This window comes from Caulobacter sp. 602-2 (genome assembly GCF_011043625.1).
Lineage (GTDB): Bacteria > Pseudomonadota > Alphaproteobacteria > Caulobacterales > Caulobacteraceae > Caulobacter.
Genome location: NZ_JAAKGT010000012.1, coordinates 56,227 through 112,381 on the forward strand (window position 1 = coordinate 56,227; position 56,155 = coordinate 112,381).

A 56,155-nucleotide genomic window follows, 5' to 3' on the forward strand; every position below is an offset into this window, starting at 1 on the left:
ATGCGGCACTGCTTCCGGCCGTCCAGGCGTTGCCAGGAGAGCGGATGGCCGAACTTGGCTTCCACTTCGCCCTTCTGGGCCAGCATCTCGTCGAACCAGACCTTGCCCGGCGGCCCCCGGAAGGAGAACTCGACGGCGACGTACTGCTTGCCGCTGTTGATCGTCGCGGTGAGCCAAGTGTTCGCTCGGCCGAGACGATAGTCCGCCCAGTGCTGCGGGTGGGCCTTCTGGGGGCGGACCTTGCTATTCTTCTCCAGCAATCGCGAACGCACGCCCTGCCAGAAACGCTGCTGCTGTTGCTTCAGGTCCGAGACGGTGTTTTCGGCGGACTGCTTTACCTCGCGCGTCCACTCGTTCGGCTCAGCCAGAACGTTGAGCATCGGAGCAGGATCGGAATTGCCGATCTGCCACAGCTCGATCTGGAGGCCGAAGAACTGGTAGGCGTCGCTCGTGATGTCGTTCAGCCAATCGAGCGCTGCGCGGTGCTCCTCGGCGAAGTACTGGGCGACCCAGACGATCGTCGCGGCCTTGAGGCCCGCCGCGTAGGTGAGGAGCTGGCCCAGGTGGCGATGGTCGGTCTTCTCCAACTGGTTCTCTATCAGCACCCAGTGCTCATCGGGCGTATCGGTGCGTTTGGCGAGAATGTCCGCTCTGAAGGGGCCGATGAATTGCTCGGTGGCCTCTACTTCCAGGTCCATGCCGAGCGCGTCCTGGAGCAGCTCCAGGCCGTCCGGCGAGGCCAGCCAGGGGGTGAAATGCGCCGCTTCGTTCGGCCAGGCCCTGCGGACATCGACTTGGGTCACTTTGCCCAGCTTCACGGTCACGCGGCTAGCTCCAGTTCGCGCTCGGCGGCGTCGACCGAAAGCTGGCCGGAGATGAGCCGTGGGAGCAGTAGGTCGCGGGAGGCTGCGAGGCGCTCGTTCATGCTCCCCAGCTTGCCGACTAACTCCAGCATGGGCCATGCCGTGCTCTCGAACCGATCAAGGGGGTCATTCGAGGCCGGAATGGCCATCGTGTAAGTCTCGACGCTTTCCGTGCGCGCCCGTTGGCGCCCGCTGGCTCCTGACATGGACGACTGGGCATGATCGCGAAATCTGGGAAGGCGCGAGAGGCAATAAGCGAACGCAGGCCCCGAACGTTCACCACGCATCACGATGAACTCGGTGGAGCCGAAGCCGACGCCGCCGGGGAGGTTTCGAACAAGACCCGTCTTGCCGTTTTCCAGACAAGGCGTGATGCGGGCGAAGAGTGTGTCGTCATTGCGAAACTTGGCGCCCGAGTTGCCTGTACGGCTTTCAGGAGAGGCGATCAGTGATGTGACCGTGTCCAGATGTCCCATGGGGATGAATGGTTTGTAGCCGTCCTTTGGGACCTTGGTCTTGGGATCGAAGGCAACGAGTTCCTTGGCCGGCCCCCACGTCCACCCCTGTGGGAGCGGGCCGTCCGGGCTTTCGACGAGAGGCGCGTTCTCGTGGCCGGGGAAGCGGAAGTGGACGAACCACTCCTCGAACAGCCCCCGCGCGATTTCTTCTAGCGCCGCCACCCGGCGCCGGTTTACCTCGATCAAGTCGTCATAGCTTCCCAAGATCGACGCGATGCGGCGTTGGGTGTCGAGCTCAGGGCGAGCAGTCGGCAGCAAGTGGAGCTGGTTGCGATTGAGCGTCGGATTAGCTGCGCCGACGTCGTATTTGGCCAACTCCATGCTGCCGAGAAGGTAGAAGCAAAACTTCGGGTCGTTGCCTTTGAAGTCCTTCACCCACAGAGTCGTGTCATGGGGCCAATAAGGCTCGTCGAGGTAGAAGTAGGTGCCTAGTGTCCCCTTTCTACCGATGATCACCCCTGGTCCTTGGATTTTAGCTTCATCATGGTGGCTGTTGATGCCGGAGGAAGACACGACCGGAACGGAGCCGTCGCGCTGTGTCGCCTTGGTGATGTCGAACCCACGTTGAAGGGTCAGCACGTCTCCAAGTTGGCAAGCTGTCCACTCGTTCATGCCTGCAGCACCTCGGCCACGTTTTGCGCGATCACAGTCTGCAGTCTCGCAGCCTCAATATTCAGCCCCTCCAGCTCCTCCTGCAGGGCTTCAAGCCGCTCCTTGAAGTCGACGCCGTCTACTTGCTCGCCTGGGGGCACGCCCACATAGCGGCCAGGGTTTAGGCTCCAGTCTTGACCGGCAATCGCGGTCCGGGTGGCGACCTTGCACAGGCCGAGCACGTCCTTGTAGCCATCGTCACCGAAGATTTCGGTCATGCGCTCGCCGCTGCCGGCTTCCAGCTCCTTGTCCTGACCACGCCACAGGCGCACGATGTTGCCCAAGAACTCGATCTGGTCGGGCGTGTAGTCGCGGTGGGCGCGGCTGACCTGGCGGAACACGTGCTTGGCGTCGATGAACAGCACCTCGTCGGCTCGCTCCCCCTTCGCTTTGGCCTTGTCGAGGAACCAGAGGGTTACCGGCAGGGTGACTGTGAAGAACATTTTTGGCGAGGTGGAGACGATCACGTCCACGGCCCCGCTCTCGATCAGCTTGCGGCGCATCTCCCGCTCCGACCCGTCCGCGTCCGAGGCCGAGTTGGCCATGACGAAGCCTGCACGGCCCGTCTCGTTCAGGGCCGCGTTGAATAGGCCGATCCAGAGGTAGTTGGCGTTGTTGGTGGTCGGGATGCCGAGCGAAAACTTTGCGTCGACATGGCCAGTCTCGGTCACCAGGCGGCTGCGATCGACTTCCGACTGGTTGAAGGGCGGGTTCGCCATGACGAAGTCGAACTGGCCGACCATGCCATGCGGGTCCTCGTAGTAGCTGTTGGCGATCTTGATGTCGCCCGAGACCCCGTGGACCGCCAGATTGAGGCGGCACAGCTTCTGGGTGTCCGACATCTTCTCGGCCCCGTAGATGCCGATCTCACGCGTAGGGTTCTTGTGGTGGCGTTTCACGAACTCGGCGGAGTGGACGAACATGCCGCCTGAGCCGCAGGCGGGGTCGAAAATCTTGCCGTGGTAGGGTTCCAGGATCTCGACGATCAGCTTCACGATCGAGCCGGGGGTGAAGTACTCGCCGCCCTTCTGCATGTACGACGAGGCGAACTCGCCCATGAAGTACTCAAAGATAAGGCCGTAGGCGTCCCCGTCGATCCTCACCGGCTGGAGTAGGCGCAACAGCTCCCTCAGGACGCTGTTGGGCAGCGATCCATAGCCTTGAGGCATGACCCCCGCCAGGTCCGGGTTGTTCTCCGTGATGGCCTTCATAGCCTTGTTTAGAGCCTCGGCCAGATTTTCTGTCTCCGGCAGGGACAGCAGGTAGGAGAAGCGGGCATGCTCAGGCAGGAAGACGGCGCCGTGGCCGTGGTAATCCCCTGGTGTGGGCTTCAGGCGCCCTGTCATCGTCTTGGAAAGCCCGGAATGGACTAGGTCAAACTTGGCCTCCATCTGCCGCAGAGCGATCAGGGCAAGCACCGGTTGGGCGTACTGGTCCGGGCGCAAGTCGGTGTTGGTCCACAATTGGTTCGCCGTCTGGAAAAGGCGGCGGGTGAGGTCCTGCAGGTCTACTTGCACTTGGTGAGGAATTCCGATTGTCGAGCGTGTCGTGGACCATACCCAAGGAGGCTTTGAGGTCCACCTAATTCACCGGCATCCCTGCGGCGGTGGCATGGCGTGCAGGGGGGCCTCACTTTGCAACGGGTTGCACGGTCGTGGTGGCGCAAAGGCAGGTCCTCGATGGCCCCTTCGAGCGTGAGTTCCTCGATGAGGGGGAAGGGCGGCGCAGCATGTCTCATCGGGCTATACCCTGGCGAGACGTCTCGCCGACCCTTCAAAGCCGTCTCATTTGGGTTGATCCCAAATTTTTGGGACATTAGACTCTGAGGGTCTAAGATCCATACGAGACGGAGTGGTGGGTGGCGGTGGTTGGTTACGCTCGCGTATCGAGCGCGGGGCAATCCCTAGAGGTTCAGCAGGAGCAGCTTGCTGCGGCCGGCTGCATGAAGGTGTTCGCCGAGAAGCGCTCTGGCACGACCACCGAGGGGCGCGAGCAGCTTGATCTTGCATTGTCCTATGTGCGGGAGGGGGATGTCTTCGTTGTCACCCGTCTTGACCGCCTTGCGCGCTCTCTCGTCGACCTGCGTAGGACTGTCGATGCGCTCACGGCGAAGGGGGTCGGCTTTCGCTGCATCCAGCAGACGATCGACACTACCAGCTCGGAGGGGCGGCTGATGCTCAACATCCTTGCCTCATTCGCCGAGTTCGAGACCGACATACGGAAAGAGCGGCAGCGCGACGGGATCGAGAAGGCCAAAGAGGCAGGCAAGTACAGGGGACGCCCGGCGTCGATAGACGTGGCGCAGATCCGCGCGCTGGAGGAGAAGGGGGTCGGTCCGGCGGAAATCGCCAAGCGCCTGGGAATAGGCCGTGCCAGCGTCTATCGGCTCAAGGCCTCAGCTCCTGCGGCACCCGCGAGCTAGCTGCCAAAGAAGCAGCGCAGCCCACATCGCCATAACTTGCAGGCAGAAAATCGCCTGTGCGGAAGACAAGTGCATGAGTAACGTCAACACCCTCATTGATCCGCGTAAGGTGGCGGATCTTGAAGCCATCCTGGTGGGGCTGGACCCAAAGATCGCCGCCAGGTTTCGAACTCGCGAAATGCAGCGGTTGCAGGACGAGGCGAACTCGGCAGCCGTCAACCGGCGGCTTTACGCGAACGCATTTGAGCAGGCTCAGCTCAATGGGCATCCGGATCCGCAGGGTTTTGCTCTGGACCAGGTACAATTACAGGGCGTCATCAAGCTTCACGAGCGGCGGACGGCCGCGATCTTCAAACGCATCAACCATCAGAACAGGATGAGGGCGAATAAGCTTGCCGCCAAGGTGGAGGCGTCGTCCAAAACTGCGAAGAAGGGCGTTCGTCGCTTTCCTCAAGCGGACCGCCACTATGTTGATATTGTTGGCAAAGCCGAGCGGTTGGGCCATCTCGACAACGCACCTTTAGTCCTGTCGACTTTCCCCTCTTACCTGAGAACCTACAAGCTGCCTCACTGGGACAAGGCGACGATCAGCCTCAAGGTTATGGCCATGTCGCTAGAGGCCGCAAAAGAAGGGGCTCAAACGATCAATCTCCGTGTGAGCCCAAGCGTCAGGGCCAGCGCCCTGGCCTCACCTCGAGGCCCGGCCAGTTATATGCAGGACGCCATACGGCGAGCGTTTCGCTCCGTGTTTGGCTCCGATGGGTGCCCGGAGTTCTGGTTCGTCATAGAGCTGGATGGTTCCAGCGCGGATGCGTTCCACCTCCACGGAGCTGTTGCAACGCCATCAGTCGCTAACGGTCGCGAGCTGGTCGACGCCGCTCTCAGAAGCGCTGCCGGAGGATGGGGCGTTCCTGGCGGAGCCTATCACCAACAGGTGTCACGCGAACTGCTGGATCCGATCTACTGGGCGTCCTATGCCGTCAAGACCATGAACATTTCCGGCAGGGAGATAGAGCGTAAGCTTCTTGCGAGCACCAACGGGATCCGGGCGTGGGCTAGAGGATCCTGGGAAGATGTTCGAGCAAGCTTGCCTCAGCCGGGAATGTAAAGGCCGAATCTGGGAAATAGATAGTCATTAAATGCTATTTATTATCTTCATATATTCGCCTTTAATTTCGTGAAGACTCACTTCATCGTCTGCTCTTATTGGTGTGGGGGCTTGGCGGTGTTTCCATTTTTTGTGCGGAGCTATGAGGATAGGCGCAAAGCGATGCGTCTCATGCGAGATCGGTTCTCGTCTACGGATGGTGCCTATGTAGTGCTAGATGCCCAGTGCTTGGCTCTTGGCCCCTACGACCTATCAGCTATCGTGTCAGGGGCTATGCCACTCCTCTATGTCGGCTCATCGAGACATCAGAGTCGCAGGCTCGGTTACTTTGCTCGGACCGTTGTCGAGGGCTCCCACTTTAACGGCGCCCATGGGTTTGGTGAGTTCTACAGATCCATTGCCAACGAGGTGCCGCTCGAACGCCTAGCGGTCATCTCGTTCCACTGGCCTTTCGGATACGAGCTCGAGAAACGCATCTACGACGGGCACGTGCGCGCGTTTGGAGCGCCTCCATCAGGCAACCTTCGTCGTCCGGTCGCGAGTTCACGTCACGACCGCTTTCCTCATCGGATGCGCTGATGGTGCGCGATTGCGTTGGCGCATATGCAGATGCGGCCTCTCCGGTCGCTACGCTGGATCTCTCGACGCTCAACCTCACGCTTGCGGTGCTGATGATCGCTGCAGGCGTGCTCGTTGCAATCTTCCAATGGCGCCTTTGCAGGCTGCGGAAGCGACACCGAAGTCGAACAGCGAGCACTCCGCCGTCTTGTCCGCTTTCAGGCGACGATCGGCCCGCTCAGAGTGTGCCAGACCCCTCAGGTAAGGGTGGCGATGGGTCCTGATGCGCTCGCGTTCGCAATGCTGGTCACCCTAGGCATCACTGTAGGTGCGATCATCGTCGCAACTTGGCGTTTGCACGCCCTGGAACGTCAGCAGCGCAGCCTTAGGAGCGAGGCGCGCTCGGCGATCGAACGGGTGCAAGGGATCGACGGTGATGGAATATGAATGAGACTTTGGCACCTTCCGATTACTGGGCGAGCCTGCAGCGTTCTTGGGGCGCTCCGCGTCACGAAAAACCGAAGTCTTAGAGCAATGCGCCGCTTGCGGATCCGGGTCCCGTCAATCGCCGGGGGCGGGCAAGCTCAGCTCCCTTACACGTAAGGGAGCTCTCCCTCTTTGGCGGCCGAGACCTTCATTGGAGCGTTCTAGCGGAGGCCATGCTGCGCCTTGGCGACTACCACGCCGCCTTCGAACGTAACTACGATGCTGCTCCCGTCAGCGTTCTCCCAGGACTTTACAGTGGCGTTTGCCGGCGCGCCGTCAGGCATTGCCGTGCTTGCGCTTCCCAATAGGTGGCCAGGCCCGTTGAGGATTCGGTTGATGTCGCTCTCGAGATAGCCTTCTCGAACCATCGCATAGTCCGCGAGCGTAAACCGTGCGGCCTCGCTCTGACGCGAGAGCTGATCCTGCTCGACGAAGTGGCGAAGGCGCGCTCTCGCCTCCTCCAGCTTCCGCTCCTCGCCGGCCTCATGCTTCGCTCCGGCGACGACGCCAGCCGCTACGAGCGCAACAACCACGCCAGCCCCCCACAGATAGACCGAGGCACTTCCGCTCTTTGGTGCGGCTTCAGAAGCGCGAGTAGTGGTCATGAAGTCCCAGCTCAGTTTTGCTCCCAATCTGGTAGCAAAACGACGCCGTTGCACAAGCCGCTTTCCCTCCCAGGAAGGCGCGCATGGCACGAGCTTGGGTTTCCTCGCCCGCCTACGAGGTCGCAATCGGCCTTCTGATCGCCAAACGGCATGCCGCTGGCCTGACGCAGCGCGACCTAGCTGCCAAGCTGGAAAAGCCACCATCGTTTGTTGGAAAGCTCGAAAGTCGTGAGCGTAGGCTCGACTTGATTGAGTTTATCGCGATAGCGCGCGCTCTTGGCCTTTCTGCACCCGCCTTGATGCAGGAACTTGACGACAAGTTGCTCAACGTTGGGAAAATCTAACGCCGTCCGGAGAGAGGTATGAGCAGGATAGGGGGGCTATTCCTGAACCTCAGTGCGATTGCCGTGGCGATAAGAATGGCAAGCACAGCAGCGGCCGCTTGTGACAGCCTTCACCGCCAAGGGGTGTGACAAGGTCGAGCCAGGGGCGGATGGGCGCGCGTCGTAACCATTTGATATGGCAGGGTTAATTTTGGAGGTCGTCTAAAGGTGAAAAAGCGACGGCGGAGATAGAGAACCTGTTATAAATAGAGGAGTGTGACAAAGCCTTCCGCACAGCGTGTTGAAACACTTGCGGCACTCCTCAAACGGGTGGGTCCCTCGCTTAGCACCGAGCTGGTGGAACGTCTGGTGGCCGAAGGTGTCTCACCAGACGCCGCCCGCCAGCGTATCGCCCGAGGGGGGCGCGACTTCGATGTCAAAAAGCTGGCTGGCGTACGCTTCCAGCATAACGCTCGCTTCTACTATCTCGACCATCAGTTCGGCGATGCTACGTTCTGGGTCGCGGTGGAGCGCGCGTTCGAACGGGCCGGTGCCTCATACTGGGCCGCTGTCACCGGGGTCAGGGCGAGGGGCGGTCGCGTAAGGCTGGACCACTTCGCAGTTGCATGCGGTGCACCGGCTTCGCGCAAGGGCCAGTATTCGCCGGAACATCTTCTAGATCGCCTTAAGGCGATCCAGATGCTTGAGACTGAAGAGATCGGTGACGACACCTGGGTGAAATTCAGACCCTACGCCTATCATTGTGACCCGCCCGAAGTGGCACGCGCCAGGCTTCTGGCGGAATCCGTCGCCCTAGAAGGCGTGCGCGGCTGGATGCGTACGTTAGGGTTCACGAGCTACTCGCAAACCCGCATACGCGGAGAGGACCCAGCACCCCAAGTCTCGTCCATCGCCTGGGACCTGACGGGGCCCTCCTATATTCGCCCGATGGCGAAGGTCGTCGGTGGCCGCCTGCGGCAAGGGTTCGTCGTCGCTGATATCATTCTGGGCCCCTTGGTTGGAGCGCCTGCCGTGGCGACCGTCGTACGCAAGCACGACATGGCCTCGGCCCTGCCGACCATTCCTCCGATCATGCCGTTCCTGATCGCCGACGCCTTCACCCCGGAGGGTCATCGACTGGCCAAGCAAAAGGGTTTGCTTCCGACCACCACGGCGCAGTTGCTGGGCGACATCATTGCACGCTCCCTTCGGGAACTCGTCGACATGTTGACGAACCTGGGTGCGACCGTCGCTGTCAATCCAGAGCACCTGGAGAAGGTTCTGAAAGAGCTGACGCGGATCGAGGGCGCTGCCGATAACCTCCGAGGTGCGCTGTTCGAGCTGGCGGTCGCCTATCTGGTCAAGGAGGTCGAGGGTGGGTTCGTCAAGGCGGGGGTCCAGGTCACCGATCCCTGGACGAAGCGCTCCGCCGACATCGACGTGCTGCTTGATCGACCCGAAGGTCAGTCCATTCTCGTGATCGAGTGCAAGGCCAAAATACCTGGCAATACCGTCACGCTCGACCAGGTTCGCAAGTGGCGGGAAGATCGGGTGCCCTTGATCTGGTCAGCGCTGGACAACGGAGACCACTATAAAGGTCGCAAGTTCACCTTCGAGCTCTGGAGCAATGGCGCTTTTCGCCCTGAAGCCGAGGCTTGGCTCGCTGCTCAACACCACGACCCACGCTTCGAAGTCGCCTGGCGGAACGGCGCGGCTGTTCGGTCCTACACCGGAGAGGCTAAGTCAGCGACAATCTCCAAGATCATGAACGAGCACTATTTTCGTCATCCATTGGCGCAAGCACCTGGCGGCAAACCAAAGGATAGAGGGAGACGCTCCTAATAGCTGCCGATGATCGTGAGGACCTTGCGACAATGGGCCCGCAATTCTCCGGGCACGGGTGCATTGCCGCCTCCATGCATATTGGGCCGTGTATATTCGTTCAGCGCGTAAAGGTCCGCGACGTTACTGGCCATCGGGTCCGTCCCGCCAGCGTCGCGGATCGCGTTGGCCATGTCGTGGATATGGGACTGATCAGGGAACCGCCCAGGGAAACGTAGCCGCAAATAGTCTTCCATGAACGGCCGGATCGATTGATGGACGCTGTTGAGAGTCTGTCCCTTCAGCAGTTTCTGATGCGAAGCGTACTCTCGGATGATCTCAGACTGCTCGATATAGAGCGACTTCAATTCATCAGCGCTGGACCAACGCTCAAGCGCGCCTTCCCCGCTGTCGCTGCATTGAAGCTGAAAGGTCCGAACCAGGTTCTTATCGGCGTTCTTTTCGATCATCTGCAGGAAGCGGGGGTCGTGTGACAACACGATCGTCTGGCAGGCTTTGTCACAGATGGAGCGGATGTGGCTCGTGGTCTGGAACTGCCGCTCCATATCCTGACTGTTGAAAGGATCGTCGAAAACTACGACGGCGTCCTGCAAGTTGGGGTCACCGCCGATCTGGGCGATGAAGAAGGCCAGCGCCAGCGTCGTCTTGTCGCCGGCGCTGAGCACGGTCTTGAAGCTGGGCGCGGAGTCCGACTTGTCTCCGGCTTTGATCTTGTGGGTGCCGATCTCGATGGCGAACTCGGTGTTGGGCTCACGACCGATGAAATTGGTCTTGGCGTCCACAACCCGGAAGTTCGCGCCGAAATCGGCCAGGAGGTCATTCACGGTCGCCTGCCGCGCGGCCATAGTTGTGGAAGTGTAGTTGGTCAGGGCGGTCTGAGCCGAGACCTTTTCGATCTTGATCGCCTCGAAGCGCGCGTCGGCGACCAGATATCCTTCGACAGCGGCCTTGACCGGATCCCTGGCCTTTTCAGCCATCGCCAGCCATTTCTGATGATTGGACTCGGCCTGCTGCAGATTGAAGTCGTCGACTTCCGACCGCACCTTCTCGATCGCAGCCGAGGCCGCCGCAACGCTCTCATTATAAGCCGCTAGCCGACCGAGAGCCGCCTGGATGCTGGCGCCGCCATCGGCGGCCTCAACCGGCTCCAGCGGATTGCCAAGCTTGAGCCCAACCAATGCCTTGAGACTCTCCAGCGCCGCATTGACGGCAGCCTGCTCCTCGCCGGTTAGAACCGGAATAGAGGGCAAATCGCACAGCTTCGCCCAATACGCGAAGTCCGCATCGTTCCTCTTGATGAGCTCGGTGAGCCGCTCGGGGGACACCTCGGACAAGATGCGCTGGCATTCGTCGATCCGCGCCTTCAGCGCCTTGAACGCCTCGCTGAAATAGGCGCGATAGGCCGCCACCAGCAGAACGCCGGTCGTTTCCTGTGCGCAATAGGGACACTGTTCCTCCGGTGCATGACGCGTACCGTATTCCAGCCAAGCGTGGGCTCGCTCGCCCAGGCTCGTAACCTCAAGATGCTGGCTGACCAACTGGGCCGCATTCTCGCTGACCCCGTCGATCGTAGTGGCCAGGATATCCGGGATTTTCGCTAGGTCCCCTATCGGCGTTGGGGCCGGGCTGGGCTTCTGCTTGATGACCGTCGCCTGCTTAGCACGCTCCATGCGCTGAGCCGCATTGCGGATCTTCTCGTCGAGGTCCTCGGGAGCCACTGCCTTGCAGAACGCCGAGACTTCCTTGTCCTGGATGCTTTTGCACCTCAGCGAGATCGCCCGGCCGTGGTTCTTGCGCTGCTCATCGACTTCGCGTTGCTCCTTGTCGAGCGCGACGACTTTCTCGGCCAAGGCGACACCCTGGTCACCAAGCACTACGGGCAGAAGGCTGCGCTTGTTCTCACGGGTGACGCTGTCACCGACGTGGAGATTCTTGGCCACGTATTCGTTGTCGAAGATGTAGATCCGGCCAGGACATCCGTTCCATCCGCCGGCGCTATAGGCGAAGGTCGAGCCCGACGCCCAAAGCGACTCGACCCGGGAGTCGTTCACGGCGCCAAGGCGTCGGCGCGCAGTGATATGGGCGGCCTTGCCGTCGGCGGCGGATCGCAAGATCGAGCAGAGCGTGCTCTTGCCGTAGCCGTTCCTCCCAAACACTAGGGATAGCTTTGTCAGCGGCTCCGCCTTGTGCGTCAGTTTGGAGAACCGTCCAATTTCTTCGATGGCCTTGAACTTCTGGAGCATTGGCCTCTCTCAATAAGAAGAGAAACCTACGAGGATGATGGCTCGACCTCAAGTCGAAGGATGTGTTGCGTTCGCCCGTCCGGTAGCGACAGTTCAACCTGCCAGCGTCTCGGTGAGGAAGCGCAAATAGTCGACAGTGCGCGTGTCCACCCTGCTCGACGTTTTGAGGACGGCGATCGACGCGATCCTGCATTTTGCCCCCAGCGCTCAACACCAGTCACCACCGAGCCGTCCCGCCGGACGCTCCCGCATTGGAACTTGCGAGAGCGTCGGCTTAAGGCGTTTCAGTCGTGCGATTGGCGAAGACCGCGCCTGATGATCAAGCCGCCCAGCCTTGGCTGGATTGCCTCGGCGCAATCTGGCCAGTGTTGGTTCTGCGCGCTCCGGTCAGAAAGAGCTCCAGATCGTCCTTGGCGTAGCGCACCAGGCGGCCGCTGAGTTTGCGGAATGGTGGGCCCAGGCCGCGCAGCCGCCAGTCCTCCAGCGTGCGAGGAGACACGCTCAGGAAATGCGCCGCCTGCGCGGTGGTCAGCAGGGGCGAAGAGGGAATGCTGTAGGGGTGGTTCATGTGACGCATGGCTCCAGAGGAGATTTCAGTGCGTCGGACTATCTATACCAAAAAAGCCGAGCTGGTTTTGGCAAGTGAGGGCCTCTTTCCTCAGCGAAAACAATGCCTGATTGCGCGCACACCGAAATCACAACGGAATCGCGTTGCTCGCGGACCGGGCGCGCGGGCGTCTGATCACGAGGTTTTTTCCTAGCTTCCACGTAGCTTCCATGACTGGCGCACTATGGCGCAGTCCGGTAAATTTCTTCAATGAAATCAAGAGTTTGGTGGTGCCGCCTAGGTGACTCGAACACCTGACCTACGCATTACGAATGCGCCGCTCTACCGGCTGAGCTAAGGCGGCCCACGGCGCTTCGGCAGAATCGCCGGGCGCGAGGAGCGGCCTATTTAGCGGGGCGCGAGCCGCTTGCCAAGCGTCGTCGTGCGCTTGTGTTGCGACGGGGCGCCGGAGCGGGGCCGGGGGCGTCGGGCGAGGGCGGATCGTCGAGCTCGCCGGGGTCGTCGAGGGCCGGGTGGTCGAGGAACGGGATCAGGGCCCCGCCGGTCTCGGCCGCGTGCACGAAGGCGGTGGATTCGGCCAGGGTCGACTGGGCGTAGGCCGAGGGCAGCTGCGGCAGGTCGCTCATCGTGCGCTCGCGGCGCTCGAAGCGCGGGTGGATCAACTCGCCGGTCTCGGCGTAGCTGGCGGCCAGGCGCGCCCAGTCCTCGCGGCCGTAGGCGAAGGCCTGGCCCTCGGGGTCGAGATCGCTCCAGTCGGGCTCCTGCGGGGCGGCCACGCCCCGGGCGACCCAGGCGCGGGCTTCGTCGGGCTCGCCGCACGCGAAGGCGACGCGGGCCATCAGGCCGGCCAGACGGGCGGTGGGCGCGGCCTCCTCGGGCAGCAGGCGGGCGGCGGCGCGGGCGGCGACGGCGTCGCCGGCGATCAGGGCGCTCTCAACCTTGAGAAGGCGGCTCTCGCGGGCCTCGGGCTTCAGCTGGGCGAGGGCCGAAAGGCGGGCGGCGCGGGCCTTGGGCGTCTCGCTGGTCTTCAGGTCGCGATAGGCCAGCCACAGGGCCGGATGCGGCGCGCCCTTCCAGGCGGCCTCGATCAGGGTTCCGGCCTTGGCGGCCTTGCCGTCGGCGGCCAGCAGGCGGGCGGCCATGACCACGCCGGGGGCGAAGTCGGGCTTGAGCTTCACCGACTGCAGGGCGAAGTCGAGGGCCTGGTCGAGCGCCTTGGGATCGTCGCTGTCCTCCAGGTTCGCCGCCGAGGCGGCCAGCAGCGCGGCGCGGGCGCGCTCGGCCACCAGCGGCGAGACGATCTTGCGTTCCTGGCCGCCTTGGACGAGCTGCAGGGCCGCGGCCCAGTCGCCGGCCTCCAGGCGGGCTTCCAGCAGGGCGCGCCAGGCCCACAGGGCCGAGCGGGCCAGGCCGTAGGCGGTCTCGGCGTGGCGCAGGGCGAGCTGGCGGTCGCCTTCGGCCAGGGCCAGCTGCATCAGGCCGCGCAGACCGGCCAGGCGCATCTCGGGAAAGCCCAGCATGGCGTTCCAGGCCTGGCGCGCGGCGACGGTGTCGCCCGCCGCCTCGGCGGCCTGGGCGGCCAGCACGCGCACGAGGCCGGGGGCGTCGTCGGTCAGGTCGGCGGCCTTCTGGGCCAGGCGGCGGGCCTCGGAGCCGTCGCCGGCGGCCACGGCGAGAAAGCCGCGCGACAGGGCCTCGGTCGCCTGCTTGCGGCGGGCCTCGGCGCGAGCGCGGGCGGCGCGGCGGGGGGCCTCGATGATCCACAGCAGGCCGCGCCACAGGGCGGCGGCGGCCAGGGCCAGCAGGAGGGTCAGCAGGGCGGCGGCGGCGGCCGTCATCTCGACCCGCCAGCCCAGCCATTCCAGGCTGGCCGCGCCCGGCTCGCCGGTCAGCGAGACGACGATGACGGCGATGATTGCGATCAGGACGAGGGCGAGGAGGGCGCGGATCATTGCGGAGCCCCGGCCAGCCGGGCGTTGTCCTGGGCGCGCGAGACCTGCATCAGGCCGGCCAGGGCCTCGTCGCGGACGGCGGCGACCAGGCGGTCGATCTCGGCGCGGCGCTCGGCCTCGGCCCGCCAGGCGGCCAGCACGGGACGGGCGCCGGGCGGCAGGGCGTCGAGGGCGCGCAGGGCGCCGGTCAGGTCGCCGGCGTCGAGCCGGGCCTGGGCGCGGGCCAGCACGGCGTCGGGGCCGTTTCCGGCGGTCGAGCCGACCTGGCGGATGGTGACGACGCGCGAGAGGGCGTGCTGCAGCTTGGCCAGGGCGCCGGCGTCGGGGCCGGGCTCATGGGCGGCCACCGAGGCGCGGCCGGCCAGGTCGTCGAAGCCGGCGGCCAGGCCCGCGAGCGTGGGCGCGCCCTGGCGAGCCAGGCGCTCCAGCGCGCGCACCTCCGACGACGGCGGCAGCACGCGTTCGAGCGCGGCGACGGCGTCGGCGAAGGGCTCCCCGCCTTGGGCCGCCTGGGCCAGGCTGGCGGCGGCCAGGGCCGCGCCGGCGGCGTCCAGCGTGCGGCGCTGGCCCGATTCGAGCAGGGCGATGCGCGCCTCCAGCCGGTCGACCTCGGCGGAGGGCGAGGGCGCCGGCGGGGCGGCGACCACCGGGACGTCGGCGGCGGGGGCGGAGAAGCCGGCCGAGACCGGGGCCTGGGCCGTCGGCGGCGCCTGCGGCGACACGTCCTTGCGGGCGAACCAGGTCGGGCCGAAGCGGGCGATGGCGACGCCTGCGCCGACGCAGGCGATGCACAGCACGATCATCACCCAGAACATCGGGCCCAGCAGGGGCTTCCTGGCGTAGAGGGCCGGGTCGCTGGGGGCGGCGATTTCGGCGGGGTCGGGGGCGGCGCTCATGGCCTCCATTCGTGCCCCACGCGCGATTTGGGTGCAACTTCGCCTTAAGGCGAGAGCAGGTCGAACAACGCTGTTTCGCGGGGGCGCGGCGCGGCGGCCACAGGCCCAAGGCGTCCGTCGGCGCAAAGCGGGCCCAGCGGCGCGGCGACGGCGGGCGACAGGCAGAAGGCCTTCAGGCCTGGCGCGGGATGCGCGGTCAGTACGGCGGCGAGCGCCCGGGCGGCCTTGGGCGAGTGCAGCAGCACGGCGCCAAGATCGTCGAGGACCGCCAGGGTTTCGGCTGCGGGGGCGCGCACGACGCTTTCGTAGACGGCGATCGCCAGGGCCTGGATTTCGGCGCGGGCCAGCGGCGAGACGAGGTCGCCGGCCGGTTCCGCGGCGGCCGCATGCAGCACCGCGCCCTCGAAGGCTTCCCGTCGAGCCGCGATCAGGGCGGCCAGGGCGGCCACGTCGCCGTCGGCCGATTCGATGCGCGAGAAGCCGGCCTCGGCCGCCAGGTCGGCGGTGGCCGCGCCGACCGCGAACACCGGCAGGTCGCGCCGAGCGTTGGCCCGGGCGAAGGCGGCCAGGCCGTTGCGGCTGGTGAAGGCCAGGGCGCCGACGCCGGAAAGGTCGGCCGTCCACGGCAGGTCGCGGACCTCCAGCAGCGGGTCGATCAGGGGCGAAAAGCCGAGCGCCGAAAGGCGCGCGGCGGTGGCCTCGGCGCCGGGCCGGGCGCGGGTGATCCAGACGCGGGAAGCGTCCGGGCTCATTCCGTCGGCGCGATGATGGCGTCGCCGCCCTCGGCCTTGACCGCCGCGCCCAGCGACAGGCCCAAGGCCAGCGCCTGGCCGGCGTCGTCGTCGCCGGTCAGCACCACCTCGCCCTCGTGGCGGACGCGAATGACGCCGTCGGGGCTGAGGGCCTCGACCAGCAGCGACAGGCGCGATCCGTCGAGGCGGCCATAGGCGCCGACGGCCGTGCGGCACGAGCCTTCAAGGGCGTAGAGCGCGCCGCGTTCGGCGGCGACGGCGATGGTGGTGGGACGGCAGCGGATCGCCGCCAGCCAGGGGGCGTCGACGTCCTCGGCCCGGCTCTCGATGGCCAGGGCGCCCTGGCCCGGCGCGGGCGGCGCGGCCAGCGGGTCGAGCCAGCTTTGCGGGATGTGGCCCATGCCCAGGCGGTTGAGGCCCGACTGGGCCAGCAGGATGGCGTCGGCCTCGCCGCGCTCGAGCTTGGCCAGACGGGTGTCGACATTGCCGCGCAGCATCACGACGTCGAGGTCGGGGCGCACGTGCAGGGCCTGGGCCTGGCGACGCAAGGAGGCGGTGCCCAGGCGCGCGCCGTGGGGCAGGTCTTCCAGCCGCTGGGCGACCTTGCTGATGAAGGCGTCGCGGGGGTCTTCGCGTTCAGGCGTCGCGGCCAGGACGAGGCCCGGGGGCAGTTCGGCCGGCATGTCCTTGAGAGAATGCACCGCGCAATCGATGCGGCCGTCGAGCAGGGCCTCCTCGATCTCCTTGGTGAACAGGCCCTTGCCGCCGATCTCCATCAGCCGGCGGTCCTGGATGCGGTCGCCGCTGGTGACGATCGGGATCAGCTGGGCGTAAGCCGCGATCTCTTCGGGGCCGGCGTCCAGCGGCGCGCCGAGGGCGTGGGCGATCCGCGCCTGCATGTGGCCGGACTGGGCGAGCGAGAGCTTGGAGCCGCGCGCGCCGATGCGGATGGGTTGCCGGGACACGGTCTGGACGTTACCTGCATGCGAAAGACAAGCCTTCGCTGCTACAGGAGCGGCGGGAACCCCGCAACCGCATGACAACCCTTACGAAGTTTGGCCTTACGATCCTTGGTCTTGAGACCAGCTGCGACGAGACCGCCGCCTCGGTGGTGCGCCGCAGCCCGGACGGGCGCGTCGAGGTGCTGTCGTCGATCGTCGGCACCCAGTTCGAGCAGCACGCGCCGTTCGGCGGCGTGGTGCCCGAGATCGCCGCCCGCGCCCATGTCGAGGTCATCGACAGCGTCGCCGCCGAGGCCATGCGCGCGGCCGGGATCGGCTATGACGCGCTGGACGGCGTGGCGGCCACGGCCGGCCCCGGCCTGGTCGGCGGGGTGATGGTGGGCCTGGCTTTCGGCAAGGCGGTGGCCCTGGCCCGCGACCTGCCGCTGGTGGCGGTCAACCATCTTGAGGGCCACGCGGTCTCGGCCCGCCTGGGCGCCGAGGTGGCCTATCCCTTCCTGCTGCTGCTGGTTTCGGGCGGGCACTGCCAGTTGCTGGAAGTCGGCGGCGTGGGCGCCTGCAAGCGCCTGGGCACAACGATCGACGACGCGGCCGGCGAAGCCTTCGACAAGATCGCCAAGAGCCTTGGTTTGCCCTATCCGGGCGGTCCGGCGCTGGAGAAGCTGGCCAAGACGGGCGATGCTTCGAAGTACGAACTGCCGCGCGCCTTGCTGGGCCGCAAGGACTGCGACTTCTCGTTCTCGGGCCTGAAGACGGCCGCCGCCCGCATCGCCGCGACGCTGACGACGGAGCAGGAGCGCGCCGACCTGGCCGCCGCCGTGCAGTTCGCCATCGCCCGCCAGCTTTCCGAGCGCACCGACCGGGCCATGAAGCTCTATGCGGCCGATCACGAGGCCGGCGAGCGCCGCTTCGTCGTGGCCGGCGGGGTGGCCGCCAACGGCGCGGTGCGCGCGGCGCTGCTGAAGGTCTGCGAGGACAACGGCTTTTCGTTCGACGCGCCGCCGCTGGCCTACTGCACCGACAACGCCGCCATGATCGCCCTGGCCGGGGCCGAGCGCCTGGCGGCGGGCATTTCCGACGATCTGGACGCCGTGGCGCGTCCCCGCTGGCCCCTCGACGAGGCCGCGGCGTTATCCAATCCGAGCAACAGTTTCGGTCGCAAGGGAGCCAAGGCATGACCTTCACGCACGCGGGCGTCGTCGGCGCCGGGGCCTGGGGCACGGCCCTGGCCCAGGTCGCGGCCCGGGCCGGTCTCCAGGTGACCCTGCAGGCGCGTGAGCCGGAGGTCGTGGCCTCGATCGCCGACAAGCGCGAGAACACGATGTTCCTGCCGGGCGTGACGCTGGAGCCGGCGATCACCGCCGTCGCCGACATGGCGGGTCTGGCGTCCTGCGACCTGATCCTGGCCGTGCCGCCGGCCCAGCACCTGCGCTCGGCCATGGCGGCCCTCGCCCCGCACCTGAAACCGGGCGTTCCGGTGGTGCTGTGCTCCAAGGGCGTCGAGCAGGGCTCGCTGAAGCTGATGACCGAGGTGGCGGCCGAGACCCTGCCGGGCGTGGCCATCGCCGTGCTGTCGGGGCCCAGCTTCGCCGGCGAGGTCGCCCGCGGCCTGCCCGCCGCCGCCACCCTGGCCTGCGAGGACGAGGCGCTGGGCAGGCAGATCGTCGAGGCCATCGCCATTCCGACCTTCCGCCCCTACTGGGCCGCCGACGTGATCGGCGCCGAGGCCGGCGGGGCGGTGAAGAACGTGCTGGCCATCGCCTGCGGCATTTCCGAGGGCAAGGGCCTGGGCCGCAACGCTCACGCCGCCCTGATCACCCGCGGCTTCGCCGAGCTGACCCGGCTGGCCGTGGCGGCCGGCGGCAAGGCCGAGACCGTGGCCGGCCTGTGCGGCCTGGGCGACCTGGTGCTCACCTGCTCGTCCAGCCAGTCGCGCAACATGAGCGTCGGCCTGGCGCTCGGCGCGGGTCAGACCCTGGAACAGGCCCTGGCCGGCAAGGTCAGCGTCGCCGAAGGCGTCGCCTCGGCCCCGGCCGTGCGGGCGCTGGCCCGCAAGCTGAACGTCGAGACCCCGATCTGCGAGGCCGTCGCCGCCATCCTGGCCGGCGAGGTCGACGTCGACAGCGCCATCCTCGGCCTGCTCTCGCGGCCGCTGAAGGCGGAATGACCGTGCGTCCTTCGAGGCGCGCCTTCGTCGCGCACCTCAGGATGAGGACCATCTTGCACTGAAATCCCTCATCCGGAGGCGCCCGCACAGCGGGCCTCGAAGGATGCAGGGCCTTGCCGAAACACCACGAAGGAAACCGCCCATGCCGCTCTACGCCATCGTCTGCAAGGACAAGCCCGGCGCGCTCGAAACCCGCCTGGCCGTGCGTCCCAAGCACCTGGAATACCTGGCCCAGTCGACCAACCTGAAGCTGGCCGGCGCCCTGCTGGACGACGCGGGCAATCCGATCGGCTCGATCCTGGTGGTCGAGGCCGACGATGTGTCGGTGGCCCAGGCCCAGGCCGACAACGACCCCTATACCGCCGCCGGGATCTTCGAGAGCGTCGAGATCAATCCCTGGCGCCTGGCCGTCGGCGCGCTCTAGGCCCGATGGACGACAATCCCGCCCGCCCTGCGCCCGGCCAGGCGATCTGCGCCCTGGCCGACATCCCCGAGCCGGGCGCGGCGGGCTTTCGATATCGCGAGGGCGAGGCGATGTTCGCCGGCTTCGTCGTCCGCAAGGACGGCGGGGTGTTCGGCTATGTCGACAGCTGTCCCCACGCCGGCTGGCCGCTGGCCGGGTTCAATGGCCGGTATCTGACCCGCGAGAACGACCTGATCCTGTGCGCCGGCCACGCGGCCCTGTTCCGCATCGCCGACGGCGCCTGCGTGGCGGGTCCGTGCGGCGGCAAGCACCTGACGCCGTGGCCGATCCGTGTGGAGGCGGGGCAGGTCTTCGCGGCCTGACCCTTCCTTAACCGATGGTCGGTTAGGGTTCCTCGACCTTGAGAGGAGCGCGCCGCCATGGCCGACGGAACGACCCCCGCCCAGACCGGCGCCTTCGACGCCGAACTGACCGACGCCGTCGACGCGCGGGGCGCGGGCGCCAAGCTCCGCTCGCTGGGCAAGATCAATCCGCGCCTGGCCCCGCAACTGGCCCGCACCATGCTGGGCAAGGCCCGCGACAACGACAGCGCCGGCGCCTTCTCCACCTACTGCGAGGCCAAGGGCTTCGAGTTCACCTCGGCCTGGGCGGCCAACAACATTCCGTTCGTGGCCCCGCTGCTGCGCGACTTCATGGCCAAGCGCCCGGCCGACGGCCCCAAGGTGCGCTACATGGAGATCGGCGCCTATGAGGGCCGCAACCTGGCCTTTATGGACTGGATGTTCCCCGACCGCCTCGACGTGACGGTGATCGATCCCTGGTTCGACGAGGGCCTGAACCCGGAAGAGAAGTACCTGGCCGTCGAGCCGCGCTTCCACCGCAACATGGCCCGCACCACCTTCGGCAAGGTGGCGACCCACAAGGGGTTCTCGACCTACGAACTGCCCAAGATGCTGCAGGCCGGCGACAAGTTCGACCTGATCTATGTCGACGGCAGCCACACCGCCCTGGCGGTGATGATCGACCTGTGCTGCTGCGCCAGCCTGCTGGAGGTGGGCGGCATGATGGTGCTCGACGACTACTGGCACGACATCAGCGAGATCGGCGGCCCGGGCGTGAAGCAGGCGGTGGATCACTTCCACGCCGCCTTCGGCCGCTATTTCGAGGTCGCGGCGGTCTATCGCCAGGTGGCCCTGGTCAAGACGGCCGAGATCCCGCGCTAGCCGCTTGAGCCTGGACGACCTGCACGCTCTGGAAGCCTGCGACGACGCGCGCGAGCGCAACGCCATGGCCCTGCGCCTGGCCGATGCGCGCACGCCGGGCCTGGACGCGGTGCTGGCCCGCCTGATCCTGCGGCCCGACCTCGCCGGCCAGCGGGGCACGCTGGTCCACGCCCTGGCCATGTACGACTGCGGCCCGCACCTTGGCCTGCTGGTCGACCTCGCGATCGAGGGCGGCCTCGAGGTCGCGCACGAAGCCTTCTCCGCCCTGAACGGGATCGACCATGTCGACGGCGAGGCGGTGGCCGAAGCCCTCGCGCGGCTGCAGGCCGCTCGCGCCGCCGGACCGGCCGAGGCCTGGCGGCGGGACCTGCTGACCGACCTGGCCGAGCTCTTCGAGTAGCCCTCGGCCTCGCTCAACCGCGCGCGGGCTGATATGGGCTGCGCACGGAGTTTCTGACCACATGACCGATACGATTTCCGACGCCGTGGCCGTGGGCCGCCGGGTGCTGAGCATCGAGGCCCAGGCCCTGAACCAGATGGCCGACGGCCTGGGCGAGGCCTTCGCGCGCGCCGTCCAGGTGATGCACGACGCCAAGGGCCGCATCGTCTGCACCGGCATGGGCAAGTCGGGCCACGTGGCGCGCAAGATCGCCGCCACCCTGGCCTCGACCGGCAGCCAGGCGATGTTCGTCCATCCGGCCGAGGCCAGCCACGGCGACCTGGGCATGATCGGTCCCGACGACGTGGTGCTGGCGCTGTCGAAGTCGGGCGAGGCCCGCGAGCTGGCCGACACCCTGGCCTACTGCAAGCGCTTCTCGATCCCCCTGATCGCCATCACGGCGGTGGCGACCAGCCAGCTGGGCCAGGCCGGCGACGTGCTGCTGCTGCTGCCCGACGCGCCGGAAGCGACGGCGGAGGTCAACGCGCCGACCACCTCGACCACCCTGCAGATCGCCCTGGGCGACGCGCTGGCCGTGGCGCTGCTGGAAAGCCGCGGCTTCACCGCCAGCGACTTCCGCGTCTTCCACCCGGGCGGCAAGCTGGGGGCCGTGCTGCGCACGGTGGCCGACCTGATGCACGGGCAGGACGAACTGCCGCTGATCGGGCAGGGCGCGCCGATGAGCGAGGCCCTGCTGGTGATGAGCCAGAAGCGTTTCGGCGCGGTGGGCGTGGTCGACGGCGCCGGCGCGCTGGTCGGCCTGATCACCGACGGCGACCTGCGCCGCCACATGGACGGCCTGATGGGTCACGCCGCCGGCGAGGTGATGACCAAGGGCCCGCTGGTCATCGGCCCCCACGCCCTGGCCGCCGAGGCTCTCAAGGTGATGAACGAGCGCCGGATCACCGTGCTGTTCGTCGTCGAGGGCGGCAGCCCGGTGGGCGTGCTGCACGTGCACGACCTGCTGCGGGCGGGGGTTATCTAAACCCCTCTCTCAAAGAGAGAGGGACTTGGTTCTACGGCCGCGCCTCGCTGCCGAACGCCGCCAGGTCCTTGATCAGCGACACCACGGCCTGTTCCACCAGCTCGCCGCCCTTTTCGGGCGTGGCCAGGGCGGGGTCGGAGCCCATGCGGCCGTCGGCGTAGCGGGCGCGGAAGTCCAGGGCCTCGCGGATCGGGCCGGTGGGGGCGATCTTGGGCTCGTACTCGGCGGTCTTGATGCTGTCGGGATAGCCCCACTGGGTCACGGCGATCTCGGACGGGGTGGCGTGGCTGCCGTGGCCGACCGGGAATTGGCGCATGGCCAGGGCGTTGACGCCGTCGAGGTCCCACCAGTTCTTCAGCTTCATGGCGAAGGGGCAGCGCTCCTTGCGGAAGCTGTACTCGGCGTAGATTTCCGAGAACGCCGCCTCGATGGTGGCGACGTTGCCGCCGTGGCCGTTGAGGAAATAGATCTTCTCGAACCCGTGGGCGCCCAACGAGCGGGTCCAGTCGCCGATGGCGGCCATGAAGGTCGACGGGCGCAGGAAGATGGTGCCCGGGAAGGCCAGGTGATGCTGGGCCATGCCGACGTTGAAGGTCGGCGCCACCAGCACCTCGTCCGAACGCTTGGAGGCCTCGTGGGCGATGATCTCGGGGCACAGCCAGTCGGTGCCCAGAAGGCCCGTCGGCCCGTGCTGCTCGTTGGAGCCGATCGGCACGATCACCGTCTTCGAACGCTGGAGGAAGGCTTCGATCTCGGGCCAGGTCGAGAGGGCGAGCAGCATGGCGGGGTACTCCGGAAGGCGTCGGCGGCCGGGGTTGCGACCGGCCTTGCCAGCGCTTTACGCCCGAAGTCGGGCTTAGCCGACCCCCAATCTGCCCGAACGGCGTGCGGCCGAGCCGCGGCGCACTCGACCTGCGCGTGCTTGCCCCCGGGCGGCTGCCGCGCGCAAGGTGCCGGCCCGGCGTCATGCAGAACGCCGGGGAGGAGACCGCTGATGGCCCAAGCCCACGCCCGGGACGTGCTGGCCGTGCTCGACGGCGCGGGGCCGGCCCTGTCGCCGGTGGCGGCGTCCTGGCGGCGCAGCCTGGTGCTGCACGGCCTGGATCCCGAGAACCGCAAGGCCCCCGAAACCCTCTCCGAGCGCGAGCTGCTGGAGGCCCAGGAGCGCATGGGCGCCCTGCGCGCGGCGGCGTCCGACACGCTGGACGCCCTGTTCCAGGCGGTCGGCGCGCAAGGCTCGTGCGTACTGCTGACCGACAGCGTCGGCGTGCCGGTCGACCGCCGGGGCGCGGCGGCCGACGATCCGGTGTTCCACCGCTGGGGCCTGTGGACGGGCGCGGTGTGGAGCGAGGCCAGCGAAGGCACCAACGGCATCGGCACCTGCATCGCCGAGCAGCGCACCCTGACCATCCATCGCGACCAGCACTTCCACACCCGCAACATCGGCCTTTCCTGCACCGTCGCGCCGCTGTTCGATCCGCAGGGGCGGCTGGCCGGCGCGCTGGACGTCTCGTCCTGCCGACAGGGGCTGGAGGGCATGACCGGGTTGATGGAGGCGGTGGTCAACGACGCGGCGCGGCGCATCGAGTCCAGGGCCTTCCGCGAGGCCTTCCCCGGCGCGCGCATCGTGCTGCTGGCCGACGGTCGCGCCGACCGGGCCTCGACGCCGATGCTGGCCGTCGACGCCGACGACGTGGTCATCGGCGCCACCCGCGCCGCCCGCCAGGCCCTGGAACTGACCGACGACAAGCTGCGCCGCGGCCTGCCGTCTCCCGACCGCGGCGCCGATTTGGAAGACGCCGAACGCGCCGCCGTGCGCCGCGCGCTGGGGGCTGCGGGCGGCAACGTCTCCGCCGCCGCGACCGCGCTGGGCGTCAGCCGGGCGACCCTGCACCGGAAGATCAACCGGTTGGGGCTGGGGCGGGGCTGACCGCCGCCCCGCTAACGTTGTGGAAAACCGCGTCGTCACCGATAGTCCGGTGATGTTTGGAAACTGGTTCAAACTCAAGGTGCGTTCTCCGAAAACCGATCGCTGCGGCATGTGTGGCCGCAGTCTCGGTCAGCAGAGCGATCCGCTTTCCGGTGATTGTGGAGGCGATTGTTGGGGATGCGTTGGAGAGGTTGAATCCGATATGGGCTGGACCCCCTCCGTCCAGTCCGTCCGGCGGGAAATCCGCGAAGGCTGGCGTGACGGAAAAGGTAAGGCGCGATCGCCGACCGCCTTGGCCTCCCTTGAAGCGATCAAGCAACTGCTGCGCGACGATTGGGATCCCATCGCCTTGATGCCGCACCTTCCCCCTGACGAGTACGACAGCTACGCCATCCAGGTGTTTTCGATGCTGAGCGCCAGCGCATCGGTGTCGGAGGTCGCGGACTATCTGAGCGACGCGGAGATGACCGGAACGCCGGATCGCGAGCGGGACCTTCGGGTGGCTCAGAAGGCCGCTATGATCATGAGCGGTCTGGAACTGTCGCAAGCCTGAGACACTCGGCCGCCGCCGCCGCCTCCACCCCGTTCCACATCAAGAATCCGGGCGCAAGCTCCTCCCTGCGACGCCGAACACGGCGCGACGGAGGAAACCATGACCAAGCCCGAGTTCATCGACTCGCTGTCCCGCCCGCCGTTCAAGGCGCGCTACGACAACTTCATCGGCGGCCAGTGGGTCGCACCGGCCGACGGCCGCTATTTCGACAACGCCTCGCCGATCACCGGCCGCAAGATCTGCGAGATCGCCCGTTCGCAGGCCGAAGACGTCGAGCGCGCCCTGGACGCCGCCCACGCCGCCAAGGACGCCTGGGGCAGGACCAGCGCCGCCGACCGCTCGCGGATCCTGCTGAGGATCGCCGACCGCATGGAGGAGAACCTCGCCGTCCTGGCCAACGCCGAGACCTGGGACAACGGCAAGCCGATCCGCGAGACCACGGCCGCCGACCTGCCGCTGGCCATCGACCACTTCCGCTATTTCGCCGGCTGCCTGCGCAGCCAGGAAGGCGCGATCTCCGAGATCGACCACGACACCATCGCCTACCACTTCCACGAGCCGCTGGGCGTGGTCGGCCAGATCATCCCGTGGAACTTCCCGCTGCTGATGGCCTGCTGGAAGCTGGCCCCCGCGCTGGCGGCCGGCAACTGCGTGGTGCTGAAGCCCGCCGAGCAGACCCCGGCCTCGATCATGGTGCTGTTCGAGCTGATCGGCGACCTCTTGCCGCCCGGCGTGGTCAATGTCGTCAACGGCTTTGGCCTGGAGGCCGGCAAGCCGCTGGCGTCCAGCCCGCGCATCGCCAAGATCGCCTTCACCGGCGAGACGAGCACCGGGCGCCTCATCATGCAGTACGCCAGCCAGAACCTGATCCCGGTGACGCTGGAGCTGGGCGGCAAGTCGCCCAACATCTTCTTCGCCGACGTTGCCGCCGAGGATGACGACTATCTCGACAAGGCGCTCGAGGGCTTTGCGATGTTCGCCCTGAACCAGGGCGAGGTCTGCACCTGCCCCAGCCGCGCCCTGGTGCAGAAGTCGATCTACGACAAGTTCATGGAGAAGGCGCTGAAGCGCGTTCAGGCGGTGGTGCAGGGCAATCCGCTGGATCCCGCCACCATGATCGGCGCCCAGGCCTCCGAGGAGCAGCTGAACAAGATCCTCGGCTACATGGACGTGGGTCGCAACGAGGGCGCGCGCCTGCTGACCGGCGGCTCGCGCACCGTGCTGCCCGGCCAGCTGGCCGACGGCTTCTATGTCGAGCCCACCGTGTTCGAGGGCCACAACAAGATGCGGATCTTCCAGGAAGAGATCTTCGGCCCCGTCCTGGCGGTGACCACCTTCGAGACGGAAGAGGAGGCGCTGGAGATCGCCAACGACACCGCCTTCGGTCTCGGGGCCGGGGTGTGGACCCGCGACGGAGCCCGCGCCTACCGCTTCGGGCGCGGCATCCAGGCCGGCCGGGTATGGACCAACTGCTACCACGCCTATCCGGCACACGCGGCCTTCGGCGGCTACAAGCAGTCGGGCGTGGGCCGCGAGACCCACAAGATGATGCTCGACCACTACCAGCAGACCAAGAACCTGCTGGTCAGCTACAGCGCCAAGGCGCTGGGCTTCTTCTAGGCCTTTTCGGTTCCTCCCCCTGGGCCTTCGCCGACGACGGCGGAGGCCCCCTTTCTTCCGCCTGGGCAGGCGGCAAGGGCGGCGCTGGCGGCCTCAAAACCGACAAATCGAACAAGACCAACTTTCTGTCGTCAGAAACAGAATTGGTCTGCTTGCGCGGGGGGGATGCTTCGCATACTCCCGCTCGCAAGACGACGACTGACGCAGCGGCAAGACCGCTGGCGACGACAAGATCGACTGAAGAGACGTTAGGGAGACGCGTGGTGAGCGACGGACAGCTGTTTCCGGTGCCGGAAGACTGGGCGGGCAAGGCCCATATCGACGCCGAGGGCTACGAGGCCGCCGTGGCCCGCGTCGAAAGCGACCCCGAGGGCTACTGGCGCGAACTCGCCGCCCGCCTCGACTGGATCGAGGCCCCGACCAAGATCAAGAACGTCTCCTACGCCAAGGACGACTTCCGCATCCGCTGGTACGAGGACGGGGTGCTGAACGTCAGCGCCAACTGCATCGACCGCCACCTGCCGCACCGCAAGGACGACGTCGCCCTGATCTTCGAGGGCGATGAGCCGGGCGTCTCCGACAAGATCACCTACGGCCAGCTGCACGACCAGGTCTGCCGCATGGCCAATGTGCTGAAGGACCTGGGCGCCAGGAAGGGCGACCGGATCACCATCTACCTGCCGATGGTGCCCGTGGCGGCGATCGCCATGCTGGCCTGCGCCCGCATCGGCGCCATCCATTCGGTGGTGTTCGGCGGCTTCTCGCCCGACAGCATCGCCGGCCGTATCCAGGACTGCGACTCGCGCCTGGTCATCACCGCCGACCAGGGCCGCCGCGGCGGCAAGACCGTGCCGCTGAAGGCCAATATCGACGAGGCCCTGACCCACTGCCCGCAGGTCGAGAAGGTGCTGATGGTCCGCTGGACCGGCGCCGACGTGCCGGTGGTCGAAGGCCGCGACGTGATCTGGAACGACGTCAGGGACGCCGCTTCGCCCGACTGCGCGCCTGAGCCGATGAACGCCGAGGACCCGCTGTTCATCCTCTACACCTCCGGCTCGACGGGTAAGCCCAAGGGCGTGCTGCACACCACCGGCGGCTACCTGGCCTGGGCCAGCTGGACCTTCGAGTCCGTGTTCGACTACCGCCCTGGCGAGATCTTCTGGTGCACCGCCGACGTGGGCTGGGTCACCGGCCACAGCTACGTGGTCTACGGTCCGCTTGCCAACGGCGGAACCAGCCTGATCTTCGAGGGCGTGCCCAACTACCCGACCCCGTCGCGGTTCTGGGACGTGGTCGACAAGCACAAGGTCGAGATCTTCTACACTGCGCCCACGGCCCTGCGCGCCCTGATGCGCGAGGGCGACGAGCACGTTCTCAAGAACGACCTGTCGTCGCTGCGCCTGCTGGGCAGCGTCGGCGAGCCGATCAATCCGGAAGCTTGGCTCTGGTATCACCGCGTGGTCGGCAAGGACCGCCTGCCGATCGTCGACACCTGGTGGCAGACCGAAACGGGCGGCATCCTCGTCTCGCCGCTGCCCGGCGCGACCGACCTCAAGCCGGGCTCGGCCACCAAGCCGCTGCCGGGCGTGAAGCTGCAGCTGGTCGACGCCGAGGGCGCGGTGCTTGAGGGCGCGACCGAGGGCAACCTCGTGATCACCGACAGCTGGCCGGGCCAGATGCGCACGGTCTATGGCGACCACCAGCGCTTCTTCGAGACCTATTTCTCGACCTATCCCGGCAAGTACTTCACCGGCGACGGCTGCAAGCGCGACGACGACGGCTACTACTGGATCACCGGGCGGGTCGACGACGTCATCAACGTCTCGGGCCACCGCCTGGGCACGGCCGAGATCGAGAGCGCCCTGGTGGCCCATGAGGCCGTCGCCGAGGCCGCGGTGGTGGGCTACCCGCACGACATCAAGGGCCAGGGCGTCTACGCCTATGTCACCCTGAAGGCCGACGCGGTCGCCACCGAGGAGCTGCGCAAGCAGCTGGTGCTGTGGGTGCGTCACGAGATCGGCCCCTTCGCCGCGCCGGACGTGCTGCAATGGGCGCCCGGCCTGCCCAAGACCCGCTCGGGCAAGATCATGCGCCGCATCCTGCGCAAGATCGCCGAGAACGCGGTCGACGCCCTGGGCGACACCTCGACCCTGGCCGATCCGTCGGTGGTCGACGACCTGGTGCGCAACCGGGCGGGCGCGAAGGCGGCTTAAGGTCGAGTCCGTCATCCCGGGCGAAGGACCGCGCAGCGGGCCGTAGACCCGGGACCCAGGGGCCGGCGCAATGCGGCTGTCTCTGCGAAGGGGCAGTCTGAATACCGCTCCCAGTCCCCAGGGGCCCGGCTATCCGCTGCTCTCCGGCCGGGATGACGAGGGGGTGGGTGTGGAACTTGTCCACAGCCCGCCTTCGGCCTATAGTCAAAACGCCGCTGATGTAGCGGCGTTTGGTTGGCATCGCATGGCCCCGGTCGTAAAAATCCAGGAACTGCTTGGCGGTGAGGCGGTAACAGGCCCGCTGGCCACGGAGTTTGACGTGGTCCGGCTGGTCCGCAGGGGCCTGCCGGTCGCTTCGGTTGATGGCTTCCTGGCGGCCACGCATCAGCCGTTCTCGGCCATCGAGCCCTATGTGATGCCGCGGCGCACCTTCAATCGCCGCCGCGACGCCGACCAGCCGCTGGATCCGGCCGAGTCCGACCGCATGGTGCGGATCGCCCGCATGGTGGCGGCCGCCGAGGACGTGCTGGGCGACCAAGAGCGCGCCTGGCGCTGGCTGGAGCGACCCAACCGCACGCTGGAAGGCCAGACACCGATCTCGATGGCCGACACCGACCTCGGCGCCCAGGGCGTCGAGCGGCTGCTGGGCCAGATCGCTCACGGCCTGGCGGCTTGAGGTGTGCGTTTGACGCCGCACGCCATGCGGTATGAATCCGAAGACGGATCACTTCTGAGGGTTTGTCGATGATCGTCCATCACATCGCCAAAGCCGCCCATGTCGGCCTGGACGGGGAGGGGGCTCGGCTCTACGGCGGCCGCTGGAACTCGCCCGGCCGGCCGATGCTCTACACCGCCGCCAGCCCTAGCCTGGCGGTGCTGGAGGTGCTGGTGCATCTTGACCTGTCGCCCGACCTGCTGCCGCTGGACTACCGCCTGCTGGGGATCGAGGTTCCCGACGACGCGCCCCGCCTGGCACTCGACGCCGTTCCGGACGACAGCGTGGCGGTGGGCGACGCCTTCCTCGAGGCTGGCCGGGCGCTGTGTCTGCACGTTCCCAGCCAGATCGTGCCGCAGGAGATCAATACCCTGCTCAATCCCCGCCATCCGGCCTTCGCGGGCGTACGGCTCTTGCGCGACGAGCCGTTCCGGTTCGATCCGCGCCTGTTCTGACCTGACCCTAGCCTCATTCCCCGCCAGGGTTTATACGCGCGGCCATGTTTGAAGGCCTCTCCCCCCTCGCCCGCGAAGCCCGCTCCTGGCCGTTCGAGCAGGCGCGCGCCACCATCGCCCGCGTCCTGCGCGTGCGCCTCCCCGACCGCGCCGATCAGGAGGCCGCGAAAGCCCTGATCGACGCCGGCAAGACCGACGAGGCGGTGAAAGCCTATCCGGCCCTTTCCAAGGCCGTGATCTTCGAGACCGGCTATGGCCCGTCCGGCCTGCCGCACCTGGGCACCTTCGGGGAAGTGGCGCGCACGACCATGGTGCGCCAGGCCTTCCGCGCGCTCACCGACGACGCCATCCCGACCCGCCTGATCGCCTTCAGCGACGACATGGACGGCCTGCGCAAGGTTCCGGGCAACATCGAGAACCAGCAGCCGCTGATCGAGGACATGGGCAAGCCGCTGACGGTCGTCCGCGACCCCTTCGGCACCCATGACAGCTTCGGCGCCCACAACAACGCCCGCCTGCGCGCCTTCCTCGACAGCTTCGGCTTCGAGTACGAGTTCGTGTCCTCGACCGAATGCTACAAGGGGGGCCTGTTCGACGAAGTCCTGCTGACGGCCCTGGCCCGCTTCGACGCCATCCAGAAGGTGATGCTGCCGACGCTGGGCGAAGAGCGCCGCGCCACCTATTCGCCGTTCCTGCCCATCAGCCCGTCGACCGGCAAGGTGCTGCAGGTTCCGACCCTGGAGCGCAACGTCGAGAAGGGCACGATCGTCTTCGAGGACGAGGACGGCTCCAAGGTCGAGGTCCCGGTCACCGGCGGCCACGTGAAGATGCAGTGGAAGCCCGACTGGGCCATGCGCTGGACCGCCCTGGGCGTCGACTACGAGATGAGCGGCAAGGACCTGATCGACTCGGTCAAGGCCTCGGGCGCCATCTGCAAGGCCCTGGGCGGCATCCCGCCCGAAGGTTTCAACTACGAGCTCTTCCTGGACGAGAACAACCAGAAGATCTCCAAGACCAAGGGCAACGGCCTGTCGATGGAGGACTGGCTGCGCTACGGCGCGCCGGAAAGCCTGTCGTACTACATGTTCCAGAGCCCCAAGTCGGCCAAGAAGCTCTATTTCGACGTCATCCCCAAGGCGACGGACGAGTACCTGCAGCAGCTGGACGCCTTCGGCCGCCAGGAAGGCGCCAAGCAGCTCGACAACCCGGTCTGGCACATCCATGCGGGCAAGCCGCCGGAGCAGGGCTCGCCGGTGTCGTTCAGCCTGATGCTGAACCTGGTGTCGGCCGCCGACGCCTCGACCAAGGAGATCCTCTGGGGCTTCCTGTCGCGCTACATCCCGGGCGCGTCGGCGGAAACCCAGCCGCTGCTGGACCGCCTGGCCGGCTACGCGATCAACTACTACGAGGACTTCGTCAAACCGACGAAGACCTTCCGCGCCCCGACCGACCAGGAACGCGCCGCGATCCTCGACCTGCTGGCCAAGCTGAAGGCCATGCCGGCCGGCACGCAAGACGCCGAGCTGATCCAGAACGAGGTGTTCGAGGTCGGCAAGACCCACGGCTTTGATCCCCTGCGCGCCTGGTTCCAGGCCCTGTACGAAGTGCTGCTCGGCCAGAGCCAGGGTCCGCGCTTCGGTTCGTTCGCGGCGATCTTCGGGATCGATCGCACGATCGCCCTGATCGAAGAGAAGCTGGGCTGAGCCTGACGGCCGATCTTTCGGCCCTGATCGCGGGCTATGAGGCCGTCCCGGCGAGCGCGGGGGAGGGCGGCGCAAGCGTCCTTCGCCTGACCGCGCCGGGGCGGCCCACCCTCTATCTGAAATCCGGAGCGGGGGCCGTCGCGGCCGAGATCCGGGCCGAGGCGCAGCGCCTGGCCTGGCTGGCCGGCCGCGCGCCGGTTCCGTCGGTCCTGGCGTTCGTCCAGGCTGCGGGCGAGGCTCGGCTGCTGACCACGGCCGTTCCCGGCGTCAGCGCTCATGACTGGCTGTCGGCTCATCCCGAACGGGGGGAGGCGCCGGTCGCCGAGCTGGCGCGGATGCTGGCGGCGCTGCACGCCCTGCCGGCCGCCGACTGCCCGTTCGACGCCGCGCCCGCGGCGCGCGTGGAGGAGGCCGCCCGCCGCCTGGCCGCGGGCCTGGTCGACACCGAAGACTTCGACGACGAGCGGGCCGGCGCCGATCCGGGGCGCCTGCTGGAGCAGCTGCGCACGACCTTGCCGACCAGGGTCGAAGCGGTGGTCGCGCACGGCGACTGCACGCTCGACAACATCCTGGTCGAGGACGGTCGACCGACCGGCTTCATCGACGTCGGTCGCCTGGGTCTGGCCGACCGCTGGCAGGATCTGGCCCTGATGCGCCGTTCACTTTCAGAATTCGGGAACGAACTGGCCGATCGCTTCCTGGCGGCCTACGGCGCGGCGCAAGACCAAGACAGGGAAGGCTTTCACCTGTTGCTGGACGAGTTCTTCTGATCGCCGGCCTGCGACACCGTGCCTCGTTTCATGAACGCTTTCTGAATTTCGAATTAAGGGTTTGTGCGAACTTCGGAGTCTAGGCTCGGAACCATCAGAACCAGGAATAGTCCGATGGCTTCCTTCACGCTTCGCCCGCACGACCGTTCGGAATTCGACTCCCTGATCGGCGGCATCGCTTCGCAGTTCCCCGGCGCCCGCATCGAGGCCGCCCACAACGACACCTGGGCCTCCTACCGGGTCGACGTGTCATGCGAGGATCCCCGCGCCGCGGCGCTGCGCGACTGGCTCAACGGCCACCACGCCGACTGCCCGCGCACCTGAGGCGAGCGTTCCCCGATAAGTGCGAAGCGGTTATCGGATGAAGGAATGCTCGAAAGAAAGGTCGGGTCGGCTTACTGGCTGACCCACTGCACGCAGGCGACCCAGGCCACCGCCATGCGGTCGAGCGTGCGGTCGTCGCCGTCGCGCAGGACCGAGGTCAGCTCGATCGTCCGGGCCGTCAGCCGGCCCAGTTCCTTGATCAGCACCTCGCCATCGGTGGTCATCACCACCACCCGGTCGCCGCGCCGGGGCTCGGCCGTCGCCGAGACCAGAAGCCGGTCGCCGTCGCGATAGACCGGCGCCAGGGCGTCGCCCTCGACCTCCAGGGCGTAGAGCCCGTCCTCCCGCGGCCCCGGAAGCTCCATCTCCTCCCAGCCCGCCCCGCGCGGCGCGCCCGCCTCGTCGAACAGGCCCGGCGCGGCCCGCGCCTGGCCGATCAGCGGGATGCCCGCCCGCCGGCCCTGGGCGCTTTCGGTCAGGGCCGCGAACTCCGAGAAACCCACGCCCGTGGCTTCCAGCACCTTGGCCAGGCTCTCGGTCGAGGGCCAGCGGGGGCGCGTGTCGACGTCGCCGCGCTTGGAGCGGTTGAAGGCGGTGGGATCCAGGCCCGCCAGCTTGGCCATGGCCGACGGCGTCATGTCGAACCGCTTGGCCAGCGCGTCGATCGCGGTCCAGATTTCGGCGTGCGAGAGCATGGGGTCCTCCACGCGTCCAGGTGACGGCACGGAAAGGAAATTAAGCCCGCGACCTAGGAATGTAAACCTATGTCCCAAGGTCAAGGTTGACGTTTACGTAAGCGTTGACGTTCCGCAAGGTCCGGTCTAGCGTGAACGGCGATAACCAATGACCCGGCCGGGAAGGCCGGCCGCACCCTGGGAGGGTACCGATGGCAGCCGATCTTCGACGTCCCGAGCGCACGTTCTCGATCCGTCAGCTGTGCAACGAATTCAAAGCCACGCCCCGGGCGCTGCGCTTCTACGAGGACAAGGGCCTGCTGACGCCGGCCCGCGAGGGCCTCAACCGCGTCTATTCCCACAAGGACCGCGTCCGCCTGCAGCTGATCCTGCGCGGCAAGCGCGTGGGCCTGTCGCTGTCGGAGATCCGCGAGCTGCTCGACCTCTACGACGAGAACGACGACGGCGCGGCCCAGATGGCCCGGTCGCTGAAGAAGTTCCGCGAGCGCGCCTCGGCGCTGGAGCAGCAGCGCGAAGACATCGACGGCGCCCTGATCGAGTTGCGCGAGGCCTGCGATCGCCTCGAGAAGCGCCTGGCCGAGATCCGCCCCGACCTCCTGCCGCGCTCGGCCGACTACGAGCAGCTGCTGCGCGCCCGCCTCGACGGCGCCGAAATGGCCCTGGGTAAGTAAGACCCTGGGCAAGTAAGGCTCAAAACACTCAAGGCCGCGCCTGTTTCCGCCAAGACCGGGGGGATGGGCGGGCCTTGGTTCCACCTCCCCGATCCGACCCATCAGGACTGCTTTAAATGACCTATCAGCCGCCCGTTCGCGATCACATGTTCCTGCTGCGCGACGTGCTCAACATCGAGCAGTACGGCAATCTGCCGGCCTTCGCTGACGCCTCGATCGACGTCGTCGAGCAGATCGTCGAGGGCGCGGCCCAGTTCACCGGCGAGGTCCTGGCCCCGCTGAACAGCGTCGGCGACAAGACCGGCTGCAAGCTGGACCCGGTCACCAACACCGTCACCACCCCGCCGGGCTTCAAGGAAGCCTACAAGGCCCTGTGCGAAGGCGGCTGGACGGGCCTCGGCTCTGATCCGACCTACGGCGGCCAGGGCCTGCCGCACGTCGTGAACCTGTCGTTCTCGGAAATGTCGAGCAGCGCCAACATGGCCTTCTCGATGTACCCGGGCCTGGCCCACGGCGCCTATTCGGCGATCCACACCGGCGGCACCGACGCGCAGAAAGAGACCTACCTGCCCAAGATGATCACGGGCGAGTGGACCGGCACCATGAACCTGACCGAGCCGCACTGCGGCACGGACCTGGGTCTGCTGCGCACCAAGGCCGTTCCGCAGGTCGACGGCAGCTACAAGATCACCGGCCAGAAGATCTGGATCTCGGCCGGCGAGCACGACATGTCGGACAACATCGTCCACCTGGTGCTGGCCCGCATCGAGGGCGCCCCGGCCGGCGTGAAGGGCATCAGCCTGTTCATCGTGCCGAAGTTCTTCCCGAACGCCGACGGTAGCGTCGGCGCGCGCAACGAGGGCGCCAAGTGCGTGGGCCTCGAAGAGAAGATGGGCATCCACGGCAACGCCACCTGCGTCATGCAGTACGACGACGCCGAGGGCTATCTGATCGGTGAAGAGAACAGCGGCCTGAAGCTGATGTTCGTGATGATGAACGAAGCCCGCCTGGGCGTCGGCCTGCAGGGCGTCGCCCAGGCCGAAGCGGCCAACCAGGCCGCCGTCGCCTTCGCCAAGGACCGCCTGCAGGGCCGTTCGCTGACGGGCCCGAAGAACGCCGACGGCCCGGCCGACCCGATCATCGTCCACCCGGACGTGCGTCGCCTGCTGCTGGAGAACAAGGCCATCATCGAAGGCGGCCGCGCCTTCCTGTTCTGGACCGCTCTGCACGGCGACCTAGCCCACGCTCACCCGGATGAAGCTGTGCGCACCAAGGCCGAGGACTACATGGGCCTGCTGACGCCGGTCCTGAAGGGCTACCTGACCGACCGCGGCTTCCAGGCCTGCTCCAACGCGGTGCAGGTGCACGGCGGCTCGGGCTTCACCGAGCACTTCCCGGTCAGCCAGTACCTGCGCGACTGCCGCATCGCCCTGATCTACGAAGGCACCAACGGCGTGCAGGCCCTCGACCTCGTCGGCCGCAAGCTGGCGGCCAAGGGCGGCCGCGGCGTGATGACCTTCTTCCAGGAGATCGACCAGTTCGTCGGCGAGAACGACGGCGACGCCGAGCTGAAGCCGTTCATCGACGCCCTGGCGGCGACCAAGGCCCAACTGCAGGACGGCACCATGTGGCTGATGCAGAACGGCCTGCAGAACCCCGACAACGCGGGCGCCGCCTCGACCGACTACATGCACCTCTTCGGCCTGACGGGCCTCGCGTACATGTGGGCCCTGATGGTCAAGGCGGCCAACGCCAAGATCGCCGAAGGCTCCACCGACCCGTTCTTCACGACCAAGGTCGCCACGGCCCGTTATTTCATCGAACGGGTCTTGCCTGACGCTGGGGCGCATCTGGCCAAACTGAAGACCGGCTCGGCGACCCTGATGGCGCTGCCCGCGGAGGCCTTCTGAAAATGAGCGTGCTCGACGTCGAAAAGCCGGCCTTCATGGCCGAAGAGGACATCGCGATCTTCGAGGACGCGGTCGGCAAGTTCTTCGACGAGCACGCTCCTGAAAACGTCGTGGCGACCTGGCGCAAGAACCACTGCGTCGATCGCGCGATGTGGAACAAGGCGGGGGAGGCCGGTCTGCTCGGCCTCTCCACGCCGGAAGAATACGGCGGCTCCGGCGGCGACTATCGCCACGAGGTCGTCCTGATGGAGCAGCTGGGCAAGAAGGGCGTCGACGGCTTCGGCGCCAGCCTGCACAACGCCATCGTCATGCCGTACATCTTCCACTACGGCACCGAGGAGCAGAAGCAGCGGTGGCTGCCGCGCCTGTCGACCGGCGAGCTGGTCGGCGCGATCGCCATGACCGAGCCGGGCGCGGGCTCCGACCTGCAGGGCGTCAAGACGTCGGCCAAGAAGGTCGGCAACCAGTACGTCGTCAACGGCTCCAAGACCTTCATCACCAACGGCCAGACGGCCAATCTCATCATCGTGGTGGCCAAGACCGACCCGGCCGGCGGCGCCCGCGGCACCAGCCTGGTGGTGGTCGAAACAGACGGCGCTGAAGGCTTCGAGCGCGGCCGCAACCTCGACAAGCTGGGTCACGAGGCCCAGGACACCTCCGAGCTGTTCTTCAACGACGTGAAGATCCCGACCGAGAACCTGCTCGGGACCGAGGAAGGCCAGGGCTTCTTCCAGCTGATGGCCCAGCTGCCGCAGGAGCGGCTGAACATCGCCGTGCAGGGCATGGCCACCATCGAGCGGGCGCTGGAGCTGACCATCGCCTACGTCAAGGAGCGCCAGGCGTTCGGCAAGCCGATCATCGCCTTCCAGAACACCCAGTTCGTGCTGGCCGAGTGCAAGACCGAAGCCACCGTCGCCAAGGTGTTCGTCAACCACTGCATCGAGCGCCACCTGAAGGGCGACCTCGACGCCTCGACCGCCTCGATGGCCAAGTACTGGGTGACCGACCTGGAGAACAAGATCGTCGACCGCTGCCTGCAGCTGTTCGGCGGCTACGGCTTCATGAACGAGTACCCGATCGCCCGGATGTACAAGGACAGCCGCGTCCAGCGCATCTACGGCGGCACCAACGAGATCATGAAACTGCTGATCGCGAGGACGCTCTGATGATGTTCGCCGACGCTCCGCCTCCGCCCCCTAACGACACCGCCCGCTCGGCCGTGGTCTGCATCAAGGCCGAGGGCCGCCGCCCGCTGCAGTTCTCCGGCAAGCTGGAGGGCAAGCGTCCCCAGCCCGGCGCCTTCGACCTGCCGCTGAAGCCCGGCGTCGAGCAGTGCAACAACCTGCTGCGCTCCAAGATCGCCACCTGGACGCTGACAGTGAACACCTCGGGCTTCACGCCCTGCCGCCTGCCGCCGCCGGAGTTCGGCCAGCGCGTCGTCTATTCGGCCAAGGCCAGCGCCCGCGGCCTGACCTGCGCCCCGATCCACAAGTCGCCGATCGGGACCTGGAAGAAGTAGCATGTCGATCCACGTCGCCATCGTCGACTGGAAGCTGGAGCCTGGGGCGGACTTCCCCAGGGGCCGTTACAGCCGCGCCCACACCCTGTCGTTCGACGGCGGGGTCACGGCGCTCGGCTCGGCTTCGCCGTCGGTGGTGCCGCTGCCCTGGTCGGACCCGGCGGGCGTCGATCCCGAGGAGATGTTCGTGGCGGCGCTGTCGTCCTGCCACATGCTGACCTTCCTCGACCTGGCCCGTCGCGCCGGCTTCTTCATCAGCGCCTATCGCGACAGGGCCGAGGGAACGATGACCCGGAACGAGCATGGGGCTCACTGGGTTAGCCATGTCGTTCTTCGTCCCGACATCGTCTTCGAGGGCGACGCGCCCGACGAAGCTAAGCTGGCGGCCCTGCACGAGGCCGCCCACCACGCCTGTTTCATCGCCAACTCGGTTCGGACGGATGTCCGGGTCGAGGCGGCGCTCGAAAACGCCCTGCAAAGCCTTTCCACTTCCAATGTTCACATTGGAAGTGGGTGAAAAGGCTTTGAAAACAAAAGTCTAGAGCGCGATCGCGCTCTGGGGCCAACACACTTAAAAGATCGCAGGAAGGAGCCATTCAATGGCCGACGCTTACATCTTCGACGCCGTGCGCACCCCGCGCGGCAAGGGCAAGAAGGACGGCTCTCTGCACGAGATCACCGCCCTGTCGCTGGCCAGCCAGGTCCTGGAAGCCATCCGCGACCGCAACGGCCTGGACACCTCCAAGGTCGACGACGTCGTCCTGGGCTGCGTGGCCCCGGTCGGCGAGCAAGGCTCCGACATCGCCCGCACCGCCGTGCTGACCGCCGACTACGCCGAGAGCGTCGCCGGCGTGCAGATCAACCGCTTCTGCGCCTCGGGCCTGGAAGCCGTGAACATGGCCGCGGCCAAGGTCATCTCGGGTGAAGCCGACCTCACCATCGGCGGCGGCGTCGAGAGCATGAGCCGCGTGCCGATGGGCAGCGACGGCGGCGCCTGGCCGACCGACCCGTCGTCGGCTTTCAAGACCTACTTCATGCCGCAGGGCGTGTCGGCCGACCTGATCGCCACCCTCTACGGCTTCAGCCGCGACGACGTCGACGCCTACGCCGTCGAGAGCCAGCGCCGCGCCGCCCAGTCGTGGGCCGAGAACCGCTTCGCCAAGTCGGTGGTGCCGGTGAAGGACCAGCTGGGCCTCAACATCCTGAGCCACGACGAGACCGTTCGCGGCGCCACCACCATGCAGACCCTGGCCTCGCTGAACCCCTCGTTCACGGGCATGGGCGAGATGGCCTTCGACGCGGTCGCCACCCAGCGCTACCCGCAGGTCGAGCGCATGACCCACGTGCACCACGCGGGCAACAGCTCGGGCATCGTCGACGGCGCCGCCGGCGTGCTGATCGGCACCAAGGAAATGGGCGACGCGCTGGGTCTGAAGGCCCGCGCCCGCATCAAGGGCATGGCCTCGATCGGTTCGGAGCCGTCGATCATGCTGACCGGCCCCTCGCTGGTCACCGAGAAGCTGCTCAAGAAGCTCGGCATGGAAGTCGGCGACATCGACCTCTACGAGCTGAACGAAGCCTTCGCGGCCGTCGTCCTGCGCATGATGCAGGCGCTGGACATCCCGCACGAGAAGATGAACGTCAACGGCGGCGCCATCGCCATGGGCCACCCGCTGGGCGCCACCGGCGCGATGATCCTGGGCACCATGGTCGACGAGCTGGAACGCTCCGACAAGGAAACCGCCCTGATCACCCTGTGCGTCGGCGCCGGCATGGGCACCGCCACGGTCATCGAACGCGTCTGATCCTAATGTCGTAACCCCTCATCCTCCCACGCCGCGATGCGGCGCGGGCCCCTCCTTCTCCCTTTGGGAGAAGGGCGCGCAAGGGTCCACCTCTCCCATGGGGAGAGGGAGGGGCCCGGCCCGAAGGGACGGGAGGGTGAGGGGGTACGGCCTCAAAATCTGAGGAACATCACCATGGAAAACTTCAAGATCGAGGTCGACGGCGACGGCATCGCCCTGGTCACCTTCGACGTCCCCGGCCGTTCGATGAACACCCTGACCGCTTCGGTGATCAAGGAAGTCGGCGAGCTGGTCGAGACCATCAAGACCGACGCGGCCATCAAGGGCGTCGTCATCACATCGGGCAAGGCCTCGGGCTTCTGCGCCGGCGCCGACCTTGGCGAACTGGGCGGCTCGGGCGGCCTGGGCGGCAATGACCTGCAAGCCGCGTTCGACGCCGGCTTCGCGCTCAACAAGGCCTTCCGCGGCCTGGAAACCAGCGGCAAGCCGGTGGCCGCGGCCATCAACGGCCTGGCGCTGGGCGGCGGCCTGGAATTCGTCCTGGCCACGCACTACCGCGTGGTCGCCGACCTGCCGAAGCTGCAGCTGGGCCTGCCGGAAGCCAAGGTCGGCCTGCTGCCGGGCGGCGGCGGCACCCAGCGCCTGACCCGCCTGATGGGCGTGATGGCCGCGGCCCCCTACCTGCTCGAAGGCAAGTCGATGAAGCCGGCCGAGGCCCTGGGCCTCAAGGTCGTGCACGAAGTCGTGCCGGCCGGCACGGAAGTCGAGGCCGCCAAGACCTGGATCAAGACCAAGGGCGACCCGGTCGCTCCCTGGGACAAGAAGGACTTCAAGATCCCCGGCGGCGGCCCCTACACCCCAACCGGCGCCCAGGTGTTCATCATGGGCAACGCCATGCTGCGCAAGAACACCTACGGCAACTATCCGGCCCAGCAGAACATCATGAAGGCCGTCTATGAAGGCCTGCAGGTTCCGTTCGACGCCGCCATCCGCATCGAGACCCGCTACTTCATCAAGACCCTGATGACGCCGCAGGCCAAGGGCATGATCCGCACCCTGTTCCTGTCCCTGCAGGAGCTGGGCAAGGGCGCTGGCCGTCCGGCCGGCGTGCCGCACTACGACGTCAAGAAGGTCGCCGTCCTGGGCGCCGGCATGATGGGCGCGGGCATCGCCTACGTCCAAGCCATGGCCGGCATCGAGACCGTCCTGATCGACCAGTCGCAAGAAGCCGCCGACAAGGGCAAGGGCTACGCCGAGGGCCTGGTCAAGAAGGCCGTCTCGCGCGGCAAGATGACGGCCGAGAAGGGCGAGGCCATCCTGGCGCTCATCCACCCGACCGCCGACTACGACAACGTCAAGGGTTCGGACTTGGTCATCGAGGCCGTGTTCGAGAATCGCGACATCAAGGCCGACGTGACCAAGAAGGCCGAGGCCCAGCTGGCCGACACGGCCATCTTCGGCTCCAACACCTCGACCCTGCCGATCACCGGCCTGGCCGAGGCTTCGGTGCGTCCTGCCTCGTTCATCGGCATCCACTTCTTCTCGCCGGTCGACAAGATGGGCCTGGTCGAGATCATCATGGGCGAGAAGACCAGCCAGGAAGCCCTGGCCAAGTCGATCGACTACGTCCTGAAGATCAAGAAGACCCCAATCGTCGTCAACGACAGCCGCGGCTTCTACACCTCGCGCTGCTTCGGCACCTTCGTGCAGGAAGGCATGGAGCTGCTGAGCGACGGCATCGCGCCTGCGATCATCGACAATGTCGGCCGCGCCACCGGCATGCCGCGCGGTCCGCTGGAAATGCACGACGACGTCGCGCTGGACCTGTCGCACAAGATCGCCGTCCAGACGAAGAAGGACCTCGGCGACAAGTACGAGGAGCGTCCGTTCACCGCGATCATCGCCAAGATGGTCGAGGATCTGGGCCGCTACGGCCGCAAGAACGGCAAGGGCTTCTACGACTATCCGGAAAACGGCCCCAAGACCCTGTGGCCGGGCCTCTCGGACTTGGTCGAAGTGACCGTGAAGGACGCCGACAAGGCGCTGATCGAGCAGATCCGCACCCGCCTGCTGTACCGCCAGGCCGTCGAGGCCGCGCGCTGCTTCGAGGAAGGCGTGATCGTCGATCCGCGCGAAGCCGACGTTGGGGCCATCCTGGGCTGGGGCTTCGCGCCCTGGACCGGCGGTCCGATCAGCCTGATCGACGGCGTGGGCGTGGCCAAGTTCGTCGAGACCCTCGACCAGCTGGCCGCGGCCTACGGCTCGCGCTTCACCCCGCCGGCCCTGCTGCGCGAGATGGCCGCCAAGGGCGAGACCTTCTACGGCCGCTTCGGCGTCAAGGAGAAGGCGGCCGCCTAAGGCTCGCTTTCGCCCTTCAGGCGAAATGAGGAGGCCCGGCGGCGACGCCGGGCCTTTTTCTTTGCGCCGCCGCATCAATGCCGCCATCGCCGCGCCCCATCGGCCGGATACCTCGACCTTCACCGCGCGTTGTCAGCCGGAAGCAGGGATTCTGGATGGCCGGCAGGCGATCGACAGTTCGCCGCAAGAGGCCTTTCACCCTCGCCCTGATCGTGGCGAGCGGCCTGCACGTGCTGCTGGGCGTGGGGCTGCTGGCCGGGATCAAGGTGATGCCGCCGCTGGTCGAGCAGAACCTGATCGTCGACCTGGTGGACGCCGCCCCGCCGCCCGCGCCGCGCGTCGAGGCGCCGGCCGCCCCGGCCGCTGCGCCGGCGGCCCCGAAGGCGCCTCCGGCCCGCGCTGTCGTTCCGCCGCCTCCGCCCGCCCAGGTGGCTGCGGCGCCCGCGCCGAGCCCGGCGCCAGCCGCGCCCGAGGCGCCGCGCGCCGCCGTCGCCCCGCCGGGTTTCAAGTCGAGGGGAACGCCCACGCCCGGCGGCGATGATCTGCGCACGGCCGCGCGCCAGGGCGGGGGTTGCAACCACGCCGACCTCTACCGCCTGACCAAGGCCGAACGCGCGGCCTGCGACGACAAGCTGGGGATCAAGGCCAAGGACGCGCCGATGTACGCGGTGATCGACCAGGCCAAGAAGGACTTCTTCGACGGCGCCTGCAAGAAGGACGACGAGTGGTGCCTCTACCGCACCGGCCAGGGGCCGTATCCGGGCCTGCTGGCCCTGATGAAGAAGAAAAAGAGCGACTGGTGAGGGCCCCCTCAGTCGCTCCGCGACAGCTCCCCCAGAGGGGGAGCATCTTCTTCTAGATCCTTCCCCTCTGGGGGAGGTGGCCCGGAGGGCCGGAGGGGGTCCCACGACACGAAAAAGGGCGGCCCTTGCGAGCCGCCCTTTCCGTGTTCGAACCCGAACCCTTCGCCTACCAGCTCTTGCTGACGCTCAGGAACAGGCGGCGTTCGACTTCCAGGCCGGCGCTCTGGCGCTGGCGGTTGTCGCCGAGGTTCTGGCCGCTGATCGCCACGGTCACGCCGTGGTCGAAGGTGCGGGCCACGCGGCCGCCGATGGCGGCGTAGCTTTCGATCTTCACCAGGCGCGGGTTGGCGCCGACGGCGTACAACGCATAGGCCTCGTGGTCGCCCACCAGGGTGACGAAGCCGTCGGCCGTCCAGGCGCCGCCGGTCCAGCCCAGCGAGGCGTTGGCGCGGTTCTCCGGCGTGGTCGCGCCGAAGGCGGCCGAGCGCAGCAGCGGCGAGAAGCCGGCCAGCGGCTCGTCGTCCACCTCGGTGTGGGTCCAGTCGGCGTTCCAGCGGAAGCCGGCGCCGAACTCGCCCGAGGCGGCCAGCTCAAAGCCGTTCATCTTGCTCTCGCCGATGTTGCGGTAGCTGAGCACCGGCAGGCTGACCTGCGTGGCGGGCACGTCGATCTGGGCCGAGGTCGGCTGGCCCTTCACGTCCTCGGTCTTCTGGATGAAGGCCTTGGCGCTGATCTGGGCCTTGATGGCCGGCAGGGCGCGCTCATAGGTCAGCTGGTAGTTGGTGACGATCGCCGGTTCCAGGGTCGGGTTGCCGGCCAGGCCCAGGGTGTAGGGACCGACGCTGACGCGGGCCTGCAGGGCGCCCAGGTCGACCAGGGTCGGCACCTGCACGCCGCGGGCGGCGCTGGCCTTGAAGGTGTCGGCGTCCGTGGCGCGCCAGACGAGGCCCAGGTTCCACGACGGCTCTTCGATCTTGCGATCCCAGTAGCCGTTGCCCAGCGGCGGCGAGCCGGCCGGGAAGGCGCCGTCGCGCGACAGGTCCAGGCTGTCGTAGCGGCCGGCGGCGGTGAAGGCGAGCTTGTCGCTGATCGCCCAGTTCCACATCGCCGAGGCCGACAGCACGTCGTAGCTGACTTCCGCGCCGCCGATCGGGGCGGTGTTGACCTCGTTGTGGCGGTATTCGCCGCCGAGGCGGATCGTGTGCTTCGCGCCGATCTTGAACAGGTCCTGGGCCGAGACGACCGTGATCTTGTTCTCGAAGCGCGCCTTCTGGCCGAGGATCAGGTGCTTGGCGGTCAGGTCGTTCTGGTAGGCCGAGAGCTGCAGCTGGCCGGCCTTGGTGTCGGCGGTCAGCGTGCCCTTCAGCGAGCTCGTCAGGTACTTGCTGGGCGAGTAGGCGTAGTTGGACAGCATGTCGCTGACCTGGACGTTCGAGTACGAGCCCTCGACGCGCAGCTCGGCCTTGTCGGTCAGCTGGGTGACGGTGTCGATGTTGGCCGAGATCTTGGCCGGGTCGTTCAGCTGGCTCTTGGCCACGCCGGCGACGGTGCTCTTGAACTCGTCGCTCTGGCTGGCGCCGCCCGAGACGCGGGCGCTGAAGCGCTCGCCCAGCTTGAAGGTCTTGGCCAGCGAAACCTCGCCGTAGCCGAAGTTGCCGCCGCGCACGGTGATGTCGCCGGCGTCGTCGAACTTCGGGTTGACGGTGATGATGTTGACCACGCCGCTGACGGCGTTGAAGCCGAAGAGCGCGCTGTTGGGGCCCTTGACGACCTCGATCTGGCGGATCTCCGACAGCTGCACGGGCAGGGTGGCCCAGGCGGTGTAGCCGTAGTGGTCGAGATAGACCTGACGGCCGTTGATCAGCACCAGCAGGCGCGGCGACATGGCCTGGTTGTAGCCGCGAACGCTGACGTCGGCGGCGCCGGCGCCCCAGGTCGTGACGTCCAGGCCGGCCACGCGCGACAGGATGGTCGGCAGGTCGACGGCGCCCGAGCGGGTGATGTCGGCGGCCGAGATGATGGTCATGTCCACCGGCGCTTCGGTCGAGCGCTGCGGGGCGCCCGTGGCGCTGGTGGTGACCGGCTCGTTGAACAGCTGCTCGAGCGAGCCGTAGTCGATCGATTGGGCGTGAGCGGCCGAGGCGGCGGCGACGAGGAGGCCCGCGGAAACGCCGGCCAGGAGAGTCTTCTTCATGGATATGTCTCTTGTGCTGGCGGCGATCAGACTTCGCGGATCATCATGCGGAAGGCGGACTTGAAGACCGCGCCCACGGCCGCGGCGGCGCCGCGGTTGACGATGATCTCGACCTTGGGATCGGCCGACACGCTCATGACGCAGGCGCCGCTGGCGGCGCAGGACGCGTCCGAACCGATGGTGATGATCTTCTTGGCCTTGGCGGCCGCGCCCACGGGGGCGGCGTTGACGCCGGTGGTGACGTAGAGGGCGGCCACGCCGCCCACGCCCGAGACGGCGCCGGCTTCGACCGGCTTGGCCGTCAGGGTCAGGGTCCCGGTGTTCAGGCCGCCGCCGATGGCGGCCATGACGGCGTTCTTCTCGGCGACCGAGGCCGGCTTGGACGGGTCGAACACGACGCCCAGCACCGCCTTGCCGGTGGGGCCGTTCTCGAGGAAGGTCAGCGCGCGGCCGGCGATCTGCACGTCCTTGGCGGCGTCGGCATGGGCGCTGATCGGCGCGATGGTGAGGAGCGCCGCGGCCAGCGCCACGACGGGTTTCTTCTTCGACATTCTGTTGAAATCCCCTGCCCTTTGTTGGGCTTGTGGGCGGGGTGATGGCGCGCTGGGTGTAAAGAAGACGTAACGGCGACGAGGTGACGCCGTTATGCAAACGTTTGCACTGGTCGGGTATCCGACAGTGAGACAACTTCAGGTCAGCAAGTGACCTTGCGTTATGGAAGGTCTATTCGCGTCGTGGCCTGATCTTGAGTTGTATTTGGACAGAATGTCGCAGTCCGAACTTATTTCAGATCGCGCGGGTCAGATCGCCAGGCGCTCGGCGGCGACCCCGGCCGCCCGCAGGGCCGCCAGGCGGGCGAAGGCCAGGGTCAGGGCCTTGCGGCGGGCCCCCGCCAGCGGCGTGACGGGCGCGGCCCGCACCACGGCGCCGCCGAAGCCGTCGGCGACGATCAGGCCGGGCTCCTCCGGCAGGATCCCCTCGGGAAACTGCGGGGCGACGGCGAAGTGGAAGGCGTCGCAATAGGGGCCGTACTCGCCCCACTTGCGGTCGACGCGATAGTCGTCCAGCCCCGACTTCACCTCGACGATGACGATGTCGCCCTTGGGGCCCAGCGCCATCAGGTCGGCCCGGCGGCCGTTGGGCAGGGTCACCTCGGCCAGCGGCGCATAGCCCAGGTCGACCAGCAGCCGCGCGGCGCCGCGGGTGACGGCCAGGGTGGTCTCGGGGCGTCCCATGGCCGAGGGGGGGAGGCTGATGTCGACGACGACGTCCATGTCGCCACCATGTTCCATCTTTGTTCGCGGCGCAAGCGAGGCTTCCTTCGAGGCGCGCCCTCACCCCCGCGCGTGCTTGGTCACCCTCAGGCGCGAGACGTCGTAGCCCATGGCCTTGGCCCGGTCGGTCAGGGTCTGGGTCAGGCCGGGCGTGGGCTTGTCGCGGGTCAGCAGCCAGAGATAGCGGCCGCTACCCTCGCCGACGATCGCCCAGCTGTAGTCGTCGGCGTGGTCCAGCACCCAGTAATCGCCGACGAAGAAGGGGCCGAAGAACGACACCTTCAGCTTGGCCCCAGTGGCCTTGTCGACCACCTTGGCCTTGCCCAGGCTGACCTTCTCGATGCCCTCGGGGCCGCCCTTGCGGCAGGTGTTGCGCACCTCGACCAGGCCGTCGGGTCGCAGCGCGTATTCGGCGGTGACGCCTTCGCAGCCCTTCTCGAAGCGGAAGTCGTAGCGGGCGGCCTCGTACCACAGGCCCAGATACTTGCTCAGTTCGACGGGCTTGGCCGGCTGCGGGGGCCGGGGATTGCCGACGGGGCCCGCGCCCGCGCAGGCGACCGCCGCGCCGAGGGCCAGCACGACCGCGCCGGCCAGCGCCAGGTGGCGTCGCCGCACGCTCAGGCCTCCGGCTGCTGCGGGAAGACCAGCTTCTCGTAGCCCAGCGCCTTGACGCGGGCCAGGGCGGCCGCCTTGGCGGTCTCGTCCATCACCGGCTTGCGCGCCAGCAGCCAGACGAAGTTGCCGCCGGGCGTGGCCATGATCGCCCACGAGGCGTCCTCGGCGTGGTCCAGCACCCAGTATTCCTGCTTCTTCAACCCGCCCAGGAAGTTCATCGAGAACTTGGCGTTGTCGGATCCGGCGACGATCTTGCCGCTGGTGTTGAAGGTCTTGGCCTTGCCGGTGGCGCTGTCGCGCCGGCAGACCTGGCGCACCGAGAAGCTCTCGGCGGTCTTGGCCGTGAACTCGGTGGTCGGGGCCTCGCAGTTGCGCTGGCCCGAATTGGGCGTGCGGGCGATCTCGTACCACTTGCCCGAATAGAAGGCCGCCGCCACCGGTTTGGACGGCGGCTGGGCGCCGGCCAGGGCCGGCATGGGAAGGGCCATGGCCGACGTCGCGGCCAGGCTCGCCGCCAGGGACAGGATCAGGCTTACGCGCATTCCGACACCTTGCTGCTTGGCGGGCTTTGCGCCCTGCTCAAGTTCATCCCCCGAAAGGAGGCAAACGCAAGGGCAGGCGGCGGTGTTCCCGGCGCAGCCTTCGCCATTCCGGCCGGGAGGAACGGGTGGTGGTCCTACGGGGCGTCCTGAACCCCCAGCACGGAGGACACGGATAGTTCCGGCGCCACGATGGCGAGATCGTAGCCGCGGATGATCGCGCGCCACTCAGGCGTCAGGGCTTCCAGATCGATGCTGCGCAAAGGGCGCAGATCCACCAGGAACCAGTCGCTTTGCGGCGTGCCCGACGGGCGGGCCAGCATCACGTCCTTGGACCAGTCGCTGTCCTTGCCCGTGGTCGCATCAAACTTGCGCACGGTCCTTTGGCGACCGACCCCGCCGTATCCGGCCTGTTCGCCTTTCGCGCCGGTGACGACGATGTGGAGGGACTTTGCGCCCTCTCCGTCGGCGCGTTCAGCGACGAAGTTCCCCAGGTCGCGCTGGCCGAGTGGATTGTAGCCCTTGTAGAGGTGGTAGGCTCCGAACTTCATCAGGAGGCGCGCCTGCGGGGCCTCGGCAAGGTGCGTCGCCAGCGTCCGCTTCATCAGCCGCGCCCTGCGCCCGTTCGGATCGCCACGGCGAGACTGCGACGCCTGATAGATGGCGCGCGTCTCGCGCAGGGCGGCGAACAGCGCCTTGGCCCGGTCGCCGCCGTCCTGGTCGATGGCCGTTCCAGCCTGATCCAGCGTCGCATCGTCGGCTTTGAGCAGGAACAGGTCCATGGGCGAACCAGAGGTGAGCGCGGCCCGCGTCGCCGCTTGCTCCTGCTTGGCCAGCGCTTCGATCTGGGCGCGAGCGCGCGGCCCAGGGCCCGCCGCCAGCATCTGTTCGAACAGGTAGCCGCTGGCGCCCAGGAATTCCTGGTCCAGTCCCCACAGCTTGAAATCCGGTCCGGCGACGCCCGCGCAATCAGCCGCCGTCCGTCCCTCGTCGCGGCTGTTGAGAAAGGCCATGGCGTCGGGATGAGAGCGCATGAAGTCGGAAATCTGCTGTTCGCGGTCCGGCGCTCTCATGCGTGCGTTGACCGCTCCAGCGGCCTCCGGCCCGGTCTCGACGGCCATGGCCGTCAGGCCGCCGGGGGCCATCAAGCGACAGACGTTCGTGGTGAAGGCGGGGATCTCGCGCGAAAAATGGCTCTCGCCGATGAGGACGTACCGGCTGTCGCCCACAGCCTCCGACAGTATCGCGGCTCCCGGGCCCGCGAAGCCATCCGGCCGGACCGTCAACGGCGATCCTGCCTGCGCCAGACGCTCGGCGAACGTGGGCGGTGCAACAGTCTCGGCATGGGCGAACGCCGCCCACAGGCTTGCGAGCGCCAAAGCGGCCACAGTCGATTTCAGATTCATAGCGCACGCCCCGTTAGACGCAGCAGCCTTACGGAGATCACCAGGAGGTCGCGAGCTAAATCGCGATCATCGGGAAGTTGATCCTCAGTAATGTCGATCGCGGGGCGCAAGCGAAGCCAGGCCAGGCATCTGCTTGCGACGCCCAGATGGTCGCCGCGAGCAGACGCCTGCCTTCGTCGACACCCGCCCTTGCGGCGGGTGCGACGGGAGAGGAGAGGGGCTCTCTTAGTTCAACCTACTCCGCGGCGATGGTCACCGGGACGGCGCGGTCCTTGAAGTTGATGGCCTGCAGGTGGCGGATGCCTTCCTCGGCGATGTCGTCGCCGACCATCCGGTCGCCCTCGGCCTTCAGTTCCTCCAGGTCGACGTACATGGCGTAGAACGCCTTGGTGCGGTCGGTGATGATGCCGGCGTTGAGCAGTGTCTTCACCAGCACCCGGAAGATGTTGGTCTGTTCCTTCATGTGCTCGCGGCGCAGGTCGTCGGTCATGATCTGCCCGTACTCCTCGACCACCTTGTCGGGGTCCAGGCCGAACTCGCGGTAGAGATCCAGCTGCTGGTGCGGCGAGACCAGGTTGAACAGCAGGGTCTGGAAGCAGTGAGCCGCCCAGTCCTCGATGATGGCGTGCTCTTCCGGCGAGAGCTTGGGCACGGTGCGGTCGGCCCAGATCTTCCCGAACTTGTGGTGGAAGGCCTCGTCGGTCATCACCAGCTGCAGCAGCTTCTTGCCGAGCGGATCGTGGATTTCCTTGAAGAAGGTGGCGAAGGCGCCCATGGCCAGGCCCTCGACCAGCATCTGCATGCCGATGATCTTCTTGTAGACCTCAGGCGCGGCGATGATCTCGACCAGCAGGCTCTTGAGCGCCGGGCCGCATTCGACCGGCTTGCCCCAGCGGGCCTTGATGTACTTGGCGAAGGCGGTGACGTGGCGCGCCTCTTCGCGGGTCTGGTTGGCGGCGTATTCCTGCGCGCCCTGGTCTTTCAGCACGTGGCACAGGCTGGCCGACAGGTTCAGCGCGCCCTGCTCGCCGTGCAGGATCGACGAGAAGCTGCGCAGCACCGACTGGTTGATGAAGCGGGTGCGCTGCTTGGGATCGGAGAGGTGGTTGGAGACGTAGTCGGTCGACAGGGCGATCACCAGGTCCTCGGGAACCAGCGGCTGGTTCTCCATGTCGAACGGCTCGTCGAAATCGATATAGGCCTTGTCGAGCGGGTCCCAGAAGTGGTCGTGGGTGGCCGAGATGATCTTGTCGAAGGCGCTCGATCGGTTTCCGTACCGGTCGAGTTCGAGCATGGACTCGAAGTCGTCGGGCGCCACCGCATCGTACATGGCGTCCTTGGTGATGTTCTTGTCCGTCACGGTCGGCTCCTCTCCTGTAGGCCTCTCGGCTGCTCGACGGGGCCCGTCTGGCGCGGGCCTCTCCTCGAGTGAACACTGTCCACTCAAACTTCCGGTACGGTCAAATTAAAAATGACGGACCCGTCACCTTCGCCGCAGCCGCTTGAACCAGAATGGGAAACATCGCCGTGGGCCTGCCAATGGGACTGAATGTCTTTGTGCTGACCGGAGCAGGGGTGTCCGCCGAGAGCGGGCTTGGCACCTTCCGCGACGAAGGCGGGGTATGGACGCAGTACGACCTGGCCGAGGTCGCCACGCCCGAGGGCTTCGCCCGCGATCCGGCCAAGGTTCGGGCCTTCTACAACGCCCGCCGCGCCAACCTGGCCGCCGCCGCGCCCAATCCCGCCCATTTCGCCCTGGCGCGGCTGGAGCGCGAATTGGCGGCGCGGGGCGGGCGGCTCTTTCTGTGCACCCAGAACGTCGACGACCTGCACGAGAAGGCCGGATCGACCGCCGTCGTCCACATGCACGGCGAGCTGGCGGTCACCCGCTGCCATGCCTGCGAGGCTGTCCGTCCCGACCCCGGCCCGCTGGACGCGGAGGCGGTGTGCGGATCCTGCGGCGCGGGCGGCATGGCGCGGCCGCACGTCGTCTGGTTCGGCGAGGTCCCGCTATTCATGGACGAGATCTTCGACGCGCTGGAGGAGGCCGACCTGTTCGTCGCCATCGGCACCTCGGGCTCGGTCTATCCGGCCGCCGGCTTCGTGGGCGAGGCGCGGCGGATGGGCATCCGCACCTGCGAGATCAACCTGGAACCCTCCGACAACGCCCGCGCCTTCGACGAGCGCCTCTACGGCCCGGCCGGCGAGGTCGTGCCGGCCTGGGTGGAGGCGGTGCTGCGGTAGGGGCGCCCTGCGATCCCCAACGTCCCATCATTCCCGCCACAAGGACGGGAATGACGGGAGATGAGGGGCGGCGCCGGCCTCCGCCTAGTCCTCCACCACCGGCGGCGGGATCAGGGCCAGGAAGTTGCGTACCAGGGGCGAGGCGTCGCCGGCCCGGGTGGCGATGGCCAGCGGCACCTGGGGCGCCGCGCCGTCGAGCGGGCGGTAGACGACGCCGCGCACGGCCAGCTGGGCGATCGAGCCTGGGGCCATGGCCACGCCCAGGCCGGCGGCGACCATGTTGATCATCGCCACGATGTGCGGCGTCTCCTGGCCGATGGTCGGCTCGAACCCTTCCTGGGCGCAGGTCTCGCGGATCAGGCCCAGGAACGTGCGGCCGATCCCCTGCGAGAAGATCACGAACGGCTCGCCCGCCAGCGCCGCCACCGGCACCCGGGCCTGGGCGGCCAGGGGGTGGCCGGCCGGCAGGGCCAGGATCAGCGGCTCCTCGCCCAGGGGCAGCAGGTCCAGACCCTCGGCCGCGACGTTGCCGGGGCGCACGAAGGCCGCGTCCAGTTCCGAATGCAAAAGGCGCTCGGCGAGGCGCGCCGAGTGGCTTTCCTCGACGATCAGGCTGGCGTCGGGATACTTCCAGTGGAACACGGCGAAGGCCTCGGTCACCGCCGGATGGAAATTGGCCGACGAGGTGAAGCCGACCCGCAGCGCGCCGACATGGCCGCCGCCGGCCCGGCGGGCGGCTTCCTTGGCGCGTTCGGCCTGCTCAAGGATCAGCCGGGCCTCGGCCAGGAAGGCGCGGCCGGCCTCGGTCAGTTCGGCGCCGTGCGGCCGGCGCAGGAACAGCGGATAGCCGATCTCCTTCTCCAGGTCGCGGATCTGCTGGCTCAGCGGCGGCTGGCCGATGCCCAGACGCGCGGCCGCGCGCGTGAAGTTCAGCTCTTCCGCGAGGGCGACGAAATAGCGGACGTGGCGCAGTTCCATGGGGTGGCGCGAAACTCGGCGGAAAGTTCAGGCGGGCGGAAGCTTGCCCCGGACGGTCGGGCGGGCGCCTTTCCAGAGGAACACGGCCAGAGCCGCCAGAGCCGCTGGGATCAGGGCCAACAGCCATACGATCACCACGACCGTCAGTTGCAACACCGATAACGCGACCACGAGGGTCTTGTTCTCCGGCTTGCTTGCCTTGGGGCCTGTGATGGACACTGACGCAATCTCTCGCAACGCGGCTGGCAAGACTGCGCACGGCGAGCGAGCGCGTTCTGGCCAGTCGTCAGCGGTGTTGCATCGACCTCCGACGAATCTGCGATAAGTATTGCGCAGAATCCGTAATATTCAATCGCAAACTCCCGCGACGGGGGATATTGTGTATTTGCGCACCGTTCGTTGCGCGAATTTTGAGGCAAAATATGGACGGCGCTCCAGGTATATCTGGAAAGTATTGCCTCATATCTTTTGAGTATCGCTGATCAGCCTTCCAGCGTCGCCAGCACCTTCGGGTCGCGGCGGGCCAGATCCACCAGCCGCTCGACCAGGGCCTCGCGGCTGTCCAGGGCCAGGCCGTCGCGCAGGCGCGCCATGCGATCGCGCACCGCCTGCAGGCCCGGTTCGTCCAGGGCGTTGGTCGCGACGACCACGGCGGCCTGGTGCTTGCAGGCGCCGAACTTGGCGAACCCCGGACAATCGCAGCGGCCCTCGCCGGCCGGCGCGCGAAGCTCGACCACATAGAGGTCGCCGGCGCTGCCGGTGACGTGGGCGGTCACCGCGTCGTCCTCGATCGACACCAGGTCGACGTCGCCCTTGTCGGCGATCGCCGCGCCGCTTTCGAACCAGCGCTCGTCCATCCGCTCGCGCCAGGTTTCAGCGTCAAACAGGCTCATGCCTCGTCCTCGATGCGATGGATGTCGTCGTCCGACAGCCCGAAATGATGGCCGATCTCGTGGACCAGCACGTGCTCGATCAGCGCGCCGAGGGTCACATCGCCGCGTTCGCACCATTCGTCCAGGATCGGGCGGCGATAGAGGAAGACCATCGAGGGCTGGGCGCCCACGTCCAGCACCGAGCGGCGCGACAGGTCCACGCCCTGGTAGAGGCCGGTCAGTTCGAACGGGTCCTCGATACCCAGGCTGTCAAGCACCTCGTCGGTCGCGAAGTCGTCGATGCGGAAGACGACGTCGCCGGTCAGGCGGCGGAACTCGTCGGGCAGGGCGTCGAAGGCGGCCTTGGCCAGGGCGGCGAAGTCGTCCAGCGAGGGGGCGAGGCGGTCGGTCCAGGTCATGAACCTGAAATAGCGTGATTGCTCGCTGGGGGAAGGGGCCAGATCGCGCTCGCGCCGCGCGCGGTCTAAGCTGCCAAATCTGATTCGACCCTTACGCCTTCTGGGGCTAGCGACACGCCGGATGACATCGCTCGATCTGATCCTGGCCGCGGCGGCCGGCGCGGTCTGCCTGGCGATCTGCGCCACGCTGTGGGCCCTGGCCCAACGACGCGCCTTCGACGCGCGCATCGCCGGCATGCGGCTGCGCCTCGACGCGCTGGAGAGCGGTTCGGTGGCGGCCCAGGCCTCGGCCGAAGCCTTCGACAACGCCCTGGTGGCGGTCGAGGACGGCGCGGCCCGCCTGGTGTCGGGCGACGACAGCCTGCACGCCTGCGCCCAGGTGCTGAACGTCGAGGCCACGCCTGACGCCCTGGTCGAGGCGCTGATCGCCGGCGATCCCGACCACGCCGCCCGCCTGAAGGCCCTGTTCGAGCGCGGCGAGGCCTGCGCCTTCGAGGCCCGCGGGCCTGGCGGCCGGGTGATCGTCGAGGGCCGCGCGGCCGGCGCCCTGGCCTGGCTGCGCCTGGCGGCCCAGACCGGCGACCTTGGCCTGCCCAGCGCCGCCCGCTTCGCCGCCTTCGTCGACGGCCTGTCCGAACCGGCCTGGATCGCCGCCGCCGACGGCGCGCCGACCTGGGCCAACGCCGCCTATCTGCGCGCCGTGGGCGTCGACAACGCCGCCCAGGCCGCGCGCGCGGGCAAGACCTTCGATCGCGCGGTCGACGCCCTGGCCGTCGAGGCCGCCGCCAAGGTCGAGCGTCGCGAGAGCGTGCGCTGGACGCCGATCGACGGTCGCCGCCGGGCTTTCCGCTTCACCGTCAAGCCGCTGGACGGCGGCGGGGCCGGGGTGTTCAGCGCCGACGTCACCGAGGTCGAGGACGTCCGTGAGACCCTGAAGAACCACGTCGCCGCCCACGACGAGACCCTCAACCACATCGCCGACGGCGTGGCGATCTTCAGCGCCAGCCGCCGCCTGTCGTTCCACAACACCGCCTTCGCCGAGCTCTGGGGCCTGGAGCCGGCGTGGCTGGCCGAGCGTCCGACCCACGGCGAGGTGCTGGACCGCCTGCGCCAGCGCCGCCGCCTGCCCGAGACGGTGGACTATGCGAAGTGGAAAGCCGCCGAGCTGGCCCGCTACGAGGACCTGGGGCCCCAGGCCGACGAGCTGTGGGACCTGCCCGACGGCCGGACCCTCAAGGTCGTGCGTCAGCCTCACCCGCTGGGCGGCATGCTGCTGCTCTATTCCGACATCACCGGCGAGCTGCGCCTGAAGGCCCAGTACAACGCCCTGATCCAGGTGCAGCAGGCGACGCTCGACAAGCTGAACGACGCCGTGGCCGTGTTCGGCTCGGACGGCCGCCTGCGGCTGCACAACGAGGCCTTCGAGACCTTCTGGAACGTCACGCCCCAGGCCCTGCAGGCCGCCGGCGACTTCGAGGGCGTGGTCGAGCTTTGCGTGCGCCGCCTGCACGACCTGTCGTTCTGGCGCGAGCTCAAGGGCCGGGTGGCCGATCCCGATCCGCAGATGCGCGCGCCGACCTCGGGCGAGGTGCGCACCTCCGACGGCCGCATCGTGGTCTATCAGAGCCGGCCGCTGCCCGACGGCGCGACCCTGATCGCCTTCGCCGACGTCACCGACACCCGTCACCTGGAAAGCGCCCTTGCAGATCGCTCCGCGGCTTTGGCCGAGGCCGAGCGGCTCAAGCGCGACTTCGTCGGCAATGTCTCCTACGAGCTGCGCACGCCGCTGACGACGATCATCGGCTATTCCGAACTGCTCGAGCGGGCCGAGGGGCTGCATGAGCGCGGCAAGGGCCACGTGGCCGCCGTGCGCGCCGCCGCCACCCAGCTGGCCCGCTCGATCGACGACGTGCTCGACATGGCCCAGATCGACGCCGGCGAGATGGCGCTGGAGATCGAGGACATCCGCGTCGTCGACCTGCTGCAGGGCGCCTATCAGCGCGGCGGCAAGGACGCCGAGATCGGCGGCGTGACGCTGGAAGTGATCTGCGACGAGGACGTCGGCCTGATCCGCGGCGACGCCAAGCGCCTGAACCAGACCGTCGACCACCTGGTCGAGAACGCCCTGCGCCAGACCCCGCCGGGCGGCAAGGTGACGATCTCGGCCCAGCGCGCGCTCGGCGAGGTCAAGCTGCACGTCAAGGACACCGGCCGCGGCGTGCCCTTCCACGTCCAGGCCCACATCTTTGACCGCTTCGTCGGCCGTGATCGCGGCGGCCCGGGCCTGGGCCTGGCGCTCGTCAAGGCGCTGGTCGAGCTGCACGGCGGCTGGGTGGCCCTGGAGAGCGAGCCGGGCGCCGGCTCGACTTTCACCTGCCACCTGCCAGAGACCCAGCACCCGGGCGCGGCCCAGCCGGAGTTCGGGTTCTAGGCGATCCCTCCCACCCCCATCGTCATCCCGGGCGGAGGGCCGCGCAGCGGCCCGCAGACCCGGGACCCAGGCGACTGGGCGCCGTGGTTGGGTTCACCGCCAGCAGGGCGTGGCCGAGGTCGCGTCGCCGGCCCCTGGGTCCCGGCTCTCCGCTGCGCTGCGGCCGGGACGACGACGCAAGTGTGAAAACAAAAAGGGCCTCCCGAGATGCTCGGGAGGCCCTTTCCTTGTCTAGAGGGCTCCTGGTCGCCCAGGAGCCCTTTGGCCATCAGTACTTGTAGGTGAAGCCCATGAAGAACCGGCGGCCGAAGTAGCCCAGTTCGGTCAGGCGGATGTCGCCGGCCGTGGAGCGTTCCTCCTCCTTGGTCAGGTTCTTGCCTTCCACGAAGAGCGACAGGCCCTTGGGGCCTGGCTTCCAGGTGATCTTGCCGTCCAGATAGCCGGTCGGATCGCGGAACACCGGCTGGCCCGAGGTGTCGGCGGCCGAGACCAGGTACTTGGAGCGGTAGTTGTAGGCCAGGCGGGCGTTGATCGGGCCCTTGTCGTACCAGACCGTGAAGTTGGCGCTGCTCTTGGACAGGCCCGGGAAGGGCAGCGGCGAGCCGTCGAGGGTGGAATAGAGCTCGACGTCCTTGGCTTCCTGGTAGGTGTAGTTGGCGTCGACGCCCAGGCCCGACAGCGCCCCCGGCAGCCAGGTGAAGGCCGTCTTGCCGGTCAGCTCCAGGCCCGAGATCTTGGCCCCGTCGCCATTGATGTAGGTGTTGTAGTTGTAGAGCACCCCGTCGCCATAGACGTCGACCTTGCCGATCAGCGTGCGCGACGAGACGTAGAACGACTCGATGTCCTTGTAGAACAGGCCCAGCGAGATCTGGGTGTCGCTGTTAGGATAGTACTCGAACGACAGGTCGTACTGGTTGGCGCGATAGGGCTTCAGCTCCGGATTGCCGGCCGAGCAGCTGGGTTCGTCGAACTCGCCGTTGGCGTCGGGCGAGTTGTCGGTGGTGCAGCTGACCGTCGGCATCAGGTAGTCCATGCGCGGACGGGCCATCAGCTGGGCGAAGCCGGCGCGGGCCGCCAGCTTGTTGGGCGCCAGCCACAGGCCCACGTTGAAGCTGGGCAGCCACACCGTGTAGTCCTTGGTCATGGTGGCGA

At 67.5% G+C, this 56,155-nt stretch carries 55 protein-coding genes and 1 tRNA gene (2 of these 56 running past the window's edge); 31 read left to right on the forward strand and 25 right to left on the reverse strand.

The window, feature by feature from the left end:
* The 3 genes in view from G5B46_RS24865 to G5B46_RS20175 are tightly spaced (each overlapping or abutting the next) and all read right to left on the reverse strand, a layout consistent with a single transcriptional unit that may run on beyond the window.
* Window positions 1-824 carry the 5' portion of a DUF4268 domain-containing protein gene (locus tag G5B46_RS24865; RefSeq protein ID WP_165261847.1) on the reverse strand. The gene continues 190 nt to the left of window position 1, outside the view, so only the first 824 of its 1,014 coding nucleotides appear in the window; it begins with the start codon at window positions 822-824; the stop codon falls past the left edge of the window.
* Entirely contained in the window at window positions 821-1,993 is a 1,173-nt protein-coding gene (locus tag G5B46_RS20170) for a restriction endonuclease subunit S (RefSeq protein ID WP_165261848.1), read from the reverse strand. The genes G5B46_RS24865 and G5B46_RS20170 overlap by 4 nt, the downstream gene beginning before the upstream one ends.
* Window positions 1,990-3,549, reverse strand: a complete 1,560-nt coding sequence (locus G5B46_RS20175; RefSeq protein WP_165261849.1) for a class I SAM-dependent DNA methyltransferase — start codon at window positions 3,547-3,549, stop codon at window positions 1,990-1,992. Before G5B46_RS20175 ends, G5B46_RS20170 begins: the two co-directional genes overlap by 4 nt.
* Window positions 3,550-3,890: 341 nt before the next feature.
* Between G5B46_RS20175 and G5B46_RS24760 the strand changes: the two genes are divergently transcribed.
* The 3 genes from G5B46_RS24760 to G5B46_RS20190 all read left to right on the forward strand — a co-directional run bounded on the left by G5B46_RS24760 (window position 3,891) and on the right by G5B46_RS20190 (window position 6,567).
* Window positions 3,891-4,454 (forward strand): recombinase family protein, encoded by a 564-nt coding sequence (locus tag G5B46_RS24760; RefSeq protein WP_165261850.1) that lies wholly within the window; start codon window positions 3,891-3,893, stop codon window positions 4,452-4,454.
* Between the two features lie 73 nt (window positions 4,455-4,527).
* A complete protein-coding gene (locus tag G5B46_RS20185) occupies window positions 4,528-5,562 on the forward strand; it encodes a hypothetical protein (RefSeq protein WP_165261851.1) in 1,035 nt (344 codons plus the stop codon).
* Window positions 5,563-6,255: 693 nt separating this feature from the next.
* On the forward strand, window positions 6,256-6,567 hold the full coding sequence (locus G5B46_RS20190) for a hypothetical protein (protein WP_165261852.1): 312 nt from the start codon (window positions 6,256-6,258) through the stop codon (window positions 6,565-6,567).
* 200 nt (window positions 6,568-6,767) lie between these two features.
* On the opposite strand, the gene G5B46_RS20195 is transcribed toward G5B46_RS20190, so the two are convergent.
* Window positions 6,768-7,211, reverse strand: a complete 444-nt coding sequence (locus G5B46_RS20195) for a hypothetical protein (RefSeq protein ID WP_165261853.1) — start codon at window positions 7,209-7,211, stop codon at window positions 6,768-6,770.
* A gap of 83 nt (window positions 7,212-7,294) precedes the next feature.
* Between G5B46_RS20195 and G5B46_RS20200 the strand changes: the two genes are divergently transcribed.
* A complete protein-coding gene (locus G5B46_RS20200) occupies window positions 7,295-7,555 on the forward strand; it encodes a helix-turn-helix transcriptional regulator (RefSeq protein ID WP_165261854.1) in 261 nt (86 codons plus the stop codon).
* 255 nt (window positions 7,556-7,810) lie between these two features.
* On the forward strand, window positions 7,811-9,376 hold the full coding sequence (locus G5B46_RS20205) for a hypothetical protein (protein ID WP_165261855.1): 1,566 nt from the start codon (window positions 7,811-7,813) through the stop codon (window positions 9,374-9,376).
* Here G5B46_RS20205 and G5B46_RS20210 read toward each other — a convergent pair.
* The 7 genes from G5B46_RS20210 to hemC form a co-directional block, all read right to left on the reverse strand.
* Window positions 9,373-11,619: an AAA family ATPase gene (locus tag G5B46_RS20210; RefSeq protein ID WP_165261856.1), complete on the reverse strand. Its 2,247-nt coding sequence runs from the start codon at window positions 11,617-11,619 to the stop codon at window positions 9,373-9,375. The genes G5B46_RS20205 and G5B46_RS20210 overlap by 4 nt on opposite strands.
* A gap of 319 nt (window positions 11,620-11,938) precedes the next feature.
* On the reverse strand, window positions 11,939-12,187 hold the full coding sequence (locus G5B46_RS20215) for a helix-turn-helix domain-containing protein (protein WP_165261857.1): 249 nt from the start codon (window positions 12,185-12,187) through the stop codon (window positions 11,939-11,941).
* A gap of 267 nt (window positions 12,188-12,454) precedes the next feature.
* Window positions 12,455-12,530 (reverse strand) — tRNA-Thr (locus G5B46_RS20220).
* 40 nt (window positions 12,531-12,570) lie between these two features.
* Complete coding sequence (locus G5B46_RS20225; RefSeq protein WP_165261858.1) at window positions 12,571-14,139, reverse strand: heme biosynthesis HemY N-terminal domain-containing protein; 1,569 nt, start codon at window positions 14,137-14,139, stop codon at window positions 12,571-12,573.
* Complete coding sequence (locus G5B46_RS20230) at window positions 14,136-15,035, reverse strand: hypothetical protein (protein ID WP_165261859.1); 900 nt, start codon at window positions 15,033-15,035, stop codon at window positions 14,136-14,138. Before G5B46_RS20230 ends, G5B46_RS20225 begins: the two co-directional genes overlap by 4 nt.
* A gap of 44 nt (window positions 15,036-15,079) precedes the next feature.
* Window positions 15,080-15,787 (reverse strand): uroporphyrinogen-III synthase, encoded by a 708-nt coding sequence (locus G5B46_RS20235; protein ID WP_165261860.1) that lies wholly within the window; start codon window positions 15,785-15,787, stop codon window positions 15,080-15,082.
* Window positions 15,784-16,752 carry a hydroxymethylbilane synthase gene (gene hemC, locus G5B46_RS20240; RefSeq protein WP_165261861.1) on the reverse strand — a complete coding sequence of 323 codons (969 nt, stop codon included), beginning with the start codon at window positions 16,750-16,752 and terminating at the stop codon, window positions 15,784-15,786. Before hemC ends, G5B46_RS20235 begins: the two co-directional genes overlap by 4 nt.
* Window positions 16,753-16,823: 71 nt before the next feature.
* On the opposite strand from hemC, the gene tsaD reads away from it, so the two are divergent.
* The 7 genes from tsaD (at window position 16,824) to G5B46_RS20275 (ending at window position 21,987) form a co-directional block, all read left to right on the forward strand.
* Window positions 16,824-17,927 (forward strand): tRNA (adenosine(37)-N6)-threonylcarbamoyltransferase complex transferase subunit TsaD, encoded by a 1,104-nt coding sequence (gene tsaD, locus G5B46_RS20245; RefSeq protein ID WP_165261862.1) that lies wholly within the window; start codon window positions 16,824-16,826, stop codon window positions 17,925-17,927.
* The gene (locus tag G5B46_RS20250; RefSeq protein WP_165261863.1) at window positions 17,924-18,916 is read left to right on the forward strand and encodes an NAD(P)H-dependent glycerol-3-phosphate dehydrogenase; all 993 of its coding nucleotides are present in this window, start codon (window positions 17,924-17,926) and stop codon (window positions 18,914-18,916) included. The genes tsaD and G5B46_RS20250 overlap by 4 nt, the downstream gene beginning before the upstream one ends.
* Before the next feature lie 142 nt (window positions 18,917-19,058).
* On the forward strand, window positions 19,059-19,340 hold the full coding sequence (locus G5B46_RS20255; protein WP_165261864.1) for a YciI family protein: 282 nt from the start codon (window positions 19,059-19,061) through the stop codon (window positions 19,338-19,340).
* A gap of 5 nt (window positions 19,341-19,345) precedes the next feature.
* Entirely contained in the window at window positions 19,346-19,702 is a 357-nt protein-coding gene (locus G5B46_RS20260; RefSeq protein ID WP_165261865.1) for a Rieske (2Fe-2S) protein, read from the forward strand.
* A gap of 57 nt (window positions 19,703-19,759) precedes the next feature.
* On the forward strand, window positions 19,760-20,563 hold the full coding sequence (locus tag G5B46_RS20265) for a class I SAM-dependent methyltransferase (protein WP_165261866.1): 804 nt from the start codon (window positions 19,760-19,762) through the stop codon (window positions 20,561-20,563).
* A gap of 4 nt (window positions 20,564-20,567) precedes the next feature.
* Entirely contained in the window at window positions 20,568-20,963 is a 396-nt protein-coding gene (locus G5B46_RS20270; RefSeq protein ID WP_165261867.1) for a hypothetical protein, read from the forward strand.
* 61 nt (window positions 20,964-21,024) lie between these two features.
* Entirely contained in the window at window positions 21,025-21,987 is a 963-nt protein-coding gene (locus G5B46_RS20275) for a KpsF/GutQ family sugar-phosphate isomerase (RefSeq protein ID WP_165261868.1), read from the forward strand.
* A gap of 31 nt (window positions 21,988-22,018) precedes the next feature.
* Here G5B46_RS20275 and G5B46_RS20280 read toward each other — a convergent pair whose 3' ends face one another.
* Window positions 22,019-22,768: a creatininase family protein gene (locus tag G5B46_RS20280; RefSeq protein WP_165261869.1), complete on the reverse strand. Its 750-nt coding sequence runs from the start codon at window positions 22,766-22,768 to the stop codon at window positions 22,019-22,021.
* 213 nt (window positions 22,769-22,981) lie between these two features.
* Here G5B46_RS20280 and G5B46_RS20285 point away from each other — a divergent pair, with 213 nt between their 5' ends.
* From G5B46_RS20285 to G5B46_RS20325, 9 genes are all read left to right on the forward strand, one after another.
* On the forward strand, window positions 22,982-23,917 hold the full coding sequence (locus tag G5B46_RS20285; RefSeq protein WP_165261870.1) for a GAF domain-containing protein: 936 nt from the start codon (window positions 22,982-22,984) through the stop codon (window positions 23,915-23,917).
* 202 nt (window positions 23,918-24,119) lie between these two features.
* Window positions 24,120-24,470, forward strand: coding sequence for a hypothetical protein (locus G5B46_RS20290; protein ID WP_165261754.1), 351 nt, complete (start codon window positions 24,120-24,122; stop codon window positions 24,468-24,470).
* A gap of 99 nt (window positions 24,471-24,569) precedes the next feature.
* Complete coding sequence (adh, locus tag G5B46_RS20295; RefSeq protein ID WP_165261871.1) at window positions 24,570-26,090, forward strand: aldehyde dehydrogenase; 1,521 nt, start codon at window positions 24,570-24,572, stop codon at window positions 26,088-26,090.
* Between the two features lie 260 nt (window positions 26,091-26,350).
* On the forward strand, window positions 26,351-28,303 hold the full coding sequence (gene acs, locus G5B46_RS20300; protein ID WP_165261872.1) for an acetate--CoA ligase: 1,953 nt from the start codon (window positions 26,351-26,353) through the stop codon (window positions 28,301-28,303).
* Window positions 28,304-28,547: 244 nt separating this feature from the next.
* Window positions 28,548-28,979 (forward strand): antitoxin Xre/MbcA/ParS toxin-binding domain-containing protein, encoded by a 432-nt coding sequence (locus G5B46_RS20305; protein ID WP_165261873.1) that lies wholly within the window; start codon window positions 28,548-28,550, stop codon window positions 28,977-28,979.
* 68 nt (window positions 28,980-29,047) lie between these two features.
* Complete coding sequence (locus G5B46_RS20310) at window positions 29,048-29,473, forward strand: RES family NAD+ phosphorylase (RefSeq protein ID WP_165261874.1); 426 nt, start codon at window positions 29,048-29,050, stop codon at window positions 29,471-29,473.
* A gap of 44 nt (window positions 29,474-29,517) precedes the next feature.
* Window positions 29,518-31,176 (forward strand): lysine--tRNA ligase, encoded by a 1,659-nt coding sequence (locus G5B46_RS20315; protein WP_165261875.1) that lies wholly within the window; start codon window positions 29,518-29,520, stop codon window positions 31,174-31,176.
* Window positions 31,177-31,178: 2 nt separating this feature from the next.
* Window positions 31,179-31,946 carry an APH(3') family aminoglycoside O-phosphotransferase gene (locus G5B46_RS24560; protein ID WP_276611613.1) on the forward strand — a complete coding sequence of 256 codons (768 nt, stop codon included), beginning with the start codon at window positions 31,179-31,181 and terminating at the stop codon, window positions 31,944-31,946.
* A gap of 114 nt (window positions 31,947-32,060) precedes the next feature.
* A complete protein-coding gene (locus G5B46_RS20325; protein ID WP_058348051.1) occupies window positions 32,061-32,270 on the forward strand; it encodes a hypothetical protein in 210 nt (69 codons plus the stop codon).
* Between the two features lie 71 nt (window positions 32,271-32,341).
* On the opposite strand, the gene G5B46_RS20330 is transcribed toward G5B46_RS20325, so the two are convergent.
* Entirely contained in the window at window positions 32,342-32,965 is a 624-nt protein-coding gene (locus G5B46_RS20330) for a helix-turn-helix transcriptional regulator (RefSeq protein ID WP_165261876.1), read from the reverse strand.
* Window positions 32,966-33,156: 191 nt separating this feature from the next.
* Here G5B46_RS20330 and G5B46_RS20335 point away from each other — a divergent pair, with 191 nt between their 5' ends.
* The 8 genes from G5B46_RS20335 (at window position 33,157) to G5B46_RS20370 (ending at window position 42,031) form a co-directional block, all read left to right on the forward strand.
* Window positions 33,157-33,636, forward strand: coding sequence for a MerR family DNA-binding transcriptional regulator (locus G5B46_RS20335; protein ID WP_101718614.1), 480 nt, complete (start codon window positions 33,157-33,159; stop codon window positions 33,634-33,636).
* Between the two features lie 116 nt (window positions 33,637-33,752).
* The gene (locus G5B46_RS20340; RefSeq protein WP_165261878.1) at window positions 33,753-35,546 is read left to right on the forward strand and encodes an acyl-CoA dehydrogenase C-terminal domain-containing protein; all 1,794 of its coding nucleotides are present in this window, start codon (window positions 33,753-33,755) and stop codon (window positions 35,544-35,546) included.
* Between the two features lie 2 nt (window positions 35,547-35,548).
* On the forward strand, window positions 35,549-36,712 hold the full coding sequence (locus tag G5B46_RS20345) for an acyl-CoA dehydrogenase family protein (RefSeq protein WP_165261880.1): 1,164 nt from the start codon (window positions 35,549-35,551) through the stop codon (window positions 36,710-36,712).
* 2 nt (window positions 36,713-36,714) lie between these two features.
* Window positions 36,715-37,065, forward strand: a complete 351-nt coding sequence (locus G5B46_RS20350) for a hypothetical protein (RefSeq protein WP_165261968.1) — start codon at window positions 36,715-36,717, stop codon at window positions 37,063-37,065.
* Window position 37,066: 1 nt separating this feature from the next.
* Window positions 37,067-37,582, forward strand: coding sequence for an OsmC family protein (locus tag G5B46_RS20355; protein ID WP_165261882.1), 516 nt, complete (start codon window positions 37,067-37,069; stop codon window positions 37,580-37,582).
* Window positions 37,583-37,664: 82 nt separating this feature from the next.
* Entirely contained in the window at window positions 37,665-38,870 is a 1,206-nt protein-coding gene (locus G5B46_RS20360; RefSeq protein ID WP_165261884.1) for an acetyl-CoA C-acetyltransferase, read from the forward strand.
* Between the two features lie 174 nt (window positions 38,871-39,044).
* On the forward strand, window positions 39,045-41,228 hold the full coding sequence (locus G5B46_RS20365; protein ID WP_165261886.1) for a 3-hydroxyacyl-CoA dehydrogenase NAD-binding domain-containing protein: 2,184 nt from the start codon (window positions 39,045-39,047) through the stop codon (window positions 41,226-41,228).
* Window positions 41,229-41,383: 155 nt separating this feature from the next.
* Window positions 41,384-42,031, forward strand: coding sequence for a hypothetical protein (locus tag G5B46_RS20370; RefSeq protein WP_165261888.1), 648 nt, complete (start codon window positions 41,384-41,386; stop codon window positions 42,029-42,031).
* Between the two features lie 166 nt (window positions 42,032-42,197).
* On the opposite strand, the gene G5B46_RS20375 is transcribed toward G5B46_RS20370, so the two are convergent.
* From G5B46_RS20375 to G5B46_RS20405, 7 genes are all read right to left on the reverse strand, one after another.
* A complete protein-coding gene (locus G5B46_RS20375) occupies window positions 42,198-44,225 on the reverse strand; it encodes a TonB-dependent receptor (protein WP_165261890.1) in 2,028 nt (675 codons plus the stop codon).
* Between the two features lie 26 nt (window positions 44,226-44,251).
* On the reverse strand, window positions 44,252-44,776 hold the full coding sequence (locus G5B46_RS20380; protein WP_165261892.1) for a hypothetical protein: 525 nt from the start codon (window positions 44,774-44,776) through the stop codon (window positions 44,252-44,254).
* Window positions 44,777-45,025: 249 nt separating this feature from the next.
* Window positions 45,026-45,499 (reverse strand): DNA repair putative endonuclease MmcB, encoded by a 474-nt coding sequence (mmcB, locus tag G5B46_RS20385; RefSeq protein WP_165261894.1) that lies wholly within the window; start codon window positions 45,497-45,499, stop codon window positions 45,026-45,028.
* Between the two features lie 60 nt (window positions 45,500-45,559).
* Complete coding sequence (locus G5B46_RS20390) at window positions 45,560-46,120, reverse strand: lipocalin family protein (protein WP_205691795.1); 561 nt, start codon at window positions 46,118-46,120, stop codon at window positions 45,560-45,562.
* Window positions 46,117-46,656: a lipocalin family protein gene (locus G5B46_RS20395; RefSeq protein ID WP_165261898.1), complete on the reverse strand. Its 540-nt coding sequence runs from the start codon at window positions 46,654-46,656 to the stop codon at window positions 46,117-46,119. The genes G5B46_RS20390 and G5B46_RS20395 overlap by 4 nt, the downstream gene beginning before the upstream one ends.
* Before the next feature lie 134 nt (window positions 46,657-46,790).
* On the reverse strand, window positions 46,791-48,059 hold the full coding sequence (locus tag G5B46_RS20400) for an erythromycin esterase family protein (protein ID WP_165261900.1): 1,269 nt from the start codon (window positions 48,057-48,059) through the stop codon (window positions 46,791-46,793).
* Window positions 48,060-48,294: 235 nt separating this feature from the next.
* Entirely contained in the window at window positions 48,295-49,419 is a 1,125-nt protein-coding gene (locus G5B46_RS20405) for a ferritin-like domain-containing protein (RefSeq protein WP_116489128.1), read from the reverse strand.
* A 179-nt stretch (window positions 49,420-49,598) separates the two neighbouring features.
* Between G5B46_RS20405 and G5B46_RS20410 the strand changes: the two genes are divergently transcribed.
* A complete protein-coding gene (locus tag G5B46_RS20410; protein WP_165261902.1) occupies window positions 49,599-50,303 on the forward strand; it encodes an NAD-dependent deacylase in 705 nt (234 codons plus the stop codon).
* 84 nt (window positions 50,304-50,387) lie between these two features.
* Here the strand turns inward: G5B46_RS20410 and G5B46_RS20415 are convergent, their stop codons facing one another.
* From G5B46_RS20415 to G5B46_RS20430, 4 genes are all read right to left on the reverse strand, one after another.
* A complete protein-coding gene (locus tag G5B46_RS20415) occupies window positions 50,388-51,281 on the reverse strand; it encodes a LysR substrate-binding domain-containing protein (RefSeq protein ID WP_165261904.1) in 894 nt (297 codons plus the stop codon).
* A gap of 27 nt (window positions 51,282-51,308) precedes the next feature.
* The gene (locus tag G5B46_RS20420) at window positions 51,309-51,500 is read right to left on the reverse strand and encodes a hypothetical protein (RefSeq protein ID WP_276611610.1); all 192 of its coding nucleotides are present in this window, start codon (window positions 51,498-51,500) and stop codon (window positions 51,309-51,311) included.
* A 263-nt stretch (window positions 51,501-51,763) separates the two neighbouring features.
* Window positions 51,764-52,174 carry an SWIM zinc finger family protein gene (locus G5B46_RS20425; protein ID WP_165261908.1) on the reverse strand — a complete coding sequence of 137 codons (411 nt, stop codon included), beginning with the start codon at window positions 52,172-52,174 and terminating at the stop codon, window positions 51,764-51,766.
* Window positions 52,171-52,572, reverse strand: coding sequence for a metallopeptidase family protein (locus G5B46_RS20430; protein WP_165261910.1), 402 nt, complete (start codon window positions 52,570-52,572; stop codon window positions 52,171-52,173). Before G5B46_RS20430 ends, G5B46_RS20425 begins: the two co-directional genes overlap by 4 nt.
* A gap of 121 nt (window positions 52,573-52,693) precedes the next feature.
* On the opposite strand from G5B46_RS20430, the gene G5B46_RS20435 reads away from it, so the two are divergent.
* Window positions 52,694-55,003 (forward strand): PAS domain-containing sensor histidine kinase, encoded by a 2,310-nt coding sequence (locus G5B46_RS20435; protein ID WP_165261912.1) that lies wholly within the window; start codon window positions 52,694-52,696, stop codon window positions 55,001-55,003.
* Window positions 55,004-55,271: 268 nt separating this feature from the next.
* Here the strand turns inward: G5B46_RS20435 and G5B46_RS20440 are convergent, their stop codons facing one another.
* Window positions 55,272-56,155 carry the 3' portion of a TonB-dependent receptor gene (locus G5B46_RS20440; RefSeq protein ID WP_165261914.1) on the reverse strand. Its footprint extends 2,233 nt past the window's final position, so only the last 884 of its 3,117 coding nucleotides appear in the window; the start codon falls outside the window, past its right edge; it ends in the stop codon at window positions 55,272-55,274.

Coding starts and splice junctions, on each gene's coding strand:
- G5B46_RS20170 (WP_165261848.1), bottom strand. CDS start 1,993: ATGAACGAGTGGACAGCTTGCCAACTTGGAGACGTGCTGACCCTTCAA.
- G5B46_RS20185 (WP_165261851.1), top strand. CDS start 4,528: ATGAGTAACGTCAACACCCTCATTGATCCGCGTAAGGTGGCGGATCTT.
- G5B46_RS20195 (WP_165261853.1), bottom strand. CDS start 7,211: ATGACCACTACTCGCGCTTCTGAAGCCGCACCAAAGAGCGGAAGTGCC.
- G5B46_RS20200 (WP_165261854.1), top strand. CDS start 7,295: ATGGCACGAGCTTGGGTTTCCTCGCCCGCCTACGAGGTCGCAATCGGC.
- G5B46_RS20210 (WP_165261856.1), bottom strand. CDS start 11,619: ATGCTCCAGAAGTTCAAGGCCATCGAAGAAATTGGACGGTTCTCCAAA.
- G5B46_RS20215 (WP_165261857.1), bottom strand. CDS start 12,187: ATGAACCACCCCTACAGCATTCCCTCTTCGCCCCTGCTGACCACCGCG.
- G5B46_RS20225 (WP_165261858.1), bottom strand. CDS start 14,139: ATGATCCGCGCCCTCCTCGCCCTCGTCCTGATCGCAATCATCGCCGTC.
- G5B46_RS20230 (WP_165261859.1), bottom strand. CDS start 15,035: ATGAGCGCCGCCCCCGACCCCGCCGAAATCGCCGCCCCCAGCGACCCG.
- G5B46_RS20235 (WP_165261860.1), bottom strand. CDS start 15,787: ATGAGCCCGGACGCTTCCCGCGTCTGGATCACCCGCGCCCGGCCCGGC.
- tsaD (WP_165261862.1), top strand. CDS start 16,824: ATGACAACCCTTACGAAGTTTGGCCTTACGATCCTTGGTCTTGAGACC.
- G5B46_RS20250 (WP_165261863.1), top strand. CDS start 17,924: ATGACCTTCACGCACGCGGGCGTCGTCGGCGCCGGGGCCTGGGGCACG.
- G5B46_RS20255 (WP_165261864.1), top strand. CDS start 19,059: ATGCCGCTCTACGCCATCGTCTGCAAGGACAAGCCCGGCGCGCTCGAA.
- G5B46_RS20260 (WP_165261865.1), top strand. CDS start 19,346: ATGGACGACAATCCCGCCCGCCCTGCGCCCGGCCAGGCGATCTGCGCC.
- G5B46_RS20265 (WP_165261866.1), top strand. CDS start 19,760: ATGGCCGACGGAACGACCCCCGCCCAGACCGGCGCCTTCGACGCCGAA.
- G5B46_RS20275 (WP_165261868.1), top strand. CDS start 21,025: ATGACCGATACGATTTCCGACGCCGTGGCCGTGGGCCGCCGGGTGCTG.
- G5B46_RS20280 (WP_165261869.1), bottom strand. CDS start 22,768: ATGCTGCTCGCCCTCTCGACCTGGCCCGAGATCGAAGCCTTCCTCCAG.
- G5B46_RS20285 (WP_165261870.1), top strand. CDS start 22,982: ATGGCCCAAGCCCACGCCCGGGACGTGCTGGCCGTGCTCGACGGCGCG.
- G5B46_RS20290 (WP_165261754.1), top strand. CDS start 24,120: ATGGGCTGGACCCCCTCCGTCCAGTCCGTCCGGCGGGAAATCCGCGAA.
- adh (WP_165261871.1), top strand. CDS start 24,570: ATGACCAAGCCCGAGTTCATCGACTCGCTGTCCCGCCCGCCGTTCAAG.
- G5B46_RS20305 (WP_165261873.1), top strand. CDS start 28,548: ATGGCCCCGGTCGTAAAAATCCAGGAACTGCTTGGCGGTGAGGCGGTA.
- G5B46_RS20310 (WP_165261874.1), top strand. CDS start 29,048: ATGATCGTCCATCACATCGCCAAAGCCGCCCATGTCGGCCTGGACGGG.
- G5B46_RS20315 (WP_165261875.1), top strand. CDS start 29,518: ATGTTTGAAGGCCTCTCCCCCCTCGCCCGCGAAGCCCGCTCCTGGCCG.
- G5B46_RS20325 (WP_058348051.1), top strand. CDS start 32,061: ATGGCTTCCTTCACGCTTCGCCCGCACGACCGTTCGGAATTCGACTCC.
- G5B46_RS20330 (WP_165261876.1), bottom strand. CDS start 32,965: ATGCTCTCGCACGCCGAAATCTGGACCGCGATCGACGCGCTGGCCAAG.
- G5B46_RS20335 (WP_101718614.1), top strand. CDS start 33,157: ATGGCAGCCGATCTTCGACGTCCCGAGCGCACGTTCTCGATCCGTCAG.
- G5B46_RS20340 (WP_165261878.1), top strand. CDS start 33,753: ATGACCTATCAGCCGCCCGTTCGCGATCACATGTTCCTGCTGCGCGAC.
- G5B46_RS20345 (WP_165261880.1), top strand. CDS start 35,549: ATGAGCGTGCTCGACGTCGAAAAGCCGGCCTTCATGGCCGAAGAGGAC.
- G5B46_RS20350 (WP_165261968.1), top strand. CDS start 36,715: ATGTTCGCCGACGCTCCGCCTCCGCCCCCTAACGACACCGCCCGCTCG.
- G5B46_RS20355 (WP_165261882.1), top strand. CDS start 37,067: ATGTCGATCCACGTCGCCATCGTCGACTGGAAGCTGGAGCCTGGGGCG.
- G5B46_RS20360 (WP_165261884.1), top strand. CDS start 37,665: ATGGCCGACGCTTACATCTTCGACGCCGTGCGCACCCCGCGCGGCAAG.
- G5B46_RS20365 (WP_165261886.1), top strand. CDS start 39,045: ATGGAAAACTTCAAGATCGAGGTCGACGGCGACGGCATCGCCCTGGTC.
- G5B46_RS20370 (WP_165261888.1), top strand. CDS start 41,384: ATGGCCGGCAGGCGATCGACAGTTCGCCGCAAGAGGCCTTTCACCCTC.
- G5B46_RS20375 (WP_165261890.1), bottom strand. CDS start 44,225: ATGAAGAAGACTCTCCTGGCCGGCGTTTCCGCGGGCCTCCTCGTCGCC.
- G5B46_RS20380 (WP_165261892.1), bottom strand. CDS start 44,776: ATGTCGAAGAAGAAACCCGTCGTGGCGCTGGCCGCGGCGCTCCTCACC.
- mmcB (WP_165261894.1), bottom strand. CDS start 45,499: ATGGACGTCGTCGTCGACATCAGCCTCCCCCCCTCGGCCATGGGACGC.
- G5B46_RS20395 (WP_165261898.1), bottom strand. CDS start 46,656: ATGCGCGTAAGCCTGATCCTGTCCCTGGCGGCGAGCCTGGCCGCGACG.
- G5B46_RS20400 (WP_165261900.1), bottom strand. CDS start 48,059: ATGAATCTGAAATCGACTGTGGCCGCTTTGGCGCTCGCAAGCCTGTGG.
- G5B46_RS20410 (WP_165261902.1), top strand. CDS start 49,599: ATGGGACTGAATGTCTTTGTGCTGACCGGAGCAGGGGTGTCCGCCGAG.
- G5B46_RS20415 (WP_165261904.1), bottom strand. CDS start 51,281: ATGGAACTGCGCCACGTCCGCTATTTCGTCGCCCTCGCGGAAGAGCTG.
- G5B46_RS20425 (WP_165261908.1), bottom strand. CDS start 52,174: ATGAGCCTGTTTGACGCTGAAACCTGGCGCGAGCGGATGGACGAGCGC.
- G5B46_RS20430 (WP_165261910.1), bottom strand. CDS start 52,572: ATGACCTGGACCGACCGCCTCGCCCCCTCGCTGGACGACTTCGCCGCC.
- G5B46_RS20435 (WP_165261912.1), top strand. CDS start 52,694: ATGACATCGCTCGATCTGATCCTGGCCGCGGCGGCCGGCGCGGTCTGC.